Source organism: Niastella populi (assembly GCF_002078015.1).
GTDB classification, from domain to species: domain Bacteria; phylum Bacteroidota; class Bacteroidia; order Chitinophagales; family Chitinophagaceae; genus Niastella; species Niastella populi.
Genome location: NZ_LWBP01000167.1, coordinates 1 through 57,671, shown reverse-complemented (window position 1 = coordinate 57,671; position 57,671 = coordinate 1). Strand labels below are relative to the sequence as shown.

Sequence of the window (57,671 nt, the reverse complement as noted above, 5' to 3'; positions counted from 1 at the left end):
AGATCCATTGTACCAATAAGGACAGTGTATGGCTGCAGAACGATCCGCAGATCAATATGAACCGCGTAAAGCTCACGCTGCAGAAAATGGGCTGGAAGGGCTGGCTGGTGATCGAGCGTTCGCGGGATGCTACCGACCCGCGTAATGTAAAAAAGAATTTCAGCGCCAATACCGCGTACATGAAATCGATATTTCAACAATAGAAAGCAGGTGTGCCACGTCTTTGAGACGGTAGGAGTGCCACGTCTCGAAGACGTGGCACTCCTTGAAGCTCACTGATACAAAACAAAATGAAAAGACTGTTTAATTACCCGATTACTGTAGTCCTGTTTGTATGCCTTTTCAGCATAACGGCGCAGGCTGCCGATATTTATGTGGCGCCCAATGGCTCCGATGCCAACCCGGGCACAAAAGAAAAACCTATGGCCACCGTAGCGATGGCCCTGCGTAAGGCAAGGGAGATGCGCCGGCTCAACGATCCGGCCGTTGCGAATGGTGTTCATATCATTGTAGAGAACGGCGTATATGCATTGAGTGAACCCTTGTTTGTACGGCCTGAAGATTCAGGAACGCCAACCAGTCCAACCATTATAGAAGCGGCGCCCGGCGCCCGGCCGGTATTGAGCGGTGGCTTGCAGGTAAAAGGCTGGCGTAAAGCAACGGAAAATATTCCCGGGTTACCCGCAGCGGCGCGGGGTAAGGTGTGGGTGGCCAATGCGCCGGTGGAAGCTGGCCGTTTGCTCGACTTCCGGCAGTTATGGATAAACGATCAGAAGGCTGTTCGCGCCCGCGACCGGAATGCCGACAGCATGAACCGCATTCTTTCCTGGAATCACCAGACGGAACAATGCTGGATCCCCAAACCCAAAGCAGCGGGTTGGGACAAAGCGGCCGGCATGGAAATGTACATTCACCAGTGGTGGGCAATAGCCATTCTGCGCATAAAGTCGGTTACGGTAAAAGGTGATAGCGCGCTGTTGAGTTTTTATCAGCCCGAAAGCCGTATCCAGTCGGAACATCCCTGGCCGGCGCCCTGGATCTCACAAAAGACCGGTAACTCCGCATTTTATCTTACCAATGCCATCCAGTTCCTCGACGAACCGGGCGAGTGGTACCTTGACGTGCAAAAACAACGGATCGTTTACTGGCCGCGTAACAATGAAGAACTGCCAACTGCACAGGTGGTAGCACCCTGCTTACAAAACATTGCCCGCATTGAAGGCACCATCGATGATCCGGTTTCACATGTATACTTCAAAGGCATCGATTTTAAACATACCACCTGGCTGCGTCCGTCGCAGGCCGGTCATGTTCCCTTACAGGCCGGTATGTTCCTCCTCGATGCATATAAATTAAAGATCCCGGGCACGCCCGATAAAAAAGGACTGGAGAACCAGGCATGGATCGGCCGCCAGCCGGGCGGGGTTGAACTGCAGTTTGTAAACAATACCGGTTTTGAACGTTGCAATTTTTCTCACATGGCAGCAACCGGTCTTGATTATATAAAAGGAACGCAATACGATACCATCATAGGCTGCACCTTCCGCGATATTGCCGGTACGGCTATCCAGGCAGGTTATTTTTCCGATCCGGCCTTTGAAACGCATTTGCCCTATAACCCGGCCGATGAACGTGAATTGTGCCGCAAACTCACTATCAGCAATTCTTATATTACCAATTGCGCCAACGAGGATTGGGGTTGCGTAGGCATCAGCGCCGGTTATGTGCAGGGCATCAATATCGTACATAACGAATTGAATGATCTTCCGTATAGCGGAATTTGCGTGGGCTGGGGCTGGACGAAAACCATCAACGCCATGCGCAATAACCGTGTTCATGCCAACCTGGTGCATCATTACGCAAAACATATGTACGATGTAGGCGGGTTGTATACTTTGTCGGCGCAGCCTGGTTCGGTGATCAGTGAAAATTACGTGCACACCATCCTGAAAGCGCCGTATGCACATGATCCCAACCACTTCTTTTATATGTACCTCGATGAAGGCTCTGCCTATCTTACATTGAAAGACAACTATTGCGAGGCAGATAAATTCATGAAGAATTCGAACGGTCCGGGTAATACCTGGGAGAACAACGGGCCAATGGTGGCAGATAGTATCAGGAACAGGGCAGGGCTGGAAGATGGGTATAAAGGGATAAAGAAGTAACAAGTTATTCAGTTGTTCAGTTATTCAGTTGTTCAGTTGTTTATTAGTTAACTGAATAGCTTACGAATTACAAAATTAGAATCATACACTTTTATATGTTAACGATAGGAATTTTAGGTTTAGGCGAAGGCCGTTCCACCATGTCGGCAGCCCTGAACAGCAATAAGGTGAAGCTGAAAACCATTTGCGACATGAATGAGGATCTATGCAAACACCGCAGCAGGGAGTTTCAGTTCTTCAATTATACAACGAAGTATGACGACATGCTGAACGATGCTGAGATCGACATCATTGCAATATACACGCCCGATAAATGGCATGCGAACCATATTAAACAGGCATTGCAGGCCAACAAACATGTGATCTGCACCAAACCTTTGATAGATAACCTCGCCGATGCAAAAGAGTTGCTCGATCTGCAGAAGAAAACCGGTAAGAAAGTATTTGTAGGACAAAGTTCCCGGTTCTTTGAGCCTGCCAAAAGGCAGCGGAAAGATTTTGAAGCCGGTTTGCTGGGCGATCTCATTACGGTGGAAAGCCATTACCACGCCGATCATCGCTGGTTTTTAGAAAAACCCTGGGCGTTGGAAAGTTCGTTCAAATGGCTGTATGGCGGCTTAAGCCACCCGGTTGATTTTATCCGCTGGTACCTGCCCGGTATTGAAGAAGTGATGGGGTATGGAATGATCAGCAGCAACGGCAAAACAGCCGGATTGAAAAATGAAGATACCATGCACTTTATTTTCAGGGCTGCAGACGGCCGTATTGCACGGGTAAGCGGCGCCTACACCGGGCCCATTCAACCTGCACAAAGGGATAGCGGCATGAGCGTGATCTTACGGTGTACCGAGGGGGCATCGCAGGCCGATTATCATGAACTGCGTTATGCCATTACCGATAAGACCGGCGAAGAAAAAGTAGTTCACTGGGGCGATAAGACCATTAAATACTATTTCCGGTTTGAAGGCCAGAGCCATCATGCCGGTGAATACCAGAACTACCTCGAATATTTTGCCGACAGCATCACCAACAATACAACAGCATATCCCGATCTGAAGGAAGGCATCGGAACCATTGCATTGTTACAGGCAATGGATCGGTCGTTGGAGACTGGTACACCTGTGAAGGTGAGTGAGATATTAAAAGTTTATGGTTTGTAGTTTGTGGTTGCTGCCGCGCCTTATCGTTTCGCTACTGGATTTGGCCAGTTTAAAATTCAGTGATCATTGGCCAATTCACGGTTCAATATTGACCATTCACCATTCACCATTCACGATATGAATGCCATCTACAATCAGTTAAAACTTGTTGACTTTATAATAGTAGGGATCTACCTGTTCATCCTTATCGGGATCGGGTATTGGGTTAGTTTCGTCCAAAAAAAGAACAAGGACGAAAATCTTTTCCTTGCCAACCGCTCCCTGGGCTGGGCGAGTATCGGTTTTACCATGTGGGGCACCAATGTGGGCCCCTCCATGCTGGTGGCCTCTGCCAGTATCGGTTATTCAACCGGTATAGTGGCGGGTAATTTTGCCTGGTATGCCTTTGTGTTCATCCTCATGCTGGCGGTTGTTTTTGCGCCCCGCTATCTGGGCGCCAATGTATCTACGTTACCTGAATTCCTCGGAAAACGGTTTGGCGAGAATACCCGTAATATTCTGGCCTGGTACACATTGATCACCATTCTTATTTCCTGGTTATCGCTTGGCCTGTTTGCCGGTGGCGTATTGATCAGGCAGTTGCTGGGCCTCGAAATGTGGCTTTCGGTGATCATCATGGTAGTGGTGGCTACATTGTTCGTAATAGCAGGCGGCTTAAAAACCATTGCCTACACCAGCGTATTCCAGATGTTGTTACTGATAGTGGTATCGTTGGTACTGGTAGGTATTGGTGTTTCAAAGGCCGGTGGTATTATGGCCATTTATGAAAAAACACCGTCGCATTACTGGAATTTATTTTTGCCTGCCGGCGATAAGGATTTTCCCTGGCCGGCTATCCTGCTTGGGTACCCGGTAATGGGCGTATGGTTCTTTTGTACTGAACAATCCATGGTGCAGTCTGTATTGGGAGCAAAGAGCCTGAAACAGGGACAACTGGGCGCCAATTTTAACGCCTGGCTGAAGATACTGGATGTGCCTTTGTTCATGATCCCCGGTGTTATCTGTTATATTCTGTATCCGCATTTAAAAAGTCCCGACCTGGCTTACCTCACAATGGTTACGAATTTATTTCCGCCGGGGATGAAAGGCCTGATCATTGTGGTATTGATCGCGTGTTTGATCAGTACGATCGGCGCTTCACTCAACTCGGTAAGTACGGTGTTTACCATGGATATCTATATAAAGAAATACAAGCCTGAAGCTACCAACAGGGACATCATAAAGATCGGCCGCATCATTACGGTAGTTGGCGCGCTGGCATCGGTATCGGTAGCCCTCGCCATCGATGCGTTAAAAGACCGGCTGAACCTGTTCAATATATTTCAATCGGTATTAGGCTTTCTTGCACCGCCGATGACCGTGGCCTTTTTGTTTGGTGTATTATGGAAAAAGACCACCGCACTGGCCATCAATATTGTACTAACGGTTGGTACCGCATTTTGCCTCATTGTAGGTGTTTTGTATTTGTGGGTGATCCCGAGTGACGCCTGGCCGCATTTCCTGTTGTTGTCGTTCTACCTGTTTGTAGTATTGAGCGCCATGACTTACGCCGTATCGGTATTGGATAAACAGGGTGTGTTGAAACTGCAACAGGCCACTTATTTTAAAAGCGCCGGTAAGCCCGATAAACAGGTATTGGCCATGTGGGGAATATTGATTGCGGTAATGGTGGGTTTGTATATAATATTTAACGGACACTAATTTTTGTATCTATAAAACTATCCTGGATGAATTGCAGAAATGCCATATTCCAACGAACGATCTGGTTTGCTCTATTATTGATCACCTGTACAACACAGGCGCAACCTCTTTTTAATGGTGAGCCTCACAAAGGCGGGGCACCTTATGTAGCCGCACAGGCAACCTGGATCTGGTATCCCGGTGATTTCGAGATCTGGCTGGCCAACAAAATGCAGAACCGCCGCACGGAACGCGGTTCGTTCTTCCCGCCTTTCTGGAAACTGGACGGCCACTATGTGCTGATGGATTTTCACAAGGATGTGGAACTGTCCGAGCCCGAGCAGATCGATGTATTTGTAGAAGGCAATTACATTTTGAAGCTCGATGGTAAAGGATACGAAGGAACACCGCAACAGGTAACCATTCCTGCCGGTAAACACCGGATCAATGTAAAAGTATTCAGCACCGGAAATGTGCCGGCTATTTATATAAAGGGAAAAACCATTGCCACCGATTCATCGTGGCTGGTAACCTTTGAAGACAAAGAGTGGATCGATGAAACCGGTAAAACATCCGATATTTCAGCAACCACCTGGTTAAATGCCGGCAGCTGGAATTTCAATGAACCAGATCAGCGGCCTTCGCAGTTCAAACTGGCGGTAAAACCACAGTCACCGGTAGCTGCCACCAAAAACAATGGTTCGCTGCTGGTTGATTTCGGTAAGGAAACATTTGGTTTTATCCGCCTGCACGGTTTACAGGGTAATGGTAAGGTGTCGTTGTATTATGGCGAATCGAAAGAAGAAGCGCTGGCCACCGGTACCTGCGAAACGCTCGACAGGGTACAAGTGAACCTCGGTTCAAAAAAAGATTCGGTAATGCAGTTGTCAAAAGCATTCCGCTTTGTAAATATTCAAATGGAAGGCGGCGCCAGTCTCGATTCTGTTTCGATGTTGTATGAATACCTGCCGGTAGCCAGCCGCGGTTCATTCCGTAGTTCAGATGAAAGCCTTAATAAAATATGGGACGTGGCGGCATATACCATGCAATTGACCACCCGCGAATTTTTCATCGATGGTATCAAACGCGACCGCTGGATCTGGAGCGGCGATGCATACCAAAGCTACCTGATGAATTATTACCTGTTCTTTGATGTGCCTTCGGTATCGCGTACCCTGATGGCTTTACGCGGGAAAGACCCGGTTACCAGCCACATCAACACCATTATGGATTATACTTTTTACTGGTTCCTCGGCATTTACGACCTGTACCAGTATACCGGTGATAAAACATTCATCCGGCAGTTCTATCCGCGCATGCAAAGCCTGATGAACTATTGCCTTGACCGGAGAAATAAAGATGGATTGATGCAGGGTTTGCCCGGCGACTGGATCTTTATTGACTGGGCGGCAGGGTTGAGCAAAAAAGGAGAAGTAAGCTTCGAGCAACTGCTGTTATGCCGCAGCCTCGAAACCATGGCCATTTGCGCCGGGATGGTGAACGATACAAAAAATGCAGCCATGTATAAACAGCTTGCTGCCGATATGAAAGCGAAATTGTTTTCGATTTACTGGAGCGACGCCAAAAATGCATTGGTGCACAGCCGCATTGATGGAAAACCTACCGATAATGTAACCCGTTACGCCAACATGTTCGCTATCTTCTTCAATTATTTTAATAATGAGCAGAAGCAGGCCGTAAAGAAACATGTGCTTTTAAACGACAGTATTCAAAAGATCACCACGCCGTACATGCGATTTTATGAACTGGAAGCGTTATGTGCGATGGGCGAGCAAAAATATGTATTGAATGAAATGAAGAATTACTGGGGCGGCATGTTACAGGCCGGCGCCACTTCATTCTGGGAAGAATACAATCCTTCAAAACAGGGCGCTGAGCATTATGCCATGTATGGCCGCCCGTTTGGTAAAAGCCTTTGTCATGCCTGGGGCGCCAGTCCCATTTACCTGTTAGGTAAATATTATCTTGGTGTACAACCCACTTCGCCGGGGTATACTACCTGGACGGCAGAGCCGGTGCTTGGCGGTTTGCAGTGGATGGAAGGCAAAGTGCCTACACCGCATGGCGACATCAGTGTATATTGCAGCACTACACAAATAAAGATAAAAGGCGGCGAAGGAACCGGTACGCTCAGGTTTAAGAGTAAAACCAAACCAACCGGTAAAGGTGTTGTCATCAACAGCAAAGGCGATAATTTGTATGAAGTAACTGTTGAGGCGGGTAAAGAGTATGAAATAAAATATAAAAACTAATGTGCTGATTAGCTAATAATGTGCTGATGTGCTAATGAAATACAGCTTCTGGCTGTAAGTCCTCGGCTCAGAACTATGAACTATGAACTGTGAACTGTGAACTATGAACTATGAACTGAGAACTATGAACTGAGAACTGTGAACTGTGAACTATGAACTGAGAACTATGAACTAATAAATATGGAGAGAATAAAAGCAACATATTATATCGAAACTCCCTTCGAGCCGGAAAAGGCTGCAGAAGTATTAGCCGGTGAACAATCGAGCGGCACCTTTATTGCGGTTCCGGGTGAAACGGAAGAGCTGAAACAACGTTTTGCGGCAAGGGTAGAAAAAGTGACGCCGCTGGAAACTGTTTCTACGCCGGCCATTCCGGGTGCAACAAGCAGCAGCGGCAAGTATCACCGCGCAGAAATTGTGGTGTCGTGGAGCATAGAGAATTTTGGTTACAATCTTCCGGTGCTTACATCAACGCTGCAGGGGAACCTGTACGAGATCCGTCAGTTCACCGGGTTGAAACTGATGGATATCGAGCTGCCGCCTTCTTACGCCAAACAGTATAAAGGCCCTGCATTTGGCATCAGCGGTTGCCGCCAACTCACCAATGTGCAGAACCGGCCGCTGATAGGAACAATTATAAAACCAAGCATTGGGCTTACCCCGCAGCAAACCGCCGAAATGGTGAAAACACTGGCCGGTGCCGGAATTGATTTTGTGAAAGATGATGAGCTGTTGTCATCATCGGCCAATTCAAATTTCAATGACCGGGTTGATGCCATCATGAAGGTGATCAACGATCATGCCGGTGCAACGGGTAAAAAAGTGATGTATGCGTTTAACATCAGCGGTGAAACGGATGAAATGCTGCAACGCTATGAATACATTGTAAAAAGCGGCGGTACCTGTGCTATGGTAAGCATCAACAGCGTAGGCATGGCCGGGGTGAAAAAGATCTGCGATCAGCGGCAACTGGCTATTCATGCGCACCGCAATGGCTGGGGCATGTTAACGCGCCATCCGTTGCTGGGTATCGATTTCAAAGCATATCAGAAATTATGGCGTGTGGCCGGCGTTGACCAGCTGCACGTAAACGGTATCCAAAACAAATTCTGGGAAAGTGACGATTCGGTTGTGGCCTCCATAAAGGCTTGTTTGCAGCCATTCTATGATCATGAGAGCCTATTGCCAGTGGTATCGAGCGGGCAATGGGGCGGACAGGCGCCGGAAACCTGGCGTCGTACCCATACAACCGACCTGTTGTATATGGCAGGTGGCGGTATTATGGCGCATCCCATGGGAGCGGCTGCAGGCGTGGTAGCATTACAACAGGCATGGCAGGCCGCGGTGGATGGGCTTTCAGTGGAAGAGGCTGCGGCTAAATATAAGGAGTTTGCTGAATCGGTGAAGCAGTTTGGGAAGAAACAATAAGCTCAACGCAGAACGCAAAACGCAGAATGCAAAACGCAGAATGCAAAACGCAAAACACCCTTGGTAAGTGTATTTGCGTTAAGCGTTAAGCCTTCAGCGTTCAGCATATTCATAGTATGAAAATGAGTTCAATCGACAACAAAATATTGTTAGCATTTTACGGCGACGACTTCACCGGTTCCACCGATGCACTGGAATTTTTGACCCGGGCCGGGGCGAAGACCGCCCTGTTCATTGAACCGCCAACAGCGGAACAATTGGAGAAATATCCCGGTTTGAATGCATTTGGCGTTGCCGGTAAAACCCGGGCCATGGCGCCGGCAGAAATGGAGCAAACCTTATTGCCGGCATTTGAAAAATTAAAACAAACCGGTGCGCGCCATGTGCATTATAAAGTCTGCTCCACATTCGATTCTTCCCCAACAACCGGAAGCATCGGAAAAGCGCTCGATACCGGGATGGCGGTTTTTAACAACAAATGTGTGCCCCTGTTGGTAGCGGCGCCTGTGCTGGGCCGTTACTGTTTGTTTGGAAATTTGTTTGCGCGTATGGGTATCGGCAGCAATGGAAAAATATACCGGTTAGACAGGCATCCATCCATGAGCAAACACCCGGTTACGCCGGCCAATGAAAGCGATCTGCGTTTGCATTTGTCGAAACAAACCGCTAAGAAAACCGGGTTGATCGATATCCTTCATGTATCGGGCGGTAAAGAAATGCTCGGCAATGAATGGGCGCAGGTGGTGGAGCAGGGATTCGATGTGGCCCTGTTCGATGCGCTTTACCAGGAACAACTGCTGGCCATTGGTGAACTGATAGATGAACAGGCGAATGATAAAACTTTGTTTTCCATAGGTTCCTCCGGCATTGAAATGGCGTTGGGGCAATACTGGAACCAAACAAATTTGTTACAACCGGTAGCTGAATGGAAACATCCCGGCAAAGCGGAACCATTACTGGTTATTGCAGGAAGCTGTTCCCCCATAGCAGCCGGTCAGATCACGTATGCCACAGCGAAAGGATTTGAACAGGTGCTTATCGATGCGCCGGCCGTAAGCGACAATGATGGTCAATCTGTAAAGGCCGGAATCGATAAAGCCGTGGAATTGTTGAATAAGGGAAAGAGCGTGATCGTTCATACCGGTGGGGCAGGGCAGCAACAGGCTGTTAATTTGCCGGCCCAAAAATTAGGCGCGGCATTGGGCCTTCTTGCCTGTGATACGGCTTCCAAAACTGCGCTTAAACGCATCGTAATTGCCGGTGGCGACACCAGCAGTTATGCCGCCCGCGCCATGGGCATTGAAGCGGTTGAAATGATCGCGCCGCTGGTGCCCGGTGCGCCTTTATGTAAAGCCACAGCGCCCGGTTCGCCGGTAAACGGAATGGAGGTGAACTTCAAGGGCGGACAGGTTGGCGGCGAAAATTATTTTGAAGTATTGATGAATGGCAAAAACATATAACAACATGCAACAAAAAACATTAGGGCTTATTCACACGTCAGCAACGTTGGTACCTGTGTTCCAGCAATTATGCAGTCAGTATTTACCCAACGTAAAAGTGTTCAATATCGTTGACGACAGCCTCATCAAAAATGTGATCAGCTGCGGCGAGTTAACGCCCACCAATGCACGCCGGGTAGTGAACTATGTTGGTTCTGCTGAAGTGGCCGGCGCCGATTTTATTCTGGTAACCTGTTCTTCAATTGGCGCAGCGGTAGAAGCGGCTGCCGGCCTTACCGGTGTACCTGTTTTACGGGTCGATCAACCCATGGCCGATAAAGCGGTGCAAACGGGAAAAAGAATTGGCGTGGTGGCAACTTTGTCAACCACCCTGCAACCAACCAGCGACCTGGTGAAACGCCGCGCAGCCGTTGCCGGTAAAACCATCGATCTGAAAACTGTTTTGTGCGAAGGCGCTTTTGACGCATTGATGAGCGGCGATACCGCAACACATGATGCCATGGTAGCAAAAGCATTGCGTGAGTTGAGTGCCGGAACGGATGTTATCGTATTGGCGCAGGCCTCTATGGCCCGCGTTGCCGATGGCCTCGCACCGGAAGATAAAAAAGTGCCCATACTTGCCAGTCCGGGTATTGCTATACAACATATTGCTTCTATATTAAAATAGTTCGAAAGCTAAAGAAGGTGTGCCACGTTTGCTTTCGACATTAGCGGAAAACGTGGTACACCTAAATTGTTACCATATGTTTAAAAAGATCTTCCAGGGTTTTTTAGTGGCTGGTGCGATAACATTTGTTCTTCTGCTGATCGGTATTTTTATGCAGGAGCCTGATTTGTACAAAGCGGGGGCTGTAGGTACTGCGGTGTTTGCAGCGATCGGTTTAGGCGCTATTCCGGCATTAAAGGGATACCGGTATACTGCATGGATCGTTGCCGCGGTGGTGGCGGGTATGATGTACCCCGGATCGTTCACCCATTGGGGACCTGTCGATCTGCGGGATAAATGGCTAATGCTCGTCATTATTCAAATGGTAATGTTCGGCATGGGCATTCAAATGAAGCTGGAAGATTTTACCGCTGTTAAAAAAACGGGTAAAGGCGTGGTCATTGGCCTGATGTGTCATTTCTCAATAATGCCATTGATGGGTTTACTGCTTACAAAGATCTTTCATTTTGAACCCGAGATCGCTGCCGGTATCATTCTTATTGGTTCTACCTCGAGCGGTCTCGCCTCGAACGTTATGGTCTATCTTGCAAAGGCCAATCTCATTTTATCAGTAGTGGTTACTGCCATGGCTACCCTGGCAGCTCCGTTCTTCACACCGCTGTTGATGAAATTACTCGCCGGCACCCTGGTTGAAGTAAAAGTGGTGCATATGATGATGGAGATCATCAAGATCGTTATCGTTCCTATCGGCGCCGCGCTGCTTCATGATTATTTAAAAACCGCTACGCCGAAAGGCTTCCGGGTGGTGACACTGCTTTTTATTATCTCTATTTTCTGGCTGGCTGCCCTGCCATTGGGTTGGTGGAACTATTTATCTGTAAATATCAATTCAACATCTTTTTTACACTCCATCGAAATATTCGGCTTCCTGTTGGGCGCAGTCGTCGCTGGTGTTCTGTATCACCTGCTGGCACGGAATTTTAAGAAACTCGATCAGGTTATGCCCCTTTTCTCCATGTTCGGCATAATCTATTTTACCACAGTTACTACGGCCGCCGGGCGTGAAAATTTATTGAAGACCGGTGTGCTTCTTTTCCTATGTTCTGTTATCCATAATGCTGCGGGTTTCTTTTTTGGCTACTGGCTGGGCCGCCTGTTCCGGCTCGATAAGAATTCAGCCCGAACGGTTGCCTTTGAAGTGGGGTTACAAAATGCCGGTATGGCTTCCGGAATTGCCGCCGGGTTGGGTAAACTCGGTACATTAGGTTTACCGGCCGCGGTTTTTAGTCCGTGGATGAATGTTGCCGGCTCCATTTTAGCGAACTATTGGCGCAAAAGACCAGTGGAAATTAAAAATGAGAAATCAGAAATAAGGAATGAAGAAAATACAAATATTGAATATCGAATGTCCAATGTTGAATATAGAAGTGGAAGCGATGGAGGATGAAAAAGGAATTATTGAAAAAAAGATCAGGCTGTATTTTGTATTTGCTTTTGGCTTTCGGCTTGAAGCTGTATTCTATATTTGCTTGCAGCTTGAAGCTTGTAGCGCGCAGATTGTCTGCCGCTTTATTCACAAATCACGAAATGAGAAAACATACTATCATATTACTATGTTGCCTGAGCGCTTTCTTCCTTTTTCCGCAGGCAAAAAAGTTTCCGGGAACGATGGCGTTCGAAAAAAATGCGCCGTTTTCAGATACTTCGCTGGATGAGTTGTTCCGTCATCCGCCCGAACGGGCCAAACCCTGGGTGATCTGGTACTGGCACCAGGCAGCTGTAACCAAAGAAGGCATTACCGCCGACCTGGAGGCCATGAAAGAAAATGGCATCGCCGGCGCCTATATGATGTTCATCAGAGGGGCCGACAGTGTGCCATTGATCGATCCGCCCGCGCAGCAATTATCGCCCCACTGGTGGGAGTTGGTGTTATTTGCCATGCAGGAAGCCAAACGGTTGAAATTACAACTGGGGATGCACGTCAGTGATGGTTTTGCATTGGCCGGCGGCCCGTGGATTAAACCGGAGCTATCGATGCAACGGGTGGTGAGCACCAAAACGTACGTAGCCGGCAAAAAACAATTCAATGGCATTTTGCCGCAGCCTGAAACAAACGTGAATTATTACCGGGATATTGCAGTGCTGGCATTTCCTACCATGATCAAAAAGAATATTGCCGATACGGCTATGGTGCCGGTTGTTACCAGCAGCGTTACCGGTGTATCGCCGCAATATCTCACAGAGAAACATAACCGTCAGAGCTTCAGATGCGACAGCGCCTGTTATATACAATATGCATACGACAAACCGTTCACCTGCCGTTCCATTGTTATTCGCCCCAGCGGTACCAACTTTACATCGCGCCAGTTGAAAATAATGGTAAGTAATGATGGCAAACAATTTAAACCGGTTGAGCGCATGCAGGCGCCCCGCACCGGCTGGCAGGATGTTGGTTTCAATCTCACCTATGCCATCAAACCAACTACTGCCCGTTATTTCAGGTTTGTTTATGATAAAGAGAACGTGGAGCCGGGATCGGAAGATCTTGATTTTGCCAAATGGAAACCGGTGTTGAAGGTCGATGGCATTTTATTATCCAATGAACCGGCCATTCATCAGTATGAAGGCAAGAGCGGCGCCGTATGGCGGATAAGTAAAAGAACAACGGCGGCGGAGATCCCCGATTCGTTATGTGTGCCTTTGAATAAGATCATTGATATCACAGATAAAATGACGCCAGAAGGCCGGCTTACATGGGATGTGCCCGCAGGTAACTGGACCATCATGCGCGTTGGCCATACTTCAACCGGGCAGACCAATGCTACCGGTGGCGGAGGTAAAGGACTGGAGTGCGATAAGTTCAATCCCGAAGCGGTGCGGATGCAGTTCGATAACTGGTTTGGCGAAGCAGTACGCAGGGCCGGCCCCGATATCACCAAAGAAGTATTGACCATACTGCATCTCGATAGCTGGGAATGCGGCAGCCAGAACTGGTCGCCGGTATTCAGGGCTGAGTTCAAAAAACGCCGTGGTTACGATTGTTTGCCTTACATCATTGCCATGGCCGGCGTGCCCGTGCAAAGCGCCGATGTGTCGGAGCGTTTTTTATATGATGTACGACAGACAATTATGGAACTGGTAAAGGATGTTTTCTATATAACCCTCAAAAAGGCCGCTGCTGAGAAAGGTTGTATCATGAGCGCGGAATGTGTTGCGCCAACGATGACGAGCGATGGGTTGCTGCATTTCGAGGTAGCGGATATTCCTATGGGCGAGTATTGGGTGAAAAGCCCCACGCACGACAAACCCAATGATATGTTCGATGCCATTTCGGGCGGACATATTTATGGAAAACAGATCATCGGCGCCGAGGCATTCACTGAATTGCGGATGTCGTGGGATGAGCATCCCGGCAACCTGAAGGCATTGCAGGACCGCAATTATGCCGCAGGCATCAATCGCATCGCCTACCATGTGTTCATGCATAACCCCTGGGTTGAAAGGGCGCCGGGTATGACGCTGAATGGGATCGGATTGTATTTTCAACGTAACCAAACCTGGTGGAAGCCGGGTAAGGCCTGGGTTGAATATGCACAGCGTTGCCAGGCTATGTTACAATTGGGAAAACCGGTGGTGGATGTGGCGGTGTTTACCGGTGAAGAAATTCCCCGCCGTTCGATATTGCCAGACCGCCTAGTCAACACGCTGCCGGGTATTTTTGGCGATTCAGTGGTGCAGGCGGAAAAAAAGCGGCTGGCCAATGCCGGTAACCCGATGAGAACAATGCCTGAAGGGGTTACGCATTCGGCCAATATGGCCGATCCCGAAAAATGGATCGACCCGCTGCATGGATACGCTTACGATTGTTTTAACCCCGATGTGTTGATGAAAGCGACCGTGCGCAAAGGCCGGGTTGAATTTCCCGGGGGCGCCAGTTACGCATTGCTGGTGCTGCCACAGCCGCATCCCATGTCACCGACCGCAAAACGCATGACGCCGGCGGTTGCAAAAAAGATTTCAGCATTGGTAAAGGCCGGTGCAACCATAATCGTAAATGATGCACCTGAACAGTCGTACAGTTTAGAACAGCGTGTGGCGGCAGATAAAAAGGTAAAAGCGGTGGCCGGTGCTGTCTGGAAAAAAGTACCTGCCGGTAAAATGATGAAATGGAAAGTAGGGAAGGGAACCGTAGTGCAGGGACCGTATAAAGAAAGTTCTTTTGAGCCGCTGGGGATTGCAAGAGACCTGGAGGCGGTGGATTCTTTGAATAACCGGGTTGGTCATATTGCCTGGACGCATAGAACGACAAAAGATGCAGAGATCTATTTTGTAAGTAACCAGTTAAATGAGCATAGGATCATTGAGATCTCAATTCGGGGGTCAGGAACGCTGCCGGAGATTTGGGACCCTGTAACCAGCGATCGTTACGCGGCAAATAAGATCCGGTATACGAAAAGAAGAACTGTATTTCAGTTGGCTTTGCCTGAAAATGGATCGGTGTTCGTTGTGCTGCCTAAAACAAATGACAGGGCGCCACAAAAGCAAAACAAGGTAGTAAGCTCCCTGGTAATTCAACAACCCTGGACAGTAACATTCGACACTAAAAAAGGCGGCCCGGCCCAACCGGTTGTTTTTGATCAGTTGAAAGACTGGTCAACAGCTGATAACCCGGCGATCAAATATTATTCGGGAACCGCGGTATATTCAACAACGGTTGAATTTCAACAACCGGCTACGGATGCAAGGGTTTGGTTAGATGCAGGCAAAGTGGCCAATATAGCAGAAGTATATGTGAATGGCCAGGCCTGCGGTGTAATATGGACGGCCCCTTATCGCGTTGATATTACCAAAGCATTGCGGGCAGGTAAAAATGAAATAAAAATTGAAGTGACCAATACCTGGTTCAACCGGATGAAAGGCGATCTGTTATTGCCGGAGAAAGAACGCATCACGCAAACGAATGCGCCTTTCTGGGCGAAAGACAAACCTTTATTACCAGCCGGTTTATTAGGTCCGGTAACATTGTATATTGAACATTAGTATTGAAATTAAAATCTTGTAAAAGCTATGTGTAAATGGATGAATCTTTCCCTTGCGCTGTTGGTTGCGGGAAATTGTGTGTATAGCCAGAACAACAGCCTGGTGAATACCAGCAACAGCAAACACGCCAAATTACAACCGGTTGATCTGAACGCTGTAGTTTGGACAAGCGGATTTTGGGGCGAGCGTATGCAGGTATGTAAAGACTCTATGGTGCCGCATTTATGGCGCACTTATACCGACCCCAATGTGGCCCATGCCTATAAGAATTTTGAAATTGCAGCAGGTAAGGATACCGGTTCGCATAAAGGCCCGCCATTTCATGATGGTGATTTTTATAAACTGCTGGAAGCGGTAGCCGGTTTATATGCCGATACCAAAGATCCGAAACTCGATGTAATGATGGATACTGCCATTGCTACCATTGCGGCCTGTCAGCGGGCCGACGGCTATATTCATACCCCGGTAATCATTGCGGAAAAAAATTCGGGCAAAACAAAAGCATTTGAAGACAGGCTGAACTTCGAGACCTATAACCTCGGCCACCTGATGACAGCCGGTTGTGTGCACTACCGGGTTACGGGTAAAAAAACATTGCTGAACATTGCGATAAAAGCGGCTGATTACCTCGAAGGTTTTTATAAACGTTCTTCACCCGAACTGGCGCGCAATGCTATCTGCCCTTCGCATTACATGGGCGTAGTGGAATTGTATCGCACCACGAAAGACCCGAAGTACCTGCAACTCGCAAACAACTTCATCAATATTCGCGGGCTCGTTGAAAATGGCACTGATGATAACCAGGACCGTATCCCTTTCCGTCAGCAAAAAGTTGCGATGGGCCATGCGGTTCGTGCCAACTATCTATACGCCGGTGTTGCCGACGTATATGCTGAGACCGGTGAAGATTCATTGATGGATTGTTTGAATGCTATCTGGGAAGATGTGGTATACAGGAAGATGTATGTTACCGGTGGTTGCGGCGCCCTGTACGATGGCGTTTCGCCCTACGGTACATCATACAACCCGCCCTATATTCAAAAAACGCATCAGGCCTATGGCCGCGCTTACCAGTTGCCGAATATGACCGCGCATAACGAAACCTGCGCCAACATCGGTAACCTGTTATGGAACTGGCGTATGCTGTTATTGTCGGGCGATGCCAGGTATGCCGATATAATGGAACTGGAATTGTACAACGCCATCTTATCGGGCATCAGCCTCGATGGAAATAATTTCTTCTATACCAACCCGCTGAGCCATTCGGCAGCATTTCCGTACAATCTTCGTTGGCATGGCGGCCGGATCCCGTACATCAGTTTGTCGAACTGCTGTCCGCCCAATACGGTACGTACCATGACCGAAGTGGCCGATTATGCTTACACTACTTCCGATAAAGGGATTTGGGTGCACCTGTATGGCGGAAATACATTGAACACCCAGCTGAATGGCGCCGCCGTACAATTATCACAGCAAAGCAATTATCCCTGGGATGGTCATATAAAATTCACGGTAAATAAAACCGCGCCCAGTGCATATTCATTGTTCCTGCGTATTCCCGGCTGGTGTAAGACCGCCACGGTGAAAGTGAATGGCAAACCGGTTACGGCGAATACGAAGGCCGCGCAATATGCGGAACTTAACCGTACCTGGAAAACCGGTGATGTGGTGGAGCTCGATCTCAGCATGCCGGTAACATTGATAGAAAGCAATCCATTGGTAGAGGAAACCCGTAACCAGCTGGCGGTTAAACGCGGCCCTGTTGTGTATTGTCTTGAATCGACCGACTTACCAAAAGGAACAAACGTATTCGATATTGCTATTCCGGTAAAGAACGATCTGAAACCGGTGGTTACAACCATCAGCAAAAGCAAGATCGCAACATTGCAGGGTACCGGTCTGTTACAACCAAAGGCCGACTGGTCAAATGCATTGTACCGCGAAGTGCGTGCCACCGCAAAGCCGGTAAAAATTACAATGATCCCATATTATGCGTGGGGAAACAGGGGGAAGTCGGATATGACTGTTTGGGTGAGAAAGTAGTTTGTTGATTGTAGTTATGTTTAGGGTAAAATGTAACCGTTTATGGTTTATAGTTTATGGTTTATTGTTCCTTAAATTCAGCCGTCTGAACATTTTTAGAACTCATGATATTCGGGCAGTAAGTGCTAAGACTTTAATGCTGTTGAAAAATGTCAGGCATTCCAAAGCGCGAAGCAACCATAAACTATAAACCATAAACCATAAACTAAAATTATTCGTTATCAAAGTTCGTCATCCCCTTCAAAAATTCATTACGTTCCAATATATCACCGGTAAAAACATCTATCACCGTTACATGGTGGCTGTCGCCGGTAATATTGTCGGCTTCCATGATCTGCCACACGATGGTTCTGAAGGTTTGATTATAGTAGATGTACATATCGCCCGGTTTTGTAATGGGCGCTTCTTTATCGGTGGCTGCAATTGACAAAGCTTTTGCGCAGGGAATGATCTTCTTTTTCTGGTTTACGATCCCTTCAAATTGTGCCGGTCGCAGCAACTCGCCGTTTTGTTTTATCTCCACTTTAAATACAAACGGAATATTTCCTTTGAACTGCATTTCATAAAAGATCGCATATACAAAGTCTACCGGGTTCTCGTCTTTATCGGTAATGACCACCGGCGTGAACAGGGCGGCGTTGATGGTGGAGTCGAGGTACTTTACGGTTTTTACTTTCAGCTCTTTGAAGAAGGCAGCGGAGGTTTCTTTAATGACCTCGCTTTGGAGGCGGGCCTTCACTGAGTCGGGGATCTGGTTATAGTCGAATAATTTAAAATCCTGAACCGGCAGTTCCGATGGCGCCATGGCCAGTTTATCGAGGTACTTTATTTTATCGCATGGCGATTGGGCGTATGCCAGGCTGGCAGCCAGGCAAAATAATAAAGCGGTAATTATAGACTTCATGTGGTTTTCCAGGTTGTCAGGTGTGCCACGATTTGCTTCCTACGCCAGGGTAATCGTGGCACACCTTGTTTTTTATCAATGTGTCGAAAACATATCGATCACGTCTTTTTTCCTTTCTTCGGGCAGCACAATGAGCGACTGCACTTTCCCATGTACAACGGTTGCTTCCACGGTTGTGTTATACGGGGCATGTAATTTAAAATGCACATCCTGGTCTTTTGGCCAGGCAGGGCAGAGGAAGATCTTTTTGCCATCGGTTTGCAACAGCATTTCCTGCAGGCCGATCATGCCGCTGCCGCCCCAGTTATGGTCGGGCGTCCAGTCGAACCCCGGTCCCCAGAAAGCCGGAAAACGGCGGCCGCTGTTCTTTAATTTAAGGGTGGTCAATTGAAGCGCTTCATTGGTTAAACCAAGCCGGGCGGCAAAGATGTTATCCTGTTTCCAGCCGATGTGGCTCCTGAACTTAAGGGCGTCGGTATCGTGTTTGAATGTGTTGATGGCGGTGTCGAGCCCCGGTTTGCCAACCCCATACATTCCCCATGGAAATACCGGGTATAATTGCGGGGTTTCTGTATTGTTGACCCGTTCCCATAATTTGGCCGGCGCAATGGTCGTATAATTACCGAATTGGCGGTAGCTGACTGGCGGTATACGGGTGAGCATCTGTTGCCATTGGGCGCGTGATGAATCTGCCAGGTATTGCCCGGGAAGTTCCAGCAAGCGGGTCAATACGGTGTGTAACGCTGCAACGGTGCTGCTGGGGTTATAAGCCATTTTATAGGTTTCGGCGGCCGAGCCGGGGTAAATGATCAAATGGCCGTTGCCATCCAGTGTTTTTCTTCCCCGATTTCCCGCGCGGTATTGGTAATGTTCATTGAAGAAACGCAAACAGCTTTCAATAAAAGGAACGTATTCTTTAATATTGTTGCCTGCATACCGTTCCGTCTCCAGCATCATCAGGCAAAATTCCAGTACGGTATCCCATTCATATTCGAGCCAGGCATTGTATTCAAGCCCTTTGTCGTAACCGGCCGGGCGTTTCCAGCCGTACTCCGTGCAATTGGGCAGACCAAAATTTTCGAGTTGTTCAACAAAGCAGGCGCCTTTATGGTTCCAGTAGGTTTCGCTGCGCAATTCGGCCGTTCGTAATAAACGCAGGTAAAAATCGAACTGGGGTTTCATAAGGTCATAGTCACCGCTTTTGAGCATTGGAAAATAAACCAGCCGCTGGTTTTGGGCTGTATGCGTGCCGCCGCCCCAGTTACGAAAATCGGGGGTGATGCGTAACGCGCTGTCGGTAAGTGAAGGGTCGTAAGTAAACAATCCGCCATTGAACTTGGTAGGATTATTTCCAAAGGCATTACAACCGAGCATATACCGGAACAGCTGGTAATTACGGCCTGTTTGCCAGAGGGCAGAGGCGGTATCGGGGCGGTCAGGATGTATATAAATAAAACTGCGTTGCCAGTATTGCTTCCACCAGTTGCGGGTTTGCTGCCAGGCGGTGGCCGTTTGTTTGGCCGCATCGGCAGCTGCCTGTTGTAAACCGGCCTGCCATGCTTCGGTAGTGGGTGTTTGTGCTGTATGTAATAAAACGGTAATATGATGTTTGCGGGCCGCTTTTTTGCTTTGCAGTTTCCAGCCCATAAAGTCGGTATTAATATAGGTACCGTTATAGGTGCCTGCCGGTTGCAGGTTTTTTCCCTGCAGCATGCCGCCAAACGTCAGATTGGCGATGGGATTATACAGTTTGTCTTTTACTGCTTCAAGCCCCTGTTGTTTTACCGTTACATCGAAAATATTGGGAACATCGGTGCGGTTGCGATGATAGAACTGAACGGTATTGCCTTTAAATTCAATATTATCTTTATTGGTAATTACTTCCATTGGAGGCGCCCATTTGTAAGAATTCCCAAAGTTGGCCCTGCCGGTATTTTTACGGTCGGTATAACGCCAGCTTTCGAAAGCCACTTCGGTTTTCACCGCCTTGTTCCCTGAAAGCTCGATATGTATAACGGGGCGAAATACATCGACCCATATTTTAATGGTTGTTTGCAGGCGGTTGTTCCGCCCGTCGATCTGTACGTAACCTTCTTCGAGTTTTAGCTCCTGTTTAAAATATTCACCTTCAAAAGCGTTCGGTGTGCATTTGACACGTAAGCGCCCGGCTTTTAATAAAGCGTTGTGTTCATCAAATGAACCGCTCTTTGCCATGTACACGTACAGCTCGCCTTTCTCAACCCAAACGTTTAAACCGATATCACCGCCGCCGCAGGGCATGGAGCCGGCGGAGTTGGTGCTTTGTGCGTTCCAGGTTACGTTATACGAGGGCAATACGTTCTGCGTACGGGCTACCAGGGCTACCAGGTTACCGGTTAAAATGCCTGCGATCAGTAATACATTTCTTGTGTTCATGGGCGCTAATACTATTCGGTGTTCCCGGCGCGGGATTATAAACATAACAGGAAAATTCAGCGAACCGGGAATCAGCGAATGTAAGTATCTTGCCGTAAATTCTATTGTTATACCATATGAATGCGAAAAATAAAGAGGGGTCAATCAAGAACATCTGGTATGGCATTGGCCGCCAGCGTATAGAGATTCCCAAAACAGTGTTAAAGCAAAAGGTACATCCGAATGCAATGCTGAATAAACTGCACCTGTGCAGCCTGGGTTATTATCCTAACGCGCGTGGTCATTACACCTACCGGAAGAAGGGGTTGCCTGAAAACTTTTTATTTTATTGCGTCGATGGCGCCGGCTGGTACCAGATAGGCGATAAGCGATCAGAGGTTGGTCCGAACCAGTTTTTCATTCTGCCGCAAAATGTTGAACATGCCTATGCCAGTACCGATGACAATCCCTGGAGCATTTACTGGATCCATTTCGGCGGCGAATCCCTTCCCGAGTTCAATGAGCTGCATGCGGTACAAAAACATTTCAAACCCTTTTATATAAAAAGCAGCGGCGAGATCATTACCATGTTCTCCCGCATGTATAAAGCCCTGGAACTGGGGTACAGTACCGATAACCTCATTTTCGCCAATTTGTGTTTACCGCATTTCCTGAGCCTGTTCATTTATAATTCGAAGCATACCACCGTTAGCCCCAACGATAAGCTCGATGTGGTTGACAGCGCCATCCTGTACATGCAGGAACATATCAATGAAAATATCTCCCTGCAGGACCTCAGCAGCCATTACAATTATTCCGCTTCCCGTTTCTCGAGCCTGTTCAAACAAAAAACAGGGTATGCGCCTATCGATTATTTCATTCAGATGAAAATGCAAAAGGCCAGCCAGCAGCTCGACTTCAGCAGCAGCTCGGTAAAGGATATTGCCTTAAGCATGGGCTTCGATGATCCGTATTATTTTTCAAAGAGATTCAGGAAGATAATAGGATTGTCTCCGAAGCAGTATAGATCCCAGAAGAAAGATTAAATTCTGAAGTTGATAAGGGTGATAAAGGTAATAAAGTTGATAAAGGTGAGCGGCTTTATCAACTCTATCAACTCCATCAACTTTTCAACTTCTTCCTTGCTCGCCACCAAAGCATCAGTCCTACTGATATCATTATTATCTGGAAAAAAGCCCAAATCATCGTACTCGCATCCCGCGCCGTCTTCCCGCCCCAATCCATAAAATGATGCTTGTGCAGTAAAGCAAATGAATATCCTTCCTTCAGTTCGCCGTCATTGACCTTCACTGATAATTTACCGGTGGCTGTTTCTACAAAATACCTGTCGGCATCCGCTGTGGCATAACTTACTTTCCAAACGGGTAAGCGTTTGTCGGTAAAGTTGTATTCGTCATTGAACTTGGTAATAGCTGTTACCGACCGTATGTTGCCCGCCGGTTGTTTGCTGAATTGTGTGGCCAGCCAGGCCGCATATTTTTCCTCGCCATTGGGCAGCACCGAATAATTGCCGGTATTAACGAACATAATGGAGGGTACCGGTACCTCCATACTTTTCATGGATTGCACAGGTGCATGCACGGGATGGGGGTTGCCATTTATGGTAACCACGCGCCAGTAAGTTTGTTCATCCATTTTTACGAGGCTGAAATTACTTACCGGTTTATTCACTATCCGTTGCAGCCGCGGAAAGTCAATATTGATAGTGGCCGGGAACTGGTTGCTGACAAAGTATGCGTTCCGGTCATCGGTTTTGAATTTTTCGAGGGCATGCCAGGCTCCGCTGAACGACCAGGCAAGAGTAAACGCCGCTCCAACGATGGCGGTATACCGGTGATTTCGTCTGGCCTTTAATGTGGCGTTGCCATTTGTTTTTTTTGTTTTGGTAATGAAAAAAATATACATGCCCAAAACGGATGTTACCAGTGAAAGCAGGCAGATGCCAATAATAAAATACAGTTTGGTATTGCCCAGGGCATCGAGCCACGACCAGGTGTGCAGCCATTGGAAGATGTTGTCGAACACCGCGCGCCAGTTATCCATGGCAAAGGCAAACCGGTCCTGGGTGGTTTCAACATATATTCTTATACCATCAGGCCGGTTGAACGAAACCTTATGAACCGGCAATAACCGGTTCACGAATTTGTATTCTTTATCGAATGCAGTCAGGCGCGATACGTTGGCAATCTTACTGCCCGTTGTGTTATTCAATACACAGGCCGTTGCGGCATTGCAGCAATCATGGCCTTCCTCTTCTTCAACCATGGCTACGGGGGTGGCGGTATGGCTGGCATCAGCAGCAGGGGAGGAGGCTGCCGGCGCAGGTGGTCCTTCGAGGAATTGCCGCGCCAGGTATTGCGCATACAACCAATCGCCCGATGGCAGCAGTTTACCATTGGTAACGCTCAGGTACACCGGCGATTTATTTACTTCCTGTTGTACCTGGTAAAAGAAATTGGTATCGATGTGAATGAGCTTTACTGAATGATAGGCGGTAATGTTATTTCGTTGTAAGGCGGCGGGCAGCGGCACTCCTATAGCGTTGCTGTCGATCGTCAGCGGCGGCAGTTTTTGTGCGGCTACCTGTGGTTTTATGGTGGTCATGAGCGGGTGCATAAAACCACTCACCGCCCATAACAATACCGGAATGGCAATGATCAGTGACAGCGTGCGGTGGAGCGCGTATATCTTTTTACGGAGCATGTTTGTTGGTTAGAATGTATGGATGGTATAGTTGCAGGTTTACGGTAACCTGCGGCCGGCTTAAAGCCTAAAGCAAATACAGGACCTTCGTTAAAGTTCCCGCATTTGGCCTTCAGCCTTTGGCTTCGGGCTTTCAGCCTGCAGCTTTATTAACGTTTTATAAATTTGTAAGCAATGCCTACGGTTAGTTCCCTGGGATCACCAAGGTTATAACTCAACGTGCTGCCCGCTTTGCTGGCAAAGGTGGAATAATAGGTATTTGTTGAATTGAGCGCATTCACCCACACGTCAAACTTTTTTATTGAATAACCGGCACGAACATTCAGCAGATCGTAGCCGCCATACTTTTTACTATTGGCATTATCCATAAAGTATGGGCCTGTATGTTGCCATTCGGCGCTTAGCCGGAGGCCTTTTACAAATACCGGTTTGTACGTTACTTCCGCATTGGCTATAAACCGTGGTCCGCCGGCCAGCTCGTTGTTATTATAGGCGGTGCCTTTTTCAACATAGTCAACAAAAGAGTGTTTGCTGTTGGCTGCGCTGAACCGGATCGATAATGCGCTTATGGGCCGGTAAGTGATCCCGTATTCAATACCGGTATGTTTTGTTTTTCCGGCATTCTGGTTCTCTGTTGAACCATCTGCATTTCGTACGCTGATGATCTCATTGGTGCCGTTTAACAGGTACCAGCTCCAGTCGGCATATAATTTATTTTTCAGTAAAGAGAACCAGCCGCCCACTTCATAGTTGTAAAATGTTTGCGGACCAAGATAGGGTACTTTTACCCCGGTGTACAATTCACTGATCTGGGGCGGCACAAACCCTTCACTGTAGTTGGCATAAATGCCGGTTCCTTTATAGTTCCAGGTAGCGCCAACTTTAGGCGAAAACCGGTTGAAATCATTTTTGGTAGAAGGGGCGCCGGTAAAGGCAGATGGCGGCAGCGCATTTTCAAAATCATAATGATAGAGATCGTAACGCAGGGCGGCCGTGAGTTTTAACCCTTTTGCAATTGCTGCTTCGTAATGTAGATAAGAAGCCAGGTTGTTGATGCCGGTCTTATATTGGCTGAGCACCGAATCGGTAGTAGCATAACTTACATAATACCCGCGGCCATCGCGGTTGATATTGATGAAGTTGCTGTTATAGGTCGACGGACTGTTATCAACCGAGATGCCGGCGATCAGTTTACTGTTTAAAAAATCGAACGACTGCTGGTGCTGCGCGATCAGCATGTAGGTGTTGAACGCGCTTTCATTGATCTCACCGTATGCGCGCGCAGGATCGTTGGCGATGTTTTTCACCCGGTACGATGGATTTTGTTGTACCGAATTGTCGCGAAAGATAAACGATACCTGGGTGCTGCTGTTGCTGTTCCATTGGTGTAACAGTTGCGATTTATAGCGAAGCGCCGGCACTTTGCGATAGGTAAACGTTTGCGGTGTGCTATAGTCTTTACCGGCGAAATGCGCACTATCGAGCGAACCCAGCATATCACTGTAATAATTTACGTAAGTGAGATCGTTCACCCATTTTGTTCTTTCACTGATGGCATAGTCGCCGCGAAGGGTGATGCCGGTTTTGTGAAAATCGCTGTGATCGACCGGGCCGTTATGGCGGTTGGCATAATAACCGCTTATCAGTAAGCCGAATTTGCCAAACGTATTGCCTACCTGTACATCGGTTCTTTTATAACCGTTGTTATTGACCTGTACGCTTACCTGTCCGGAAAAAACGGCGGGTGGCGCCTGGGTAATGATATTGATAGCGCCGCCAATGGCTTCTGCACCATAAAGCGAAGAAGAGGGCCCTTTGATAACCTCTATCTGCCGGGCGGCGGGCATATTCATTTCCAGTAAGGCATTGTGATTGTATACGCCGGTTGTGCGAATGGGAATGCCGTCTTCGAGGTAGAGGAACAGGCTTTTGGTGGTCATCGGCTGGCGAATGCTCATCGAGTGCTGTTCATTGCCAAGGCTCACCATGTTCACACCGCTTATTTTATTTACCAGCTGGTCTATGCGGGTGGCCTTTGTGTCTTCCATGGTTTGTTTGCTGATGGTGGCAATGGCTACCGGCGCTTCGCTTCGTTTTTGCGCTGTTCTGCTGGCGCTGATCACAATTTCCTGCAGGCTGTTATTGTTAGACTGTAACGTAATAAGCCATTGTTTTTGCGAAGCTGCATTGGCGACGGTTGCCGGAAAATAGCCTAATGAAGATATGGTCAGTTCGTTGCCGGTATCGGTAAGCGGTAATGTAAATTCTCCCCTGTTATTGGTAATAGTTCCCTGGTTGGTGTTTTTGATCTGTATGGAAGCATGTGCTACAGGTTCTTTGGTTATGGCATCAATTACTTTGCCGGTGCAGTTGGTTTGGGCATAGGAACGAACGCCTGTCAATACGATCAATAGGGCGGTTACACAGTGTATAAAAAGTTTCATAGTAATAACGTTGGCGCATACGGTAGCTGTTCAGGCAGTATGATCCTGACAGATGCTAGAGATGCATAGGTTGAAGAAGGCGGAAGGCGGAATGCTTAATGCTTAACGCTGAAGGCGGGCTCTCGAAATCGTACTTCCCGAATAAAATCGGGCAGCTTAACATTCGGGGTTGCGCGTTTGGCGTTTAGCTTTTCGCGTTCGGCATAAGTGGTCATCCCGGCATTCGGGATTTTGTATTTAGCTTTAAGCCTTTGGCCTTTAGCCTTAAGCCTTTAGCTTTTAGCCTTGTGGAGGATGGAATATAGCGTCTATTACCTTTTGAGAAATGGGATCGGTATACCGCGATACATGTACCGGTTGTTCGTTGAATGAATGAAATTGGGTTTCGGCTTTCTTTTCGTTATACAATACCACTTCGAACTTAAAGCCTGAACCGCCGTTCAATGGGGTGTTCTGTGAGTTTTCGTCTTTATTCAGCTGTTTGCCCAAGTAACATTTACCCAGGCAGCATGTTTTGGGTTTTGTGCGGTTCTCACATAATGTAGCGGCGATGGTCTTTTGATTCATCCTGAAGTTCAGGACGATAAGGCTTTTGCTGAAGGTTTGCCCCAGCATGCCTATCAAAAACACTATCGTCCACCATTTATTCAAAACACCTGATTTTTGGCAAAGATATCAGGTAAACGAATATAATGGATGAAAAGTATCAGACTATCTCTTGATTAAGATCATATTATTCCCTGTCTCATATCATGATGCCCCTTACCAGGCGGGTGTACTTTTGGGATGCAATCGTTGTGTGTTATAGAGTTTAAGCAAGATCGGTGAAACCGAATGGGAATGGCCTGAAGTCGTTGACATGTATGCCGTAATTGACGGGGGGCTGCATGAACAGGACGAAGGTCGAAAGTCGGAAAGTCCGGAGGTTTAGAAAGAAACCCTCTCTGTAACTATCTTTCTTAATTCCGGACTTTACTTTCTTTCCGACTCTCATTTTTTCATGTTGTATGTTTTAGTTAGAAAGCCCTTGTTCTGCCTACATAAATATTTCTGGCCCGCAGGTAGGTATCTGTTGTTGGGCCGGGCGAGCCACTGGAACCTTCCATTTGCATATTGATGATGATATACATGGGCTTGCCCACAAAGTTGCCCGTGTGCTGCGCTTTCCAAACGCCATCTATATAATAATGTATGATTACATCTGTGGCCGAAGATTTCTGGATCCATACGCGATAGGTATGCCAGCTGCCGGGCGATGATACATTGGTGATGGTAGAGGTAACATCGCTGCTGGTGCGGAATGTGTTCTGCCAGTTATTGGTGTTGCCCTTGAACTCCATGATATCGCTTTCGGGCGGCCAGCTGTTTACGCCGGTAAGCCAGAAAGCAGGCCAGCTGCCTCGCACCGAAGGCGCCTGGAAATCGCCTCTTACTTCATAATTAGGGAACTGATCATTCACAAGAATGTGGAATTTGGCATTGATGGCCCCTGAGTGATAACGGATAGGCAGGTACGGATTGGAACTGCTGTTCCCTTCATTCCAGTTTATTCGTGTGGCTTTGATAGTGAGTACGCCATTCCCGTCGAGATAAACATGATTATGATCGGTAGGGCTCGCATACATGCGGGCTGAACCGTTATGGTCTGACCCCCAGGGATACAAATAATTCCAGTACTGTTCTAATGTGGCGTAACTGGCGAAGGTGTTGTTGATGACTGTTTCAAAAACTTCGGGCGTTGCCGTTCGTTGCTCAGTGTTCGGCGAAGCCGGGTCTTTAATTGCTTTTTTACACTGAATGAACAGCAAGGCAAGGATGCCTGACAGAACGAAAGGTTGCATTTTTTTCATATGACTTGTTTTGATTAATTGTGACACGGCAAACGAATAAGACCCGGATATCCGGGACCGCGTTACTATAATCAAATTAGCAGTGGGCAATCGTGAATACAGCCGAAAGCTGAAGGCTTAAAGCTGAAAACCCGGAGCGTAAAGTTCGCGAGGTCTGAATAAAATAAGTCGTCACGAACCAAAGAACATAAAACCTAATACTTAATACTTAAAACTCCAGTTAACAGCAAAGCCTACACTAATATAATGCATTTATTGCCTAAAAAGTCAGCCGGGTAAATAAAAATGTCATCTGTACACCTGTTTGCGACGTGCATCAAGTAGCTGTTTTTGATTCAGCGGGTTATAAATTAGGATCATCGGCAGCATGAAAGCAGATATGACAGGATCGTTGATTTCCGGCCCCGAAAATGCCCGGCAGATAAAAAATTTTGTAATTCCAATTTTTGTATACCTTTACGGCGCTTTAGGGGTGTCCATAAACGGACTGAGATAATACCCTTTGAACCTGATGCAGTTCGTACTGCCGAAGGGAAAAGTGAAAGTCTTCTTTATTTTCTTTCCTTTTATTCTCTTTTGCTGCATGTTCATTCCCTGAAGTAATTAAAAACGTAGGTATGAACATTTCTATCAATCAACAACCCAGGGAAATTCCTGATCAATGTTCGCTTGAGCAATTGCTTACCCAGGTATTGGGCATACCTGTGGCCGGACTGGCTGTAGCGGTTGATCAAACCGTTATTCCCAGCACGGCCTGGCCGGCATATATACTGCGGGAAGCCGATAAGGTAATGCTTATCAGGGCTACACAGGGCGGGTAAATACAAATGTGCAAATTAGCAAATGTGCAAATGTGAAAATATGCAAATGAAATACAATTCCGAATTGCGTATGGTTTTAGCAGACAATGTTTTACTTGTATTTTCTCGTTGCCTTTATGCCTCGTTGCCTCGTTGCCTTTATGCCTTGTTGCCTTTTTACTACTCACGACTAAAAAAATTATTATGAAAAAAGAATCAATTCCTAACCAGAATAAAATAACAACAGAACCCTTCCCCGCTTCGCGGAAGATCTATGTAAAAGGGCAGCTGCATAACGACGTTGCCGTTGCCATGCGTGAAATTGCGCTTACCGATACCGCGCTTCATGGCAAAAAAGGCGCTACCGAAAAAAATGCGCCCGTTACCGTATATGATACCAGCGGTCCATACACCGATCCCAATGTAACTATCGATGTAAAAAAGGGGTTATCGCCTTTGCGTGAAAAATGGATCATCGATCGTGCAGATACGGAGCAATTGCAACAGGTGTCGTCATCTTACGGGCTTGAACGCCTGAACAATGAAAAGCTGGATGCATTTCGCTTCGAGCATCTTCGCAAGCCGCGTCGCGCAAAAAGCGGCGCTAACGTAAGCCAGATGCACTATGCCAAAAAAGGCATCATCACCCCCGAGATGGAATACATTGCTATTCGCGAGAACCAGCGTTATGATCTGTTGAAAGAACAACTGAATGGCAGTTATGACATGCTGGCGCAGCAACATGCCGGTCATAGTTTCGGCGCCAACACGCCAAAAAATTATATCACACCCGAATTCGTACGGCAGGAAGTAGCCGCCGGCCGCGCTATCATTCCCAGCAATATCAATCACCCCGAAAGCGAGCCCATGATCATTGGCCGCAACTTCCTGGTGAAGATCAATGCCAACATCGGCAACTCGGCAGTGACCTCGAGTATTGAAGAAGAGGTAGAAAAAGCAGTATGGGCCTGCCGCTGGGGCGCCGATACCATTATGGACCTGAGCACCGGTAAAAATATTCATGAAACAAGAGAGTGGATCATACGGAACTCGCCTGTGCCCATTGGTACCGTTCCTATTTACCAGGCATTGGAAAAAGTGAATGGTAAAGCCGAAGAACTTACCTGGGAATTGTTCAGGGATACGTTGATCGAACAGGCAGAACAGGGTGTGGATTATTTCACCATCCATGCAGGTGTGCTGTTGCGTTATATTCCATGGACCGCAAAACGCGTAACGGGAATCGTATCGCGCGGCGGCAGTATCATGGCCAAATGGTGCCTGGCGCATCATAAAGAGAATTTCCTGTACACGCATTTCGAAGAGATCTGCGAGATCATGAAAGCTTACGATGTGGCCTTTTCACTGGGTGACGGATTACGTCCCGGCAGCCTTGCCGATGCCAATGATGCGGCGCAGTTCGGCGAGCTGGAAACATTAGGCGAGCTTACAAAGATCGCCTGGAAACACGACGTGCAAACCATGATCGAAGGACCGGGTCACGTGCCCATGCACCTGATAAAAGAGAATATGGAAAAGCAGTTGAAACATTGCGATGAGGCGCCCTTCTATACGCTCGGACCGTTGACAACCGATATTGCCCCGGGTTACGACCATATCACTTCTGCCATTGGCGCAGCGATGATCGGCTGGTTTGGAACCGCTATGTTGTGTTATGTAACGCCTAAAGAACATCTGGGCCTGCCCAATAAAAAAGATGTAAAGGACGGGGTGATCACATACAAGATCGCGGCACATGCTGCCGACCTGGCGAAAGGGCATCCCGGTGCGCAGTACCGCGACAATGCATTGAGCAAAGCGCGTTTTGAATTCCGTTGGGAAGATCAGTTCAACCTGTCGCTCGACCCCGATACGGCGCGTGAGTTCCATGATGAAACCCTGCCCGCCGATGGCGCCAAGGTGGCCCACTTCTGTTCTATGTGCGGACCCAACTTCTGCTCGATGAAAATTACGCAGGACGTTCGCCAGTATGCGGAAGATAAGGGACTGCAGGAAGCGGATGCCTTACAAAAAGGTATGGAAGAAAAAGCGAAGGAGTTTGCGGAGAAAGGAAGCCAGCTGTATTTGTAAAGACCAGATAGAAGTGTACCACGTTTATAAAACGTGGCACACTTAAATGATGTTCCAACTAATCGTCATATCAAACCCTGTCATGCTTCCCGGTGAAGCAGCCATCATTCAACAATTGTTTGAAGAAGGGCTGGAGATTTTTCACCTGCGCAAACCGGATGCGGATGAACAGGCAATGAGGAATTTGCTCGATGGCATACCAACTGTTTATCATAACCGCATCGCAATGCATGGTTTTTTTCATTTGATGTCGACGTATGACCTGCATCGCTGGCATTTCAGGGAAGAGCACCGGCAGGGGGCAACAGCAGAATCGTTGTTACAATTGAAAGAAAAAGGGTACACGTTGAGCACGTCTGTGCATGACATCGAAACGGTTCAAAATTTATCATCCTGTTTCTCGTACACCTTTTTTTCACCGGTGTTCGACAGCATTTCAAAACAGCAGTACAGGGGAGTGGCCGGCGATGATTTTTATTTGACCCCGGAGCAGAAAACCGTTCCGGTAATTGCGCTGGGCGGCATCGGTGCGGGTAATATAAAAAAGGTAGCTGAAATGAATTTTGACGGCGCTGCCGTATTGGGATCTATCTGGAACGAACCGGAAAAAGCGGTTGAAAGGTGGGTCGCCCTGGAGAAATCATTTCAAAACATGTTTAACTAAAAGGCCACCCACCTTACAATAAAAATTAAACAATGCAATCACCACGCCCATACGTATTGACCATAGCCGGTTTTGATCCCAGTGCGGGAGCGGGTGTACTGGCCGATTGCAAAACGTTTGAACAGCTTGAGGTGTATGGTTTCGGCGTATGCACGGCATTGACGGTTCAAACCGATGATAAATTTATAAAGCTGCACTGGCTGAGTGCTGAACAGATCATTGAGCAATTGCAGCCGCTGATCGGTAAGTTCGATATCGTTGCCTGTAAGATCGGCATCATCCATTCACCGGAGACGCTTATAGAAGTGATCAGGTTTTTAAAGGCGCATAACCCGGCCATTCAAATTATTTGGGACCCGGTGTTGAAAGCCAGCGCCGGCTATGATTTTCACAGCCCGGATACTTTTCATAGTCTCGAAGCCATCCTGGCCGCGGTAACGCTGGTAACGCCCAATTACAATGAGCTGCTGCAACTGCAATCGATCGCAAATGAGTCGTTGGTAAAAGACGACAGGGCCCTGTTTTGTGCGGTATTATTAAAAGGCGGGCATCGTGCCGATTCATTGGGAACAGATACCTTGTATGAACCTGCCGGCAGCACGGTCATTAGCGCCGGTGTTGCGCATGCCTTTCCAAAACATGGATCGGGTTGTGTACTGGCAGCTGCCATTACCGCCCACCTGGCAAAGGGCGAATCATTGAGGGAAGCCTGCCGCCTGGCAAAAAATTATGTAGAAACATTCTTAAACAGCAACCAGTCGTTACTGGGATATCATACAGTATGTTAGAACGTGTGTATTTTATATCACAACAAACCGCCGCAAAAACGCATTTAATGGCCATTGAAGAAGCGTTGCAGGCCGGTTGCCGCCTGGTGCAGCTACGGGTAAAAAACGAACCCGAAACGGCCGTACTGGAACAGGCAAAAAAGGCCAAGGAGCTGTGCGACCGCTATAAGGCCAAACTCGTCATCAATGATTTTCCGCAGGTGGCAAAAGCCGTTGGTGCATGGGGCATTCATGTTGGTTTGCAGGATCTGAGCCCTGCCGAGGTAAGGGCGATCACAGGTAAAGAAATGATAGTAGGCGGCACCGCCAACACCTTCGAACATATTCAGCAACGCGTGCAGGAAGGGGTTGATTATATCGGCCTCGGTCCCTTCCGGTTCACTGCTACCAAGGAGAAATTAAGCCCGGTGTTGGGTTTGGAAGGCTACCGGCGAATAATGAATGAAGTGCGGGCTGCCGGTATTCAATTGCCCATTGTGGCAATCGGCGGTATTCTGGCCGCTGATGTGCCGGGCTTACGCGATGCCGGTATTCATGGAGTGGCGGTTTCAGGTACTATTACCAATGCAGTTAATAAACAGGAAGTGGTTAAACAAATTGATGCTTTGTATTCAGGCTGAAGGCTGAAGGCTGAAGGCTGAAGGCTGAAGGCTGAAGGCGAAAGGCAAAAGGCAAAAGGCGAAAGGCTGAAGGCGAAAGGCTGAAGGCTAAAGGCAAAAGGCTAAGGGCAAAAGCTAAAAAGCAAAAGAAATGCAATTCTCTGTATTTGTATTTGCTTTAAGCCTTCAGCCTTCAGCTTTCAGCCACATTCGATCATTTTAAACGAATTCATATGTTAACGATAGCAAACAAAACATTCAACTCCCGTTTATTCACGGGAACGGGAAAATTCAGTTCAGCCAATGTGATGGAAGAGGCGCTGCTGGCATCGGGATCAGAACTGGTGACAGTGGCATTGAAACGGGTTGATATGAACGATCCGCAGGATGATATTTTGCGTCACCTGCAACATCAGCACATCAACCTGTTGCCAAATACCTCCGGTGTACGTACCGCCAAAGAAGCGGTCTTTGCCGCGCAGCTGGCAAGGGAAGCCTTGCAAACAAACTGGCTGAAGCTGGAAATACATCCCGATCCGAAATATTTAATGCCCGATGCGGTTGAAACGTTGAAGGCGACAGAAGAACTGGTGAAATTAGGTTTTGTGGTATTACCCTATATTCATGCCGATCCGGTGTTGTGCAAACGCCTCGAAGAAGCAGGCGCAGCAGCGGTAATGCCGCTGGGCTCGCCAATAGGAAGCAACAAAGGATTGAAGACAATAGATTTTCTGGAGATCATCATAGAACAAAGCAAAGTGCCGGTGGTGGTAGATGCAGGTATAGGTTCTCCTTCCGATGCGGCCAAAGCCCTGGAGATCGGCGCCGATGCGGTGCTGGTGAATACGGCCATTGCCGTAGCCGGACAACCGGTGCAAATGGCAGCTGCATTTAAAATAGCGGTTGAGGCAGGCCGTATGGCGTATGAAGCCCGGCTGGCCAAACCATTGAACACCGCCGTGGCAAGTAGTCCTTTAACCGCATTTTTAGATGAAGCCTCCATGGAAAAAATTTCATTGTGATATGTAAGGCAATGAAAGTTTTTTCCATGTAAGTTCCCCGTCATCCGGGCGGGCATCAGGCCAAAACACCATTCCTGTTTTAAAGTGAATACCATGGATAGTTTTATAGATGTTTTCAACAGGTATAACTGGAACGAAGTAAAAGAACGGATCTACAGCAAAACAGCTGTAGATGTAGAGGCGGCGCTGGGAAGGCAATCCCGGTCGCTGGATGATTTTATGGCGTTGATTTCACCGGCGGCGGCTGCATATCTTGAGCCGATGGCGCAGTTGAGCCAGCAGCTCACCCGGCAACGTTTTGGGAAAACGATACAGTTATATGTGCCCATGTATCTGTCGAACGAATGCAATAATATTTGCACCTACTGCGGGTTCAGTCTCGATAATAAAGTGCGCCGGCGTACATTGACTGCAACCGAAATAGTGCAGGAAGCAACCGCCATAAAATCGATGGGGTATGAACATGTGTTGCTGGTGACCGGCGAGGCCAATCATACGGTGCATGTGCCGTATTTTAAAAATGCCATCAACCTGTTGCGCAATCATTTTGCACATATCTCTATGGAAGTGCAGCCGCTGGATGAGGAAGATTACCGCGAGCTTACCAGGGAAGGATTGCATACGGTGCTGGTGTACCAGGAAACCTATCACCGCGAAGATTACAAAAAGCATCATCCCAAAGGAAAGAAATCGAATTTTCAATACCGCATAGAAACGCCCGACCGCCTCGGCAGGGCAGGGGTGCATAAGATAGGTTTGGGCATATTGATAGGCCTGGAGGACTGGCGTACCGATTCATTCTTCACCGCTTTGCATTTGAATTATCTCGAACGTACTTACTGGCAAACAAAATACAGCATTTCATTTCCGCGGCTGCGTCCGTTCTCGGGCGGACTGGAACCAAAGGTGGAAATGGTTGATCGCGAGCTGGTGCAGTTGGTCTGCGCCTGGCGCATCTTTAACCAGGAAGTGGAATTGTCGTTATCTACGCGCGAGCATCCGCGGTTCAGGGATCATATTATGCAGTTAGGCATAACTTCTATCAGTGCCGGTTCAAAAACCAATCCGGGCGGTTATGCCGTAGAGCCCGAATCCCTCGAGCAGTTTGAAATAGCCGACGAACGCAGTCCGGCCGAAATGGCCCGCGTTATTTCCTCTATAGGGTATGAACCGGTTTGGAAAGATTGGGACGGGGCTTTACAGAAATGAGAAATGAGGAATGAGAAATTAAAAATTAGAAAGGGAAAGGCAAATACAAAATGTCGAATATCCAATGTTGAATGTCGAATGGTGAAGTGAAATAGTATTTGTATTTGCCTTTATGCCTTGTTGCCTTGTTGCCTTTCACCACTGTTGCTTTTGACAACAATCATCCCTTCAGCTAACAAATGTCATTTCTGTACAGGGCATTGCACAATAGCTTTGGTGTAAAATAATGCACCATGAAAAAGATCCTATTGGCGCTGGATGCCGGTCATGTTGATACAGAGTTGATTCATTTTGCCTGTAACACGGCCACCTTGTCACATTCAACCCTCACCGGTTATTTTCTTAGTGAACCCAAAGAAGAGGAAACGATAGTAAATATGGCATTCGGAATGCCCTATGTTGAAACCATTGTAACCAAAGGGCCCACGGCCGCCGAACAAAAGCAATTAGCCTATATACAGCAGTTTGAACGCACCTGCGCGGTAAGAGGAATACGTTGTCAAATTCTCAATAACAGTACCATCAATGCCGCTGAAGCTATCATTGAGGAAAGCCGGTTTGCCGATCTCGTGATCGTACAGGCTTCCCTTTCTTTTGAAAAGAAACTCGAAGAGTCTCCCACCGCCCTGGTAAAACAAATACTGGCCGAAGCAGAATGCCCGGTACTGGTGGCGCCGTTGAACCAGACAGGCATCGAAGAAATTGTATTTGCGTACGATGGCAGCCGCTCGGCAGTTTTCGCCATCAAACAATTCACCTACCTGTTCCCCGAACTGGCCGATAAAAAAGCGATCGTATTGCAGGTGAATAAAGACGATTCATTACCTGTTACCGATAAAGAAAAACTCGGAAAATGGCTGCGCATGCATTACTCAGGCATCGGTTTCCAGGTGTTGCAGGGAAAACCCTCTGAAGAACTGTATGCCCGTTTGCTGGGCAAACAAAACACCATTGTGGTTATGGGCGCTTTTGGCCGCAGCTGGTTATCGTCACTTTTCAAACCCGCCACTGCCGGTATACTGTTAAAGACCATCAACCTGCCGTTCTTTATAACACATCATTAAGGCTAAAGGCTAAAGGCTTAAGGCAGAAGGCGAAAGGCAAAAGGCGAAAGGCAGAAGGCGAAAGGCAGAAGGCAGAAGGCGAAAGGCGAAAGGCTGAAGGCGAAAGGCATAAAGACAAAAGGCGAAAGTTATCCTCAAGGTTAAAATAGAAGGAAAATATTATTGATCACTTTAAAATTCACAGTATGAAAGGGATCATTCTTTATAAAGGAAAATACGGGGCAACCAGCCAGTATGCCAACTGGATAAGCGAAGTGTTGAAATGGCCATTGTTTACACCGGTGCAACTGCTCGATGAAACGATCGATGCCACAGATGTTGTAGTAATTGGCGCATCGGTATATGAAGGCCGGCTCACATTACATGCCTGGTTAAAAAAACATGCGCACCAGTTGTTGCGTAAGAATGTTTTTTTATTCATTGTCTGCGCCACACCGGCAGATAAGAAAGACGAGCTGGAACAAATAGCGCAACGCAATATTCCGCCATTGTTACAAAACAAGATCACCGTATTCTTTTTACGCGGCCGTCTGGTGATCAACGATCTTAACTGGTTCGACAGGCTGATGCTGAAATTTGCTTCACGCGCTACGAAAGACCCTGATGAAAAGGAGCGAATGATCCATGGTTTTGATGACATGAAAAAGGAAAACATCATTCCGCTGGTGCAGTCGGTGAACGCACTGCAACAGGGTGCTGCCAACAAATTGGCCGGTGAAGAAATTCTGGGCTGATTAAAATTTATAGTATTTACCGCCGGGTTGATGCGCCCTGCGTGCGCAAGTGAATGCTTACGCCCTATCTATCACAATGTTATAAAGATCAGGGGCGTTTCATTTTCTTAATGCGGTGTTGTTAAAGCCACTGCCGGCGTATGTTTTATTGCATTTATAGTCGTAACTTAGAAAACACAACATTTTATATGGCATTCCGATTTGAGTCAATGATTATTGAGATTCATGCCCCGCACTCGGAAGTAAATGAATCCATACTAAAGCCTGTGAAAGAGAAGGTGCTTTCCTTTTCACATCTTATCAAGGATATTGTTAAAGCAGAAATCATATTGCGCCATGACACGGCTGCTCTGCCACAGGAAAATAAGATCTGCGAGATCAGGCTCACCCTTTATGGCGATTCCCTGTTTGTGCATCGCCGTTCGGCAAGTTTTGATGAAAGCGCCTGTGCCGCGGTGAGTGAACTTGAAAAAGCAGTGCAGGAGCAGGCGAAATTGCAGCAGGGACTACCCGATCAGATAACGAGTACGGTGAAAGTTTAATTTGATAATGTGATAATGTGAAAATGTGATAATTCGATAATGTGCCAATGCGCTAATGCTTTTATGCGGATTCATTAATGCACCGACGTTATTGCGACAGCACTCAAATGAAGCTGTATTTCCATTATCACATTAGCTAATTAGCATTTTGCATTCATTCGTTTCCCGGGTCTTCCTTAACTCTCATTTCCAATATACTTACGACCTCCTCATCGGTTACCTGTGTAAAATCTAAATAGAATTCACCAACGGAATGGAATTCCGAAGGGATCCAGGCGCAAACAAATTCATCGCATACTTCGCTTAATTTTTTAGCTGCCTGCCGTGATGCAACGGGAACGGCCACAACGAGTTTCCTCGGCCGTTCGTTTCGGATGATCTCGATCGTACTTAATAACGTATTGCCTGTTGCCACGCCATCATCGACTACGATAACCACTTTGTCTTTGACCGGTGTTGGTTTTTTATCGCCCATATACTTTATATACATCTCGCGCAGCTGCTTCCTGATGTTTATGATTTCCTGTTGAATATATTCATCAGATGCCATTGCGTTCGGTGCAATGATCCTGCCCGTAAGACTTACCGCCCCAATGGCGTATTCTTTATGTAAAGGATGACCGATCTTTTTTGACAAAATGATCTCAAGGGGTATTTCCAGTATCCGGGCAATGGGAAAAGCAACCGGTATGCCGCCCCGGGGCACGGCCAGCATTACACCATCAACCCGTTTGTAATGTAGCAGGTGCCTGCTGAGCGCAAGGCCCGCATCCATCCGGTCCTGGAACATAAAGGTGGAGCTCATTGGCAAAATGATGGAACAATCGTGCCAACGGCAGTTTATGATTTCTGGTTCTTTTAACCGGTACTATACCGTACTGGCATACATCAGCTTTCTACAAACCCGCATGGAACACCATTTGCATTACCTCCTGTAAATGAAATACTATGGCCAAAAAAACGAATCCCGATAAACCGGAAGTGCCCAATCCCGAAAACCCTGAAATAACCCCTGAAACGGTTCCCAACCGGCCCACGCCGCCCTTTCAGGAGCCGGAAATTGAGCCTGAAGACGATCCCGGCGGTACTTCGCCAGGCGAAATCCCCGTTCCTGAACCCAATGAGCGACCAGGCAAACAGGGCGACGAGGAACCTAAAGCCTGAAAAGTTATAAGTAGTAAGTTATAAGTTATAAGTTATAAGTTATAAGTAATATGTTATAAGTTATAAGTAACGGGTCGGCGTTGAAAAACCAGGCACCTAAAACTTATAACTTATAACTTATAACTAAACAGTGCAATACAAGCATGGATATTAGCGTTTTATAGTCTTTTAGGGTGTTTTGATACGGTTAATGGCGGGGTACTTAATGCATCGTATAGTGCTGATTCTGTTGCCCTTGGGCAGCAGGTGTACCACCCCTGGCGGTATCGGAACACGGGAGTTATATTTTTGTGGTAAGATTATAAAAAATATCCAATGAAAACCCTTTGTATCCGTCGATTCCTATGGGTCTTTTCTGTGCTGTTTATGCAGCAGGTAGTACAGGCGCAAACCGACACTTCAGCGCAGCAGGCTCCTGTAACAGCTCCTGCAGTTACTCCAGCGGCAACTTCAGGCACTTATACGCCGCTCATAACCATTGAAAATGGAAAAACAAAAAAGCCGAAAGTTAAAAAGAAATGGCTTTTTGCAGTCGATGTCGACGCCGGTTTTGCTTCTCCTGCCAATACTGAGTTAAGCGACGTTTTTAAGGGCGGCCTCAATACTTCAATTGGTCTGAAAACAGCATTCTTCAATAACAAACTGTGGGTACGTCCGGTAGCCGCACTGAAATATTATTTCAAAAAAGTGGAGATGGCTGAACCTCACCGCGAGGCTTTCCGCACCTGGAAGGCCGGTCTTGAATTACAATACCAGGTATATACAATAGGTAAGTTTACCATTTCACCCATTCTGCGTGCCGATAACAACTGGTCATCGAGTCAGTTCACCCGCATCAGCGATGAAAAAAATGAAAATGGCACAGGTATTCAAACTACCGGTAAAATACTCACGGGTTCAGGGATCTCATTCGATGCCGGCGTAATGCTGGTACGCGCAGGCGATCTGTATGTGAAGCTCGATTATGAATATTACAAACCCGATCTGAAAGTAAATCCCGATTACGTAGCTGAAGTACGGGCTGCCGGCCGTATTATGCCCGATCATAAAGAATTTGATTGCAGTTCAATAAACCTAAGCGTAGGCGTTAACCTGAATTTCAAAAAGTAACTATGAAACGTCCATGATAAAATTTTCATTATGCATTTTCCGCTATGAAAATTGTGGCATGGCAAGTTCCATCCGGCAAATGAAAAAAATTAATATTCTCAGATGAAAAAACTATACATCTTACTTCTTACCGGGGCTGTGGCATGGGGTTGCGGCGATAAGGACAGATATCTTGTTACCCAGATCCCCACGGAGCCGGCTATCAATGCCGATGTGAAGGTGCTGATAAAGGATAACAGCCTCTATGCCGTACGGCTCGATGACGGCGGTATTATCCGCGGGTTAACGTCGAACAATTACTTTATCACTTCCGACGGTTTTAAAAGCTTTACAAATAATGGCTATTCGGTGCCCGTTAACCGCTTAACGCCTTACAGCTACGACAGCAATGCGGTTGTTGTGGCGGCAGGTACACCACTGGCGCCGGTAATTTATTATTCCATCGATTTCGGTAATAACTGGAACACGGTGGCGCTTACTTCCGGTTCCTTTTCACCGGCCATCAATACTTCGGGTTTCAATACTACCGAACTGGTTGATGTATCGTATATCGACACCAATTACATCATGCTTACCTATCAGCAAAAAGCGGTTACCGCTGCCGATAGCCGTAAGTTCTATAAATTGGATCTTACTTCGAAAATTGCTACCCGCGTAAGCTATTTCGACGATGCATTCTACCCCGTGAGTGTTAAGTTCGTAGATGACACAACGGGTTATGTATTGTTGTATAAGAACAGCGCATACAGCTCTTTTATTTCAAAGACACTCGATACCGGCCGTACCTGGAGCGAACCTAAGGTGATCACCAACAGGGTGCTCTCCGGTTTGCAAACAGGGCCAAAAGGTAATTTGTGCGTAACGGAAGATTTTGGCAATGCCTATATTTCAACCGATAGCGGCGCTACCTGGAAGCAGCCTGTCACCGATCTGAAACTTACGGCTGCCCATATGGTGAACCAGCATATCATTTATGGTTTTACCAATGACAACCTGGTAAAAAGTACCGATACCGGTGTTACCTGGAATACGGTTTCCGGTGAAGGTTATGAGTATGCCAATATGAAGAAGCTGCATTTCCACGACGATCAGAACGGTATAATGTATGGCGGACAGAAATTGTACATTACTGCCGATGGCGGCGTTACCTGGAAAGTACTGCTTTATCCTTATAAGTACGTTATAGAGGATTAATTAAATTGTTCCCATCCGCTTTTTGATAAATTTTTCCAACTCCACGGCATGGAAAGTAATGGTGGAAATCAATAAACAGGTCCCCAGTTCTTTCCATGTCAGTGGTTCGGTATTGAAGATCTTGTTCAGGAATGGCATATAAATGATCGCGATCTGCAAAATGAACGTGAGCGCTATGGCGCCTATCAGGTTCCTGTTCGTGAAAACACCAATACGGAAAATATATTCGTGTTCGCTGCGCGATACCAGGGCATGGCCCATCTGGCTGAAACAAAGAACGGTAAACACCATGGTTTGCCAGTGCGCATCGCCAATATGAATCGACCATGCCTGCGTAACCAGTCCCACCGCAGCCATCAGCACACCTACCCATATAACATTAAAGCCCAGTCCCATGGCAAATATGCTTTCTTTGGGATCACGTGGCGGACGCTCCATCACTTTTACATCGGCTTTTTCACCGGCCAGTGCCAGTCCGGGTAAACTATCCGTTACAAGATTGATCCATAAGATATGAATAGGTAATAACGGGATGGGCATCCCCACTAGGGGCGCAATGAAGATGGTGAGTATTTCTGCAAAATTACAGGCGAGCACATACCTGATGAACCGCCTGATATTATCATAGATGCGTCGTCCTTCCCTTACCGCTTTTACGATGGTGGCGAAATTGTCGTCGAGTAAGATCATGTCGGCGGCTTCTTTCGAAACATCCGTTCCGGTAATACCCATGGCTACCCCTATATTGGCCCGCTTCAGTGCGGGGGCATCGTTTACCCCATCACCGGTCATGGCCACAAACTGATCTTTCTTTTGCAATGTTTTTACAATACGCAGTTTTTGCTGGGGCGAAACCCGGGCATACACCTTTATCTGGGTGATCTCGCTATCGAGCGCTTCATCTGAGAGCTTTTCAAGTTCAATTCCTGTAACCGTTCTATCGTTCCGGTGCTGCAGAATGCCCATGTCGCGCGCAATGGCGGAGGCGGTAATGGGGTGGTCGCCGGTGATCATTACCGGTACAATACCCGCTGTTTTACATTCGGTGATGGCCTGGCGTGCCTCAGGCCGCGGCGGATCGATCATTCCTGCCAGTCCGCAGAATTCCTGATCGCTTTCCAGCGCTTCCATATCGCCTTCTTTTGGCAGTTGTTGTATGAGTTTGCAGCTGTAGGCAATTATCCGCTGGCCGGCTTCGGCCAGTTTATCGCTTTTTGCGCTTATCTCTTCCTCATCGGCCGATTCGCAGATATTCAGCACAGCTTCCAGCGCACCTTTGGTGATCACCAGGAATTCATCATTCACTGCATGCACCGTTGTCATCATCTTACGGTCAGAGTCAAACGGCAATTCCTGCCGGCGCGGAAAATCGTTCTCCCACCTGTTATTATAACCTTCCTGTTGAAGCGCGTATTCGACAAGGGCTACTTCGGTAGGGTCGCCTTTTAATTTATTATCGTCGGTTTGGTCTTCTTTGGCATCGTGGTTCAGGCTCATTACCAGCAGCATCGCCTGTTCTTTTTTTATTTCCGGAATGGTAAGGCCCCACTGCTCATACTGCCAGATCTCCTGTACGGTCATCTGGTTTTGCGTAAGCGTTCCGGTTTTATCGGTACAGATATACGTTACGGAACCCAGTGTTTCAACAGCGGGCAGTTTCCTGATCAATGCATTTTTCCGTACCAGTTTTTTGGCGCCCAGGGCGAGGGCAATGGTAATGACCGCGGGCAGCGCTTCGGGAATGGCGGCCACGGCGAGGGAAATAGTGGTGAGCAGCATATTCGCCGGTGTTTCACCACGCAGGATGCCGATAAAATACAACACCACGCAAATACCCAAAACGATAAATGATAATTTTTTACTGAAATCGGCCAGCCGTTGCTGCAATGGGGTAGTGGCTTCTTTCTCCTGCAGCATACCGGCAATTTTCCCGATCTCGGTTTGCATACCGGTAGCCACCACCACACCGGTACCATTACCGGCAGTGACCAGCGTGCTTTTGTATGCCATGTTGACGCGGTCGCCCAGCGGCACCTCTTCTTCCTTTATGGCGTCGGGCGATTTATTTACAGCCTGCGATTCGCCGGTAAGGGAGGCTTCTTCTATTTTTAATGAATGACTTTCAATGATGCGGAGATCGGCGCCCACCATATCGCCCGCTTCCAGCAACACCACATCGCCCGGTACCACTTCGGTGGCGGCGATCTGTTCCACCCGTTTATTTCTTCTCACGCGAACGTTCGCTGCTGACATTTTTTTTAGCGCATCGATCGCTTTTTCTGCACGGTACTCCTGTACAAAACCTACGATAGCATTGATGATAATAATGAAGAGGATAACGATCATGTCTTTCAGGTCGCCCACGACGGCTGAAATAATGGCGGCCACCATCAGAATAAGGATCATTACGTCTTTGAACTGCATCACGAACAACAGCCACACCGGTTTTTTCTTTTTTTCCTGCAGTTGATTAGGCCCGTACTGCTGCATTCGTTGAGCGACCTCATCGGTTGTTAATCCATTCTTTGAACTTTGCAGTTCCTTTAATACGGCTTCGAAAGTGGAGGTATGCCAGTTCATTTATAATATTATTTTTTAAAATGTAACAAATTGTACAAATTCTGAGACGCAGGGAATACCGCGAGTGAGCAGGATACGCTTATTTCATGTTTCATTTACCGGTTTTTGAGTTTTGATTTGCTGAACGCTTAAATTCGGCCAATAATCACAATTGCATACTAACACATGCAATATTGTTGCCTGACATTGGTCAGTTTCAGTAAGAAACAGAAGCGCTAACTACTTGTTCCTGCATATGAAATATACAGTAATACTACCTGTTTTTTTGCTTTTTTCAGTGATAACTTTTGGTCAGTTAAAAAAAGCGCCTGCTTATCCCTTAATTACCCACGATCCCTATTTCAGTATCTGGTCGTTTGCCGATGAGCTTACTACCGGTTCTACAAAACACTGGACCGGCGCCGGCCAGCCCCTTACGGGCTGGGTGGTCGTTGACAAACAGTTTTTCCGGTTTATGGGCATGGGCGACAAAAAGCAGGAAGATAGCTTATCGAAAGCTTTTGCCGATAGCAAAATGCCGGTTTTAGGCGTTGCCAGGCAAAATGAAGTAACTGTTACTGCCACGCGCACCATTTATAAATATACCTGCGGTGCGGTGGATCTGCAACTTCAGTTTACATCCCCTTTATTAATGAACAACCAGGCGGTACTTACCCGGCCCGTTTCATATATAACGGTGACCATGCAATCGACCGATGGAAAAGAACATGACGCCCAGGTGATCCTTGGGGTTTCATCGAATTTGGCTGTAAACAAACCCGACCAGGAAGTAAAGACGGAAAAACTGTTGACAGCCGATGGGTTGCCCGTGTTGAAAGTGGGAACAACAGAACAGCCGGTTTTGCAAAAGCGGGGCGATGACCTGCGGATCGACTGGGGTTATTTATATGTTGCCGCGCCAAAAGGAAGTAATGCCAGGCAGTACATTGCCGATGCTGCGCATGATTTTCCGGTAGTGATAAAACCAACTGATCCGCAAACCGGGAAGAACCTGGTTTTGCGTACGGAGCTGCCAACCGTAAGAACAAATGGCAAACCGCAGGAGCAGTTCATTATGCTGGGGTACGATGACATTTATTCTGTTCAATACTTTAAAGAGAACCTGCCGCCCATATGGAAAGCGGAAGGCCGTACCATTGAAAAAGAGCTGGCCAAAGCGGCAGCAGACTATAAAAGCGTAATGCGCCAATGTATGGCTTTCGATCAGAAATTATATGCCGATGCCAAAAAAGCGGGCGGCGAAAAATATGCGCAGTTGTGTGTGGCGGCCTATCGCCAAAGCATTGCCGCGCACAAGATCGTAAATGATACGAAGGGCGAACTGTTGTTCCTTTCGAAGGAGAACTACAGCAACGGTTCCATCAATACGGTTGATGTAACGTATCCTTCGGCGCCCCTGTTCCTGTTGTACAATGCCGAATTGTTGAAGGGCATGCTGAACGGCATTTTTTATTATACCGAAAGCGGCCGCTTTACAAAACCATTTGCGGCGCATGACCTCGGCACTTATCCGCTGGCGAACGGACAAACCTATGGAGAAGATATGCCGGTGGAAGAGTCGGGTAATATGATCATCCTTACGGCAGCGATAGCTAAAGCGGAAGGAAACGCCAATTACGCCAAAAAGCACTGGAAAGCGCTCAGCACCTGGGTGCAGTACCTGAGCCGCGAAGGGTTCGATCCTGCCAACCAGTTGTGCACCGATGATTTTGCCGGTCACCTTGCACGCAATACCAACCTGTCGGTAAAAGCCATTGTAGGTATCGGCTGTTACGCGATGCTGGCCGATATGCTGAAGGAAAAAGACACGGCGGCAAAATACCGCGGCATGGCAAAAGACATGGTGACCAAATGGATGCAAATGGCCGACGACGGCAATCATTACGCCCTTACGTTTAACGACAAAAATACCTGGAGCCAGAAATACAACCTGGCCTGGGATAAAATACTTGGATTGAAATTGTTTCCCGCCGAAGTGTACGAAAAGGAAATAAAGTATTATCTCACCAAACAGAACAAATTTGGTTTGCCGCTCGACAGCCGGAAAACCTATACCAAATCGGACTGGATATTGTGGACGGCCACACTGGCGGGAAATCAGGCCGATTTTGAAGCGCTCGTGAATCCGGTTTATACGTATCTTACGGAAACACCCAGCAGGGTACCGCTGAGCGACTGGCACGAAACCACCAATGCAAAAAAAGTAGGATTTCAGGCGAGAAGTGTGGTAGGAGGGTATTTTATGAAGATGCTGGAAGGGAAACTCGATAAGTAATGAGTTGTTCAGTTATTGAGTTATTCAGTTGTTGAGTTGTTCAGTTGTTGAGTTGTTCAGTTGTAAGTTGGTTGCCCGCTAACTAAAAACAAAGATCTGTATTATGGATCGCCGTCAATTTATAAAAAACACTGCGCCGGTATTGTTATTACTTACGAACGGTGAACTGTTGTACCGTTCCGCTTTATCGCTGAACTCAACGCATAATAAAGTGAAGTTTCGTTTTGCGGTTGCCAGCGACGGTCATTTCGGCCAGCCGAAAACCAACTGGGAAAGCGATTATGCAAACGTTATACAACATATCAATGCACAGCATAAAAAGCGGAAGCTGAAAGCCTGTATCATCAATGGCGATATCATTCACAATGACCCGGCTATGCTACCGCTGGCGAAACAACAACTCGATCAGTTGAAAATGCCATATTATGTTACCCAGGGCAATCATGATATGGTAAATGAAGAAGTTTGGAAAAAGACCTGGAACATGCCGTTCAATCATTCGTTTGTTGCAGATAAACAGGTGTTCCTGCTGGCCACAACGGCAACGGAGAAAGGGGAGTACATTTGTCCCGACCTCGACTGGATGCGCGCCCAACTGGAAAAATATAAAAAGGCGCCGAATATTTTTATCGCCATTCATATAACGCCGGTGAAGTGGACCGATAATGCAAAGGATTGTCCGGAGTTCATTAACCTGTTGAAAGATTATAAGAACATCAGGGCGGTGTTCAACGGGCACGATCACGACCAGGACGATATGAAGGAAACGGAAGGAATACCCTTCCTGTTCGATTCACATATTGGCGGAAGCTGGGGCACCACCTATAAAGGTTTTCGCATGGTAGAAGTGATGCAGGATAATACGGTGGCTACGTATATCCTGAACCCCGAAACGAAGTTGAATGAACGTATGTTGCCTGCCGGTAGGGTATTAAGTTCATAAATTATTGTACGCCAAAGCGTATTTGACAATATAAGCCCCCAGTCTTATAATTTGAGATTATAAGGCTGGGGGCTTATAATTTTTATTATTTAAAGGGTGGGGAAGCCTGATTTTTAACAGTTATGGAACCCGATAAAGGCACTTTTTCCCTGATAAGTTACTTTTTGAGGCCGATAATTACTTATTGGCGGGAGATAGTTACTTATTACCGGGTGATAGTTACGTATTACCGGATCATAGTTACTTTTTTGAAGAAAATAATTACTTTTTCCGGGCGATAACGACAACCCTGGCGGTTATAATACAGATTGCATTGGAGATAATTTTTTTTAAATAATAGTTTACATTATTCAAAGAGAAGTTGATTGCTTTTTGCCGTTTTTAACATGTTTTCATTGCAAGTACATTACTTTTTAGTGAAAGTTGATCACGTGTTGAAAGAACTTGATTTTTTTTGCAATTTGTACATCACTTTTTATTGATACTTCATTCATTTCAGCAAAAGTTCACTTACTATCGTAAATTGTTAACCTTTTTATAGCAAAAGTTCACTCATTTGCCAGTTTATTTACTTAAAACCCGGAAGAAATTACATTAATGCAGCAATATTTTGCTTTATGGCGGAACTTATCAACTTGTTTCTTTACATTTTAGTCATATAACTGAAATAGCTCAGTAAGCTGTCGTGGTGAATAAATGATAAACTTTACCATACATTTCAAAGGAAAGGTGTACCGTTTTTGTGAAACGGCAGATCAATATGAATCTCTGCTGAGTCTTATATGTGATCATTTTTATGTGAAATGTTTTGGCGTTTGTTATGGTGGTGGATGTTGTGGTACCTGCGGTGTTTTTGTAGTAGATACTAATGGAAATATAAAACTGGAACTTTCCTGCGAGATCCGCATAAACGAGTTGCTGAATAATAAGATCATTATTATTGATAAATAATGCTACCCGCCGTTTCCTGAATTGCATAGAAGAGAATATTGGCGGTATCATGGACATCAGTATAACGTCTTATGCAGATAACTACAAACAATAGCTCTCCCGATCATTGTTGATCCTGATCAAGAATAAAGCCCGTAAAATCTTCGCTTAGTCACATTTTGTCAACAGTGATAAATATGCCTTTCGGATTCATGTTATTTTTCATTTACCTTTAAGTGATAAGATTCCCCCCTATACATTATGAGATTACAATTATCCCTGACACCTTGTGCAGGCAATAGTTTATTGCCAGTTAATTATCAGTATCCGCTGTCTGCAGTTATATACAGGATCATTCAGCAGGCGGATGAAAAGTATGCTGCATTCCTTCACGATCGGGGATACCGGCTCGACAACGGTAAAAGTTTTAAGTTGTTCAGTTTTTCCGATCTGCGGGTACCATTTCGCATTCAGGGAGACCGGCTGCATATCAATGGTTCACCGGCTTCGCTAACTATCAGTTTTCATATCGATGAAGCAGCGGCTAATTTCATTAGGGGATTGTTCATTAACCAGCAGTTTGATATTGCCGACAAAATAAGCCGCGCTCAATTTTCAGTAACCCAGGTGCAGTTGCTGCCGGATTTCTTTACCTCACTTCAAATTGCTGAACCCGAAGTGGTATTGCAGCCCTTATCTCCGTTAGTAGTAGGCCGCAAAAACAGTAAAGGGAATTATGATTATTTAAGTCCGGCAGATGCAGATTTCTCCGATAGGTTGATCCTTAACTTACTTGAAAAGTATAAAGCTGCTTATAACAACCATGACGATTTAGAAAGTTTGAAGGAAAAAATGAGCGTACAGGTAATATCACCCAGGCAGGATATCAAAAGCCGGTTGATCACCATTAAGGCATTTACACCGGAACAAACGCAGATCCGGGGTTTCACCAGGTTCCGCATGAAGGTGAAAGCGCCTAAGCCACTGCTTGAGCTTGCCATGAATGCGGGTTTGGGGTTGTATAATGCGCAGGGGATGGGGTGTGTGGAAATCACTCAATAAAAACAACCTCATTGTTGGTGCAATTATATGATTTTTAATACTTAATACTATATTTCAAATCCGTAATGAGGTTAAACCTATTTCGAAAAGTTAAAACAAAAGTAGAGAAAAGTTTTAATGCTTAATACTATTGGACTAAAAAATATTAGCTTTGGTCAAAGGAAATTTATGATCAAAACTAATAAGCTTATAAACCGACTAGAATATTGCATTCATTGTGGTATTGGTTATCACGAGTGTCCAAAGTTCTGTGAACTCTGTAATAACCATACATTTTTCAACAAAGGATAACCACTCCTGATTTGAGAGTGACAGTAATCGAATTTTGCAACGGGCAATGATGCAAATATCAGTTTTTGTAGTATTAAAGAAGTTGCAAATCGTATGAAGGAAAAAAATAAAATAAACATCGAATGGCTAACCCACACAACAGGTGATCCCTTTGCTGATGCCGGTGGTTGGGTAATAAAATATTTGTGGGAACAGCCATATTTAAGGGATAAAAGCATTTTAGAGCTCATTGAATATGTAGCGAAGATTTATGTTGAGAATTGGGGAGGTAAAATTAACGCCTTTTTTCTCAATTCAACCATCACCCAACCAGCATTTAAAGGGGAAAGGAAAATTAGCGAAACCTTGCAATATTATAAATCATTAATTGAAGAAACAGATGATGGTTATGAAGGCTATTGCAGAATTTCAGGCATAAATACTAAACTGTTTTCTGCAGGACGCGACAATCATATTTTATCAGGCTCAGGAACATTTATCAATTTTCATCATGCATTTCAAAGTGGTTTATATCTTTCAAAAGAAGTGTTATTAAGAATGTTTTTTGTTCCGTTGGGCCTGATTCAATTAAGCGACAAAATAGCACTTATACACAGCAATCATGAAAAGGTAACCCAGTATTTCGTTTTCCGGAATTGCCGATTGAACTTACACGCAATTGCAAGTGGCTTAACGGAAGGAGTATTAAGATCTGAATTTAATAATCCCGCTAATGCATTATTCGGATTTGTAGATGAGTGTATCAATGAATTGTGTATTCTTCTTTACAATGATGAAACAGATTCCTTCAATAAAGAGGATGTTGCCTTAACCTTATATCATTTTACAAATTTTGGCGCCGGCCCGGAAGTTATCATATACACACTTCCTGCGGTAGTTTTTAAATTTTATGCTTTTTGCCATAACCCGAAATGGAAAAAAGAATGGACAAAATTTATTCGATTCTATTATCGAAATTCAAAATTTAAAGACGCAGTGTTTAATGAAAGTACAGAAATATGGGAAGGAAAGAAAGAGAACGCCGATTTTGATAATTACCGCATATGGCGCAATGTAGTTTTAGAAAAATTGATGAAAAACGAATCCATTCTTGCAAATATCCTTCGTTGGAATATAAAACACTCTTTCCCTTTTAAAATTGTAGAGACTTATCAAACAATAATCAGGAATATGGAAAAACGGACCGTCGAAAAAATCAAGCAATTTGCTGAATTTATAACGAGCAACCCCGATACTGATTTTATAAAAAAATGCATTAAGCGTTTGAATGGAGCTAAAAGGTCATACGAGCTCCGCCAATTTTTACTCAAGTTAAATACTGACAATTACCAAAAGGGTAGCGCAAGCCCTTTAATCACTGTTGAAGAATATGTTGACTACTTATTTCCCGATGGGGGGAACTGGAGTGAAATTCGTGACGTTTTGTTGATAGCTATTTACCAGAAGATTCATGAAATACACCTATCTGTTGATATAGAGCCAGTCGAAGAAGAAAACGAAACAATAACTGAAAACGAATAAACATGAATTTGAAAACACAGGGTTTCATCCTTTTAGACGTTGATGTAGTGGCGTTAAACAATGCCGGAAAAAGCACAAACAGTAATTTTGATAATGCTGTAGCTACCAAGAAGATTTTCAAAAACGGAAGGACTTATACTTATGTTTCAGGCCAGGCATGGCGATATTGGTGGCGGGAGGCATTGCAGAAAAATCACGGCTGGCAATTGTCGCCGGTAACCAGGGAGACAAAAATTGCTTTTACTGCTGCGGACCCTATTAAATATGCAGATGATGATATTTTTGGTTATATGAAAGCTGCAAAAGATGTAGTAGTGGATGAACAGGGGAAGCCAATTTTGGATAAAAAAGGTAAAGAACAAAAAGAAGACGTTACAGTAACCCGAGTATCTCCGTTAAAAAATTCAGTTATTGTTTCTGTTGGTGCTACCCGGCCGGTAGAAAACTGGTCAAGTATGGCCCGGCAGGATGGTGATTCCGTTCCTTATAGCAAAGAAGAATATAGTTCTATCATGAAGGGAATGTTTTCATTGGATATTGCCCAGGTTGGAACCTTTGCAACCTATAATAAGACGGGATTTAAGAATCTAACTGAAAAACTGAAAGAAACTGCTTTGAGCAATGGTGCGAGGGAGATTGACGACCCGTTTGTGAAAGATGTAGATGGAAATGCAAAAAAACTAGTGCAGTTATTACCGGATGTTAGAAAGCAGCGAATTAAAGATACGATTCAGGCATTGAAAACTATTTCCGGTGGCGCCATGCAAACGAATAATATGGGTGACGTTACCCCAAAGTTTATCGTTTTGGCTACAATGACAACCGGGAATCACCCTTTTTCACATATCGCAGCAAGCAATGGTGTAAACAACGAAAAAACTTATCTGAATATAGAAGGAATAAAAGAAGTGCTGAAAGATTATAAAGAGCAATTTCAAGGTGCCATTTTCATTGGGCGAAGAAGCGGATTTATGGATGAATATGCGGAAGAATTAAAATCTTTAGAAGCCCAGGCTGATGGCTATCCCAAAGTTCAGATTGGCTCTATAAACGAAACAATCGACAATTATTGTAAACAACTGGAAGATCAAATTGTGTAATGGAAGTTTATACCGTTGATATAAGAAGCTGGACAGCAAGTTTTCGGTATCCCAATCTTATAAGTGGTATACAGCCTACTTTGGAAGTACCTCCATTAAGTACTGTTTTGGGCCTGATTAATGCAGCAGCGGGAAAATATGTGGAACATTCCAGGCTTTCAATTGGGTATTACTTTGAGTTCGGCGCCAAAGCTACTGATCTTGAAACAATTTATATGATCGACAGCAATAAAGGAAGGCCAACGAATAATGCTAAGTCAAATGTAATCAGGAGGGAATTTTTATTTGATGTATTTCTGAGGTTGTATTTGACAGATGAAAATCTGATTAGTTATTTTAAAGCCCCTTATTATCCGCTTCTTTTAGGCAGAATGAATGATTTAGCTTCTGTTGATATCAAAAGCATCGGCAGAAAGCAACTGAATCCGGTTGAAAATGCTGATAAAATTAGCGGGCAAATTGTTCCCTTTAATAATAATTATCTACCTGGTACAATTCAGGCCTTACCAAAATATTTTTCCAATACCTTGCCAAGGCAAAATATGGGTACAGAACCTTATTCCATAATCAACCATTATGCGAAAATTAAAACCAATCTTTTGGCATACAGAGACGAGTTAAATGGTAAAGAAGTAGATATTTATCTGCATCAGCTCGATTTTGAAAATCAATAGCATGTTTTGATAAAAACACTCTAATGGAAACTATTTTAGCAAAGTCTGAACCTGAACTTTCATTAAAAACTCATATTAATGATTGTTTATTGATTTTAGACTTTTTAAAAAAGTGTTTTCCTAAGGCTGCTGCGACTCAATATAGAAGTATTGATTTTTGGGATATTCTTTATAAGGCGGTTATTTTTCACGATTTGGGTAAAGCCCACAAAGAGTTTCAAAGCTTATTGAAAAAGTTGCCAAACAATTGGTTGGGACAAAGACATGAATTATTTTCTCTCCTTTTCGTTGAAGCATTGCCCTTGGAAACCGAAGCAAAAAAATTGCTGCATTTAGTTATTGCCGGGCACCATAAAGACTTCGAACAATTACATCAGCGGTATTTGAATGCATATCGTATTGCCGGTAAAAATGATTTTGACTTTGAAGAAGATGAGAAACTAAATTTTAAAGAGGAAGTTGGGAAGGTAGATGCAGCTGAAGTCAATAAAATATTAAAACATTATTTCAGTTTAGATTTCAGCACTATTCCGGATATTGATCCACGGAAAGTTGTGCTACCTTATTTGAATAGAGCAAAATCAGGAAAAGTTTCTATTGAAAATGAAGATTACTTCCATTTGCTACTGCTGTCTGGCGCCTTAAAGCATTGCGACCACCTGGGTTCTGCACGAATGACCTCCATTGAAAAAATTGAGGAACAAAATTTTGTTTTTTTGACAAGGCATAGACAACGATTGCTTAGAGTAGGTGTTGATTTTTACAGGCATCAATTGCAATGTGAACAAACAACTGGCAATGTAGTTCTTACGGCGCCAACAGGCTCCGGTAAAACAGAAGCTGCTATGCTTTGGTTGCAGACCCAGTTGAAGCATTTGGGTCAGGGAAGGTGTTTTTATGTGTTGCCATTTACCGCATCTATCAATGCCATGTACGAACGTTTAAGCCATGATGAATATGGTTTAGGTAAGGAATATGTGGGTATGCTTCACGGCAAACTGAGTGATTATCTCTACGATTATTTCGATGATGCACAATACGCAACTGATGTGAAAAAACAAAGGATTGAGGAATTAAGAGGAAAGTTCAAAACCATATACACGCCGCTGAAAGTTGTTACGCCTTTTCAGCTTTTAAAACATTTATTCGGCTTAAAAGGTTTTGAGCAGGGCATTTTTGAATGGGCTGGCGCCTATTTCATTTTTGATGAAATACATGCTTACAGCCCTGATGTTTTTGCACAGATAAAAGTATTTCTGGAATACGCAGTAAACCATTTGCAGGTAAAGGTTATGATAATGACGGCTACCCTGCCTAGTTTTTTGCGGGTAGAAATCGAAAACACATTGGGCAGGTATACAGATATAAAGGCCGACAAAGTCCTGTATGACGGCTTCGACAGACATAAAGTTATATTGAAGGAAGGGTTGCTTGCAAGCAGCCTGGGGTTAATTATTGACAACTTGAATGCCGGAACGAAAGTTTTGATTGTTTGCAATACTGTGAAACAATCACAACAGGTATTTGCTCAACTGAAGGAATACGTTAATAAAGCGGTTTTGTTACATAGTGCATTTACTGGGGAGGACAGAGCAAAACATGAGAAGATTTTAAAGGAAGGAGAAAATAAAGAAGATCCTATTCAACTATTGGTTGGTACGCAGGCTATCGAAGTTAGTCTGGATATTGATTATGATGTAATCTATTCAGAGCCTGCACCTATAGATGCATTGATTCAGCGTTTTGGACGAGTGAACCGAAAACGAAAAAAAGGTATTTGTCCGGTATATGTTTTTAAGGGGAAAAATGCGAATGAAAAATATATCTACCCCGCAGAAACAGTCAATCGTACACTAAAAATACTTGACACTATCATTGAAGCCGATGGAGGAATTATTAAGGAAAATAAGCTGCAAACTTATATTGATTTCGTTTACCCAGCCTGGGACCCAAAAAGCTATGAGGTTTTCAAAAGCACTTATGATCTTTTGAAAAATGCGGTTCGTGAACTTGCCCCCTTGATCTATTCAAAACACCAGGAAGAAGATTTTTATAAACAATTCGATGGAATAAAAGTTCTGCCTGTTAAATTTAAAAATGAGTATGAGCGCCGGCTTTCTATCTTTGACTTTACTGGTGCAGAGCAACTGAAAGTGCAAATCCGCAAAAACAAATTTGCTCAACTTTTAACCGAGAACAATCAGGATCTTGTAAAAGATCGATTCTCTTTTGAAAGTAAAAAGCAAAAATTAATCTCTATACCTTATTGGATTATAGGGAAAAAATATGATCCTGATTTAGGTTTATTGTACGACGAACAAGAGACGTGGAATGCTGAAAATGTTATGCTTTGAAAAAATAATGTAGTTATGCTCACCGCCACCCACATCAACTACTTCTTCATCTGCCATCGAAAGCTCTGGCTCTTTGCCAATGGCATCAACATGGAACACACTTCTGATACTGTAGCAGAAGGCAAACTGATTGGTGAAACCAGCTATCCGCAACGGGCGGAAAAATATACCGAAGTTGAAATTGGTGGAAGCAAGATAGATTTTTATGATGCTAAAAATAAGGTGATCCATGAGGTGAAAAAATCTGACAGCATGGAGGAAGCGCATGAATGGCAAGTGAAATACTATATCTGGTTGCTGGAACAAAACGGTATTAAAGGAGTGAAGGGGGTTCTTGAATACCCGAAGCTGCGGCAAACCAAAGGCATTGATTTTACAGATGAAGACAGGAACTACCTGGGGCAGACCGTGCAGCAGATTGAAGCGATCATCGGCAGTGAACGCTGTCCGCCAGTAATCAATGCCAGGTTATGCAAGAGATGTTCGTACTACGACTTTTGTTATATCACAGAAACCTGAAATTTTGGCCAAAAATAAAACCATACAGTTGAATCTTCTGGTATCCGGGAAGGCATTTGCTATTTGATTTTAATCATAGCGAATTAGCCACAATTAAAAGCAGGGTTGGTTCTGACAATTAAAAAATAAGCGGGGTAATCGACAAATAAAGAAACGGAAATAAATTTCATTAACACAATGAAGAAGTCCTACTACCTTTTCAACCCCGGCCGTATGAGCCGCAAAGATAATACCCTCAAATTCACTCCCGTGGATGAAGGTGGTAATGAAGGCGCACCCAAATACATACCTGTTGAAACGGTGGATAATCTTTATGTGTTTGGCAGTCTGGATGCCAACAGCGCGTTATATAATTTTTTAGGCAAAGAGCATATAAGCGTACATTTTTTTGACTATTATGAACATTACACCGGTTCCTTTGCGCCTAAAGATTATTTGTTGGCGGGAAAAATGCTGATTGCCCAGGCGGATGCTTATATGAAACCCAAAAAGCGATTGACGCTTGCACAAAAGCTAACAGAAGGCGCTGCCTTCAATATGGTGAAAAATCTGAAATATTACAACAATCGGGAAAAGGATACATCGGCTCAGATCACTTATATTGAATCGCTGATGCAATCGATTCCTTCCTCTGGTGATATAGAATCCCTGATGGGAATTGAAGGTAATATTCGCATGAGTTATTATGGTGCCTTTGCCGCCATAATTAATAATTTTGAAATGGGACATCGTACCAAACAGCCGCCATCGAATGAGGTAAATGCCATGATATCGTTTGTAAACAGTATGTGTTATACGCTTTGTTTAGATATGATCTATCATACACAGTTAAATCCAACAATCAGCTTTTTGCATCAACCGGGAGAACGCCGGTATTCACTGGCGCTGGATCTGGCAGAAATATTTAAACCAGTATTGGCAGACCGGCTGATCTTTTCGTTGTTAAACAAAAAGCAGGTGCAGGATTGTGATTTTGACACAAAATTGAACAGATGCCTGTTGAAAGAAAGTGGTCGTAAAACGGTGGTAAAGGCGTGGGATGAAAAGTTGAATGAAACCATCAAACACAGGACGCTTAGCCGGAATGTAAGTTATAAACACCTGGTAAAGCTGGAGTGTTATAAACTGGCAAAACATATTTTGGGTATGGAAGAGTACAAACCATTTAAAGCCTGGTGGTAATATGTACATAATTCTGGTGTATGATATTGAAGTAAAGCGGGTTGCAAAAATGCTCAAACTATGCCGCCGGTACCTGAATTGGATACAGAATAGTGTATTCGAGGGTGAAATTACCAATGCCAAACTGAAGGAACTCATTCATGAAGCCCGGAATATAATGGACGAAGAAAATGACAGCCTGATCATATTCAAGAGCCGCGAGGAGAAATGGCTTGAAAAGCAGATAGTTGGAAAAGAAAAAAATGATCTGGATAATATACTTTAGTCGTCGGCCTCCGGTTTTTGCATAAAAGAGATGATATTTTTTTCTCCTGATATTGCTAACTGTCGTATTGAGAGGCACTTGAAGTGGTTGTCGACGTCTGGCAGGGATCGTATAATTGGGGGATGACAACTTTTTAGGTCTTAATAAAATGCTTGTTTTTGGTGTGAAGGTTGAAAGACAACGTTTTATTTTGCTGCAAATAACGGGCTATAATCGCACCATAGAGGAATTGAAACTTCCTTCAGAGATTGCAGGGCATGCTGCGCGAGGGTGCTATAATCGCACCATAGAGGAATTGAAACACAGTTTAATGTCGATGTGTACAAAGACATGGTTAGCTATAATCGCACCATAGAGGAATTGAAACCACTCGAAAAAAACATTAACGACAAACACATGGAAGCTATAATCGCACCATAGAGGAATTGAAACAAGCTAGCAGCAGTCAACGCAGTGTTAACCTTTGCAGCTATAATCGCACCATAGAGGAATTGAAACGGATTTACCACAATCGTTAAGCGTCTGCTTACTGAGGCTATAATCGCACCATAGAGGAATTGAAACTAACAATCGGATGTTGAGCCAACAGTTCATCAACAAGCTATAATCGCACCATAGAGGAATTGAAACGTGGCTGCTGGGATCGGGATAGGCGGGGCGCTGGGCTATAATCGCACCATAGAGGAATTGAAACACGGAACGCCGCACCAGGTGAACAGTCGTATTGACCGCTATAATCGCACCATAGAGGAATTGAAA

44 protein-coding genes, 1 CRISPR repeat array and 1 riboswitch (1 of these 46 running past the window's edge) are annotated in these 57,671 nt (G+C 45.6%); of the genes, 36 read left to right on the top strand and 8 right to left on the bottom strand.

Annotated elements, in window-relative coordinates; translation table 11 throughout:
- The 12 genes from A4R26_RS14560 to A4R26_RS14510 all read left to right on the top strand — a co-directional run.
- Positions 1 to 203, top strand: partial view of a sugar phosphate isomerase/epimerase family protein gene (locus tag A4R26_RS14560; RefSeq protein ID WP_081164483.1) — the 3' portion only. The gene continues 718 nt to the left of window position 1, outside the view; the window shows 203 of its 921 coding nt (coding positions 719–921); its start codon lies beyond the left edge, outside the window; it ends in the stop codon at positions 201 to 203.
- A gap of 87 nt (positions 204 to 290) precedes the next feature.
- Positions 291 to 2,168 carry a right-handed parallel beta-helix repeat-containing protein gene (locus A4R26_RS14555; protein WP_081164482.1) on the top strand — a complete coding sequence of 626 codons (1,878 nt, stop codon included), beginning with the start codon at positions 291 to 293 and terminating at the stop codon, positions 2,166 to 2,168.
- A gap of 95 nt (positions 2,169 to 2,263) precedes the next feature.
- Entirely contained in the window at positions 2,264 to 3,328 is a 1,065-nt protein-coding gene (locus A4R26_RS14550; RefSeq protein WP_081164481.1) for a Gfo/Idh/MocA family protein, read from the top strand.
- A gap of 66 nt (positions 3,329 to 3,394) precedes the next feature.
- Positions 3,395 to 5,029 carry a sodium:solute symporter gene (locus tag A4R26_RS14545; RefSeq protein ID WP_242674912.1) on the top strand — a complete coding sequence of 545 codons (1,635 nt, stop codon included), beginning with the start codon at positions 3,395 to 3,397 and terminating at the stop codon, positions 5,027 to 5,029.
- Between the two features lie 26 nt (positions 5,030 to 5,055).
- Positions 5,056 to 7,281, top strand: coding sequence for an alpha-L-rhamnosidase-related protein (locus A4R26_RS14540; RefSeq protein WP_081164480.1), 2,226 nt, complete (start codon positions 5,056 to 5,058; stop codon positions 7,279 to 7,281).
- 180 nt (positions 7,282 to 7,461) lie between these two features.
- Positions 7,462 to 8,709 carry a ribulose-bisphosphate carboxylase large subunit family protein gene (locus tag A4R26_RS14535; RefSeq protein ID WP_081164479.1) on the top strand — a complete coding sequence of 416 codons (1,248 nt, stop codon included), beginning with the start codon at positions 7,462 to 7,464 and terminating at the stop codon, positions 8,707 to 8,709.
- 116 nt (positions 8,710 to 8,825) lie between these two features.
- A complete protein-coding gene (locus A4R26_RS14530) occupies positions 8,826 to 10,169 on the top strand; it encodes a four-carbon acid sugar kinase family protein (protein ID WP_242674911.1) in 1,344 nt (447 codons plus the stop codon).
- A 4-nt stretch (positions 10,170 to 10,173) separates the two neighbouring features.
- On the top strand, positions 10,174 to 10,836 hold the full coding sequence (locus tag A4R26_RS14525) for an aspartate/glutamate racemase family protein (RefSeq protein WP_081164532.1): 663 nt from the start codon (positions 10,174 to 10,176) through the stop codon (positions 10,834 to 10,836).
- Positions 10,837 to 10,912: 76 nt separating this feature from the next.
- Positions 10,913 to 12,283 (top strand): bile acid:sodium symporter, encoded by a 1,371-nt coding sequence (locus A4R26_RS14520; protein WP_081164478.1) that lies wholly within the window; start codon positions 10,913 to 10,915, stop codon positions 12,281 to 12,283.
- Positions 12,249 to 12,551: a hypothetical protein gene (locus A4R26_RS35620; protein WP_242674910.1), complete on the top strand. Its 303-nt coding sequence runs from the start codon at positions 12,249 to 12,251 to the stop codon at positions 12,549 to 12,551. Before A4R26_RS14520 ends, A4R26_RS35620 begins: the two co-directional genes overlap by 35 nt.
- A complete protein-coding gene (locus A4R26_RS14515; protein WP_242674909.1) occupies positions 12,505 to 15,876 on the top strand; it encodes a glycosyl hydrolase in 3,372 nt (1,123 codons plus the stop codon). Before A4R26_RS35620 ends, A4R26_RS14515 begins: the two co-directional genes overlap by 47 nt.
- A 27-nt stretch (positions 15,877 to 15,903) precedes the next feature.
- On the top strand, positions 15,904 to 17,919 hold the full coding sequence (locus A4R26_RS14510; RefSeq protein ID WP_081164477.1) for an aceric acid hydrolase: 2,016 nt from the start codon (positions 15,904 to 15,906) through the stop codon (positions 17,917 to 17,919).
- Between the two features lie 211 nt (positions 17,920 to 18,130).
- On the opposite strand, the gene A4R26_RS14505 is transcribed toward A4R26_RS14510, so the two are convergent.
- Together A4R26_RS14505 and A4R26_RS14500 are read right to left on the bottom strand one after the other, a co-directional pair.
- Entirely contained in the window at positions 18,131 to 18,823 is a 693-nt protein-coding gene (locus tag A4R26_RS14505; RefSeq protein WP_081164476.1) for a hypothetical protein, read from the bottom strand.
- Between the two features lie 75 nt (positions 18,824 to 18,898).
- Positions 18,899 to 21,238, bottom strand: a complete 2,340-nt coding sequence (locus A4R26_RS14500; protein WP_081164475.1) for a DUF5703 domain-containing protein — start codon at positions 21,236 to 21,238, stop codon at positions 18,899 to 18,901.
- A gap of 116 nt (positions 21,239 to 21,354) precedes the next feature.
- On the opposite strand from A4R26_RS14500, the gene A4R26_RS14495 reads away from it, so the two are divergent.
- Entirely contained in the window at positions 21,355 to 22,263 is a 909-nt protein-coding gene (locus tag A4R26_RS14495; RefSeq protein ID WP_081164474.1) for an AraC family transcriptional regulator, read from the top strand.
- 76 nt (positions 22,264 to 22,339) lie between these two features.
- Here A4R26_RS14495 and A4R26_RS14490 read toward each other — a convergent pair whose 3' ends face one another.
- The 4 genes from A4R26_RS14490 to A4R26_RS14470 all read right to left on the bottom strand — a co-directional run bounded on the left by A4R26_RS14490 (position 22,340) and on the right by A4R26_RS14470 (position 28,235).
- Positions 22,340 to 23,941, bottom strand: a complete 1,602-nt coding sequence (locus A4R26_RS14490) for a PepSY domain-containing protein (RefSeq protein ID WP_081164473.1) — start codon at positions 23,939 to 23,941, stop codon at positions 22,340 to 22,342.
- 149 nt (positions 23,942 to 24,090) lie between these two features.
- Positions 24,091 to 26,385 carry a TonB-dependent receptor gene (locus A4R26_RS14485; RefSeq protein WP_081164472.1) on the bottom strand — a complete coding sequence of 765 codons (2,295 nt, stop codon included), beginning with the start codon at positions 26,383 to 26,385 and terminating at the stop codon, positions 24,091 to 24,093.
- 279 nt (positions 26,386 to 26,664) lie between these two features.
- The gene (locus tag A4R26_RS14480) at positions 26,665 to 27,036 is read right to left on the bottom strand and encodes a hypothetical protein (protein ID WP_133054674.1); all 372 of its coding nucleotides are present in this window, start codon (positions 27,034 to 27,036) and stop codon (positions 26,665 to 26,667) included.
- A gap of 365 nt (positions 27,037 to 27,401) precedes the next feature.
- Positions 27,402 to 28,235 (bottom strand): glycoside hydrolase family 16 protein, encoded by an 834-nt coding sequence (locus A4R26_RS14470; RefSeq protein ID WP_081164469.1) that lies wholly within the window; start codon positions 28,233 to 28,235, stop codon positions 27,402 to 27,404.
- Positions 28,236 to 28,693: 458 nt separating this feature from the next.
- Positions 28,694 to 28,787: riboswitch (TPP riboswitch) on the top strand.
- Between the two features lie 65 nt (positions 28,788 to 28,852).
- On the opposite strand from A4R26_RS14470, the gene thiS reads away from it, so the two are divergent.
- From thiS to A4R26_RS14420, 10 genes are all read left to right on the top strand, one after another.
- A complete protein-coding gene (thiS, locus tag A4R26_RS14465; protein WP_081164468.1) occupies positions 28,853 to 29,056 on the top strand; it encodes a sulfur carrier protein ThiS in 204 nt (67 codons plus the stop codon).
- A gap of 183 nt (positions 29,057 to 29,239) precedes the next feature.
- Positions 29,240 to 31,126: a phosphomethylpyrimidine synthase ThiC gene (thiC, locus tag A4R26_RS14460; protein ID WP_081164467.1), complete on the top strand. Its 1,887-nt coding sequence runs from the start codon at positions 29,240 to 29,242 to the stop codon at positions 31,124 to 31,126.
- Positions 31,127 to 31,172: 46 nt separating this feature from the next.
- Complete coding sequence (locus tag A4R26_RS14455) at positions 31,173 to 31,790, top strand: thiamine phosphate synthase (protein WP_081164466.1); 618 nt, start codon at positions 31,173 to 31,175, stop codon at positions 31,788 to 31,790.
- Between the two features lie 32 nt (positions 31,791 to 31,822).
- Positions 31,823 to 32,578 (top strand): hydroxymethylpyrimidine/phosphomethylpyrimidine kinase, encoded by a 756-nt coding sequence (locus tag A4R26_RS14450; RefSeq protein ID WP_081164465.1) that lies wholly within the window; start codon positions 31,823 to 31,825, stop codon positions 32,576 to 32,578.
- Complete coding sequence (locus tag A4R26_RS14445) at positions 32,572 to 33,198, top strand: thiamine phosphate synthase (RefSeq protein WP_081164464.1); 627 nt, start codon at positions 32,572 to 32,574, stop codon at positions 33,196 to 33,198. Before A4R26_RS14450 ends, A4R26_RS14445 begins: the two co-directional genes overlap by 7 nt.
- A gap of 212 nt (positions 33,199 to 33,410) precedes the next feature.
- Positions 33,411 to 34,199: a thiazole synthase gene (locus A4R26_RS14440; protein ID WP_081164463.1), complete on the top strand. Its 789-nt coding sequence runs from the start codon at positions 33,411 to 33,413 to the stop codon at positions 34,197 to 34,199.
- A 93-nt stretch (positions 34,200 to 34,292) separates the two neighbouring features.
- Positions 34,293 to 35,408 (top strand): 2-iminoacetate synthase ThiH, encoded by a 1,116-nt coding sequence (gene thiH / locus A4R26_RS14435; protein WP_081164462.1) that lies wholly within the window; start codon positions 34,293 to 34,295, stop codon positions 35,406 to 35,408.
- Between the two features lie 233 nt (positions 35,409 to 35,641).
- Positions 35,642 to 36,472 carry a universal stress protein gene (locus A4R26_RS14430; protein ID WP_081164461.1) on the top strand — a complete coding sequence of 277 codons (831 nt, stop codon included), beginning with the start codon at positions 35,642 to 35,644 and terminating at the stop codon, positions 36,470 to 36,472.
- Positions 36,473 to 36,657: 185 nt separating this feature from the next.
- Complete coding sequence (locus tag A4R26_RS14425) at positions 36,658 to 37,206, top strand: flavodoxin domain-containing protein (RefSeq protein WP_081164460.1); 549 nt, start codon at positions 36,658 to 36,660, stop codon at positions 37,204 to 37,206.
- A gap of 188 nt (positions 37,207 to 37,394) precedes the next feature.
- On the top strand, positions 37,395 to 37,748 hold the full coding sequence (locus A4R26_RS14420; RefSeq protein ID WP_133054673.1) for an HPF/RaiA family ribosome-associated protein: 354 nt from the start codon (positions 37,395 to 37,397) through the stop codon (positions 37,746 to 37,748).
- 154 nt (positions 37,749 to 37,902) lie between these two features.
- Here A4R26_RS14420 and A4R26_RS14415 read toward each other — a convergent pair whose 3' ends face one another.
- Complete coding sequence (locus tag A4R26_RS14415) at positions 37,903 to 38,553, bottom strand: phosphoribosyltransferase (protein WP_081164458.1); 651 nt, start codon at positions 38,551 to 38,553, stop codon at positions 37,903 to 37,905.
- Positions 38,554 to 38,696: 143 nt separating this feature from the next.
- Between A4R26_RS14415 and A4R26_RS14410 the strand changes: the two genes are divergently transcribed.
- The 3 genes from A4R26_RS14410 to A4R26_RS14400 all read left to right on the top strand — a co-directional run bounded on the left by A4R26_RS14410 (position 38,697) and on the right by A4R26_RS14400 (position 41,216).
- Positions 38,697 to 38,912, top strand: coding sequence for a hypothetical protein (locus A4R26_RS14410; RefSeq protein WP_081164457.1), 216 nt, complete (start codon positions 38,697 to 38,699; stop codon positions 38,910 to 38,912).
- 315 nt (positions 38,913 to 39,227) lie between these two features.
- Positions 39,228 to 40,022 (top strand): hypothetical protein, encoded by a 795-nt coding sequence (locus tag A4R26_RS14405; protein WP_081164456.1) that lies wholly within the window; start codon positions 39,228 to 39,230, stop codon positions 40,020 to 40,022.
- A gap of 102 nt (positions 40,023 to 40,124) precedes the next feature.
- Positions 40,125 to 41,216 (top strand): sialidase family protein, encoded by a 1,092-nt coding sequence (locus A4R26_RS14400; protein WP_081164455.1) that lies wholly within the window; start codon positions 40,125 to 40,127, stop codon positions 41,214 to 41,216.
- Here the strand turns inward: A4R26_RS14400 and A4R26_RS14395 are convergent, their stop codons facing one another.
- A complete protein-coding gene (locus A4R26_RS14395; protein WP_081164454.1) occupies positions 41,217 to 43,796 on the bottom strand; it encodes a calcium-translocating P-type ATPase, PMCA-type in 2,580 nt (859 codons plus the stop codon).
- A 235-nt stretch (positions 43,797 to 44,031) separates the two neighbouring features.
- On the opposite strand from A4R26_RS14395, the gene A4R26_RS14390 reads away from it, so the two are divergent.
- The 10 genes from A4R26_RS14390 (at position 44,032) to cas2 (ending at position 56,912) form a co-directional block, all read left to right on the top strand.
- Positions 44,032 to 46,071 (top strand): glutaminase family protein, encoded by a 2,040-nt coding sequence (locus A4R26_RS14390; protein WP_081164453.1) that lies wholly within the window; start codon positions 44,032 to 44,034, stop codon positions 46,069 to 46,071.
- Between the two features lie 103 nt (positions 46,072 to 46,174).
- Entirely contained in the window at positions 46,175 to 47,014 is an 840-nt protein-coding gene (locus A4R26_RS14385) for a metallophosphoesterase family protein (RefSeq protein ID WP_081164452.1), read from the top strand.
- A 1,191-nt stretch (positions 47,015 to 48,205) separates the two neighbouring features.
- Complete coding sequence (gene cas6, locus A4R26_RS14375; RefSeq protein ID WP_081164450.1) at positions 48,206 to 49,006, top strand: CRISPR-associated endoribonuclease Cas6; 801 nt, start codon at positions 48,206 to 48,208, stop codon at positions 49,004 to 49,006.
- Between the two features lie 384 nt (positions 49,007 to 49,390).
- The gene (gene cas8a1 / locus A4R26_RS14370; RefSeq protein ID WP_081164449.1) at positions 49,391 to 50,818 is read left to right on the top strand and encodes a type I-B CRISPR-associated protein Cas8b1/Cst1; all 1,428 of its coding nucleotides are present in this window, start codon (positions 49,391 to 49,393) and stop codon (positions 50,816 to 50,818) included.
- Between the two features lie 2 nt (positions 50,819 to 50,820).
- On the top strand, positions 50,821 to 51,918 hold the full coding sequence (gene cas7i / locus A4R26_RS14365; protein ID WP_081164448.1) for a type I-B CRISPR-associated protein Cas7/Cst2/DevR: 1,098 nt from the start codon (positions 50,821 to 50,823) through the stop codon (positions 51,916 to 51,918).
- Positions 51,918 to 52,592 carry a type I-B CRISPR-associated protein Cas5b gene (cas5b, locus tag A4R26_RS14360; protein WP_081164447.1) on the top strand — a complete coding sequence of 225 codons (675 nt, stop codon included), beginning with the start codon at positions 51,918 to 51,920 and terminating at the stop codon, positions 52,590 to 52,592. The genes cas7i and cas5b overlap by 1 nt, the downstream gene beginning before the upstream one ends.
- Before the next feature lie 23 nt (positions 52,593 to 52,615).
- The gene (locus A4R26_RS14355) at positions 52,616 to 54,946 is read left to right on the top strand and encodes a CRISPR-associated helicase/endonuclease Cas3 (protein ID WP_081164446.1); all 2,331 of its coding nucleotides are present in this window, start codon (positions 52,616 to 52,618) and stop codon (positions 54,944 to 54,946) included.
- Between the two features lie 15 nt (positions 54,947 to 54,961).
- Positions 54,962 to 55,465: a CRISPR-associated protein Cas4 gene (cas4, locus tag A4R26_RS14350; protein ID WP_081164445.1), complete on the top strand. Its 504-nt coding sequence runs from the start codon at positions 54,962 to 54,964 to the stop codon at positions 55,463 to 55,465.
- 177 nt (positions 55,466 to 55,642) lie between these two features.
- Complete coding sequence (cas1b, locus tag A4R26_RS14345) at positions 55,643 to 56,647, top strand: type I-B CRISPR-associated endonuclease Cas1b (protein ID WP_081164444.1); 1,005 nt, start codon at positions 55,643 to 55,645, stop codon at positions 56,645 to 56,647.
- Between the two features lies 1 nt (position 56,648).
- A complete protein-coding gene (cas2, locus tag A4R26_RS14340; protein ID WP_081164443.1) occupies positions 56,649 to 56,912 on the top strand; it encodes a CRISPR-associated endonuclease Cas2 in 264 nt (87 codons plus the stop codon).
- A gap of 206 nt (positions 56,913 to 57,118) precedes the next feature.
- A CRISPR array of direct repeats spans positions 57,119 to 57,606; the repeat unit is 30 nt; unit sequence GCTATAATCGCACCATAGAGGAATTGAAAC.
- Positions 57,607 to 57,671: the final 65 nt, after the last annotated feature.

Bases quoted from the DNA above. Each gene is read 5' to 3' on its own strand.
- A4R26_RS14555 (WP_081164482.1), top strand. From the start codon at position 291: ATGAAAAGACTGTTTAATTACCCGATTACTGTAGTCCTGTTTGTATGC.
- A4R26_RS14550 (WP_081164481.1), top strand. From the start codon at position 2,264: ATGTTAACGATAGGAATTTTAGGTTTAGGCGAAGGCCGTTCCACCATG.
- A4R26_RS14540 (WP_081164480.1), top strand. From the start codon at position 5,056: ATGAATTGCAGAAATGCCATATTCCAACGAACGATCTGGTTTGCTCTA.
- A4R26_RS14535 (WP_081164479.1), top strand. From the start codon at position 7,462: ATGGAGAGAATAAAAGCAACATATTATATCGAAACTCCCTTCGAGCCG.
- A4R26_RS14530 (WP_242674911.1), top strand. From the start codon at position 8,826: ATGAAAATGAGTTCAATCGACAACAAAATATTGTTAGCATTTTACGGC.
- A4R26_RS14525 (WP_081164532.1), top strand. From the start codon at position 10,174: ATGCAACAAAAAACATTAGGGCTTATTCACACGTCAGCAACGTTGGTA.
- A4R26_RS14520 (WP_081164478.1), top strand. From the start codon at position 10,913: ATGTTTAAAAAGATCTTCCAGGGTTTTTTAGTGGCTGGTGCGATAACA.
- A4R26_RS35620 (WP_242674910.1), top strand. From the start codon at position 12,249: ATGTTGAATATAGAAGTGGAAGCGATGGAGGATGAAAAAGGAATTATT.
- A4R26_RS14515 (WP_242674909.1), top strand. From the start codon at position 12,505: ATGGCGTTCGAAAAAAATGCGCCGTTTTCAGATACTTCGCTGGATGAG.
- A4R26_RS14510 (WP_081164477.1), top strand. From the start codon at position 15,904: ATGTGTAAATGGATGAATCTTTCCCTTGCGCTGTTGGTTGCGGGAAAT.
- A4R26_RS14505 (WP_081164476.1), bottom strand. From the start codon at position 18,823: ATGAAGTCTATAATTACCGCTTTATTATTTTGCCTGGCTGCCAGCCTG.
- A4R26_RS14500 (WP_081164475.1), bottom strand. From the start codon at position 21,238: ATGAACACAAGAAATGTATTACTGATCGCAGGCATTTTAACCGGTAAC.
- A4R26_RS14495 (WP_081164474.1), top strand. From the start codon at position 21,355: ATGAATGCGAAAAATAAAGAGGGGTCAATCAAGAACATCTGGTATGGC.
- A4R26_RS14490 (WP_081164473.1), bottom strand. From the start codon at position 23,941: ATGCTCCGTAAAAAGATATACGCGCTCCACCGCACGCTGTCACTGATC.
- A4R26_RS14485 (WP_081164472.1), bottom strand. From the start codon at position 26,385: ATGAAACTTTTTATACACTGTGTAACCGCCCTATTGATCGTATTGACA.
- A4R26_RS14470 (WP_081164469.1), bottom strand. From the start codon at position 28,235: ATGAAAAAAATGCAACCTTTCGTTCTGTCAGGCATCCTTGCCTTGCTG.
- thiS (WP_081164468.1), top strand. From the start codon at position 28,853: ATGAACATTTCTATCAATCAACAACCCAGGGAAATTCCTGATCAATGT.
- thiC (WP_081164467.1), top strand. From the start codon at position 29,240: ATGAAAAAAGAATCAATTCCTAACCAGAATAAAATAACAACAGAACCC.
- A4R26_RS14455 (WP_081164466.1), top strand. From the start codon at position 31,173: ATGATGTTCCAACTAATCGTCATATCAAACCCTGTCATGCTTCCCGGT.
- A4R26_RS14450 (WP_081164465.1), top strand. From the start codon at position 31,823: ATGCAATCACCACGCCCATACGTATTGACCATAGCCGGTTTTGATCCC.
- A4R26_RS14445 (WP_081164464.1), top strand. From the start codon at position 32,572: ATGTTAGAACGTGTGTATTTTATATCACAACAAACCGCCGCAAAAACG.
- A4R26_RS14440 (WP_081164463.1), top strand. From the start codon at position 33,411: ATGTTAACGATAGCAAACAAAACATTCAACTCCCGTTTATTCACGGGA.
- thiH (WP_081164462.1), top strand. From the start codon at position 34,293: ATGGATAGTTTTATAGATGTTTTCAACAGGTATAACTGGAACGAAGTA.
- A4R26_RS14430 (WP_081164461.1), top strand. From the start codon at position 35,642: ATGAAAAAGATCCTATTGGCGCTGGATGCCGGTCATGTTGATACAGAG.
- A4R26_RS14425 (WP_081164460.1), top strand. From the start codon at position 36,658: ATGAAAGGGATCATTCTTTATAAAGGAAAATACGGGGCAACCAGCCAG.
- A4R26_RS14420 (WP_133054673.1), top strand. From the start codon at position 37,395: ATGGCATTCCGATTTGAGTCAATGATTATTGAGATTCATGCCCCGCAC.
- A4R26_RS14415 (WP_081164458.1), bottom strand. From the start codon at position 38,553: ATGAGCTCCACCTTTATGTTCCAGGACCGGATGGATGCGGGCCTTGCG.
- A4R26_RS14410 (WP_081164457.1), top strand. From the start codon at position 38,697: ATGGCCAAAAAAACGAATCCCGATAAACCGGAAGTGCCCAATCCCGAA.
- A4R26_RS14405 (WP_081164456.1), top strand. From the start codon at position 39,228: ATGAAAACCCTTTGTATCCGTCGATTCCTATGGGTCTTTTCTGTGCTG.
- A4R26_RS14400 (WP_081164455.1), top strand. From the start codon at position 40,125: ATGAAAAAACTATACATCTTACTTCTTACCGGGGCTGTGGCATGGGGT.
- A4R26_RS14395 (WP_081164454.1), bottom strand. From the start codon at position 43,796: ATGAACTGGCATACCTCCACTTTCGAAGCCGTATTAAAGGAACTGCAA.
- A4R26_RS14390 (WP_081164453.1), top strand. From the start codon at position 44,032: ATGAAATATACAGTAATACTACCTGTTTTTTTGCTTTTTTCAGTGATA.
- A4R26_RS14385 (WP_081164452.1), top strand. From the start codon at position 46,175: ATGGATCGCCGTCAATTTATAAAAAACACTGCGCCGGTATTGTTATTA.
- cas6 (WP_081164450.1), top strand. From the start codon at position 48,206: ATGAGATTACAATTATCCCTGACACCTTGTGCAGGCAATAGTTTATTG.
- cas8a1 (WP_081164449.1), top strand. From the start codon at position 49,391: ATGAAGGAAAAAAATAAAATAAACATCGAATGGCTAACCCACACAACA.
- cas7i (WP_081164448.1), top strand. From the start codon at position 50,821: ATGAATTTGAAAACACAGGGTTTCATCCTTTTAGACGTTGATGTAGTG.
- cas5b (WP_081164447.1), top strand. From the start codon at position 51,918: ATGGAAGTTTATACCGTTGATATAAGAAGCTGGACAGCAAGTTTTCGG.
- A4R26_RS14355 (WP_081164446.1), top strand. From the start codon at position 52,616: ATGGAAACTATTTTAGCAAAGTCTGAACCTGAACTTTCATTAAAAACT.
- cas4 (WP_081164445.1), top strand. From the start codon at position 54,962: ATGCTCACCGCCACCCACATCAACTACTTCTTCATCTGCCATCGAAAG.
- cas1b (WP_081164444.1), top strand. From the start codon at position 55,643: ATGAAGAAGTCCTACTACCTTTTCAACCCCGGCCGTATGAGCCGCAAA.
- cas2 (WP_081164443.1), top strand. From the start codon at position 56,649: ATGTACATAATTCTGGTGTATGATATTGAAGTAAAGCGGGTTGCAAAA.